At 46.3% G+C, this 57,671-nt stretch carries 41 protein-coding genes; 17 read left to right on the forward strand and 24 right to left on the reverse strand.

Annotated features, from left to right (window positions below; genetic code table 11):
- Window positions 1-101: 101 nt before the first annotated feature.
- Both ACEW9O_RS19960 and ACEW9O_RS19965 read right to left on the reverse strand, forming a co-directional pair.
- Complete coding sequence (locus tag ACEW9O_RS19960) at window positions 102-1,487, reverse strand: sialate O-acetylesterase (protein ID WP_373551961.1); 1,386 nt, start codon at window positions 1,485-1,487, stop codon at window positions 102-104.
- 73 nt (window positions 1,488-1,560) lie between these two features.
- Window positions 1,561-2,496, reverse strand: a complete 936-nt coding sequence (locus ACEW9O_RS19965) for an MBL fold metallo-hydrolase (RefSeq protein ID WP_373551962.1) — start codon at window positions 2,494-2,496, stop codon at window positions 1,561-1,563.
- 310 nt (window positions 2,497-2,806) lie between these two features.
- On the opposite strand from ACEW9O_RS19965, the gene ACEW9O_RS19970 reads away from it, so the two are divergent.
- Both ACEW9O_RS19970 and ACEW9O_RS19975 read left to right on the forward strand, forming a co-directional pair.
- Window positions 2,807-4,096, forward strand: a complete 1,290-nt coding sequence (locus ACEW9O_RS19970; RefSeq protein WP_373551963.1) for a DUF4270 family protein — start codon at window positions 2,807-2,809, stop codon at window positions 4,094-4,096.
- A gap of 6 nt (window positions 4,097-4,102) precedes the next feature.
- The gene (locus ACEW9O_RS19975; protein WP_373551964.1) at window positions 4,103-5,173 is read left to right on the forward strand and encodes a Kelch repeat-containing protein; all 1,071 of its coding nucleotides are present in this window, start codon (window positions 4,103-4,105) and stop codon (window positions 5,171-5,173) included.
- 263 nt (window positions 5,174-5,436) lie between these two features.
- Here the strand turns inward: ACEW9O_RS19975 and ACEW9O_RS19980 are convergent, their stop codons facing one another.
- Both ACEW9O_RS19980 and ACEW9O_RS19985 read right to left on the reverse strand, forming a co-directional pair.
- Window positions 5,437-6,741: a hypothetical protein gene (locus ACEW9O_RS19980; protein WP_373551965.1), complete on the reverse strand. Its 1,305-nt coding sequence runs from the start codon at window positions 6,739-6,741 to the stop codon at window positions 5,437-5,439.
- A 100-nt stretch (window positions 6,742-6,841) separates the two neighbouring features.
- Window positions 6,842-7,579, reverse strand: coding sequence for a DUF3667 domain-containing protein (locus ACEW9O_RS19985; protein WP_373551966.1), 738 nt, complete (start codon window positions 7,577-7,579; stop codon window positions 6,842-6,844).
- 290 nt (window positions 7,580-7,869) lie between these two features.
- Between ACEW9O_RS19985 and ACEW9O_RS19990 the strand changes: the two genes are divergently transcribed.
- The 3 genes from ACEW9O_RS19990 (at window position 7,870) to ACEW9O_RS20000 (ending at window position 9,913) form a co-directional block, all read left to right on the forward strand.
- Window positions 7,870-8,418, forward strand: coding sequence for a carboxymuconolactone decarboxylase family protein (locus ACEW9O_RS19990; RefSeq protein ID WP_373551967.1), 549 nt, complete (start codon window positions 7,870-7,872; stop codon window positions 8,416-8,418).
- Window positions 8,419-8,627: 209 nt separating this feature from the next.
- Window positions 8,628-9,053 (forward strand): OsmC family protein, encoded by a 426-nt coding sequence (locus ACEW9O_RS19995; RefSeq protein WP_373551968.1) that lies wholly within the window; start codon window positions 8,628-8,630, stop codon window positions 9,051-9,053.
- Window positions 9,053-9,913, forward strand: coding sequence for a helix-turn-helix domain-containing protein (locus ACEW9O_RS20000; RefSeq protein ID WP_373551969.1), 861 nt, complete (start codon window positions 9,053-9,055; stop codon window positions 9,911-9,913). The genes ACEW9O_RS19995 and ACEW9O_RS20000 overlap by 1 nt, the downstream gene beginning before the upstream one ends.
- Before the next feature lie 54 nt (window positions 9,914-9,967).
- Here ACEW9O_RS20000 and ACEW9O_RS20005 read toward each other — a convergent pair whose 3' ends face one another.
- Genes ACEW9O_RS20005 through ACEW9O_RS20015 form a run of 3 tightly spaced genes read right to left on the reverse strand, consistent with a single transcriptional unit; the run spans window position 9,968 to window position 12,891 of the window.
- Window positions 9,968-11,152 (reverse strand): Gfo/Idh/MocA family protein, encoded by a 1,185-nt coding sequence (locus tag ACEW9O_RS20005; RefSeq protein ID WP_373551970.1) that lies wholly within the window; start codon window positions 11,150-11,152, stop codon window positions 9,968-9,970.
- 29 nt (window positions 11,153-11,181) lie between these two features.
- Window positions 11,182-11,754 carry a pentapeptide repeat-containing protein gene (locus tag ACEW9O_RS20010; RefSeq protein WP_373551971.1) on the reverse strand — a complete coding sequence of 191 codons (573 nt, stop codon included), beginning with the start codon at window positions 11,752-11,754 and terminating at the stop codon, window positions 11,182-11,184.
- 6 nt (window positions 11,755-11,760) lie between these two features.
- Window positions 11,761-12,891: a glycosyltransferase family 4 protein gene (locus ACEW9O_RS20015; protein WP_373551972.1), complete on the reverse strand. Its 1,131-nt coding sequence runs from the start codon at window positions 12,889-12,891 to the stop codon at window positions 11,761-11,763.
- A 369-nt stretch (window positions 12,892-13,260) separates the two neighbouring features.
- Between ACEW9O_RS20015 and ACEW9O_RS20020 the strand changes: the two genes are divergently transcribed.
- Window positions 13,261-14,550 (forward strand): AAA family ATPase, encoded by a 1,290-nt coding sequence (locus ACEW9O_RS20020; RefSeq protein ID WP_373551973.1) that lies wholly within the window; start codon window positions 13,261-13,263, stop codon window positions 14,548-14,550.
- Window positions 14,551-14,555: 5 nt separating this feature from the next.
- Window positions 14,556-15,299 carry a hypothetical protein gene (locus tag ACEW9O_RS20025; RefSeq protein WP_373551974.1) on the forward strand — a complete coding sequence of 248 codons (744 nt, stop codon included), beginning with the start codon at window positions 14,556-14,558 and terminating at the stop codon, window positions 15,297-15,299.
- A 5-nt stretch (window positions 15,300-15,304) separates the two neighbouring features.
- Here the strand turns inward: ACEW9O_RS20025 and ACEW9O_RS20030 are convergent, their stop codons facing one another.
- Together ACEW9O_RS20030 and ACEW9O_RS20035 are read right to left on the reverse strand one after the other, a co-directional pair.
- Window positions 15,305-16,048, reverse strand: coding sequence for a tetratricopeptide repeat protein (locus ACEW9O_RS20030; RefSeq protein WP_373551975.1), 744 nt, complete (start codon window positions 16,046-16,048; stop codon window positions 15,305-15,307).
- 1 nt (window position 16,049) lies between these two features.
- A complete protein-coding gene (locus ACEW9O_RS20035; protein ID WP_373551976.1) occupies window positions 16,050-17,993 on the reverse strand; it encodes an OstA-like protein in 1,944 nt (647 codons plus the stop codon).
- 311 nt (window positions 17,994-18,304) lie between these two features.
- Here ACEW9O_RS20035 and ACEW9O_RS20040 point away from each other — a divergent pair, with 311 nt between their 5' ends.
- Window positions 18,305-18,745: a DUF4293 domain-containing protein gene (locus tag ACEW9O_RS20040; RefSeq protein WP_373551977.1), complete on the forward strand. Its 441-nt coding sequence runs from the start codon at window positions 18,305-18,307 to the stop codon at window positions 18,743-18,745.
- Window positions 18,746-18,821: 76 nt separating this feature from the next.
- Here the strand turns inward: ACEW9O_RS20040 and ACEW9O_RS20045 are convergent, their stop codons facing one another.
- Together ACEW9O_RS20045 and ACEW9O_RS20050 are read right to left on the reverse strand one after the other, a co-directional pair.
- Window positions 18,822-22,409 (reverse strand): hypothetical protein, encoded by a 3,588-nt coding sequence (locus ACEW9O_RS20045; RefSeq protein ID WP_373551978.1) that lies wholly within the window; start codon window positions 22,407-22,409, stop codon window positions 18,822-18,824.
- A 51-nt stretch (window positions 22,410-22,460) separates the two neighbouring features.
- Complete coding sequence (locus tag ACEW9O_RS20050; RefSeq protein ID WP_373551979.1) at window positions 22,461-24,212, reverse strand: hypothetical protein; 1,752 nt, start codon at window positions 24,210-24,212, stop codon at window positions 22,461-22,463.
- Window positions 24,213-24,479: 267 nt separating this feature from the next.
- Between ACEW9O_RS20050 and ACEW9O_RS20055 the strand changes: the two genes are divergently transcribed.
- From ACEW9O_RS20055 to ACEW9O_RS20065, 3 genes are all read left to right on the forward strand, one after another.
- A complete protein-coding gene (locus tag ACEW9O_RS20055; protein ID WP_373551980.1) occupies window positions 24,480-25,280 on the forward strand; it encodes a hypothetical protein in 801 nt (266 codons plus the stop codon).
- A gap of 696 nt (window positions 25,281-25,976) precedes the next feature.
- Window positions 25,977-26,762, forward strand: coding sequence for a sensor histidine kinase (locus ACEW9O_RS20060; protein ID WP_373551981.1), 786 nt, complete (start codon window positions 25,977-25,979; stop codon window positions 26,760-26,762).
- A complete protein-coding gene (locus ACEW9O_RS20065; protein WP_373551982.1) occupies window positions 26,737-27,420 on the forward strand; it encodes a response regulator in 684 nt (227 codons plus the stop codon). Before ACEW9O_RS20060 ends, ACEW9O_RS20065 begins: the two co-directional genes overlap by 26 nt.
- A 178-nt stretch (window positions 27,421-27,598) precedes the next feature.
- Here the strand turns inward: ACEW9O_RS20065 and ACEW9O_RS20070 are convergent, their stop codons facing one another.
- The 10 genes from ACEW9O_RS20070 to ACEW9O_RS20115 all read right to left on the reverse strand — a co-directional run bounded on the left by ACEW9O_RS20070 (window position 27,599) and on the right by ACEW9O_RS20115 (window position 46,765).
- A complete protein-coding gene (locus ACEW9O_RS20070) occupies window positions 27,599-31,162 on the reverse strand; it encodes a T9SS type A sorting domain-containing protein (protein ID WP_373551983.1) in 3,564 nt (1,187 codons plus the stop codon).
- Between the two features lie 89 nt (window positions 31,163-31,251).
- Window positions 31,252-31,482 carry a hypothetical protein gene (locus tag ACEW9O_RS20075; RefSeq protein WP_373551984.1) on the reverse strand — a complete coding sequence of 77 codons (231 nt, stop codon included), beginning with the start codon at window positions 31,480-31,482 and terminating at the stop codon, window positions 31,252-31,254.
- Between the two features lie 32 nt (window positions 31,483-31,514).
- Window positions 31,515-32,093, reverse strand: a complete 579-nt coding sequence (locus tag ACEW9O_RS20080; protein WP_373551985.1) for a hypothetical protein — start codon at window positions 32,091-32,093, stop codon at window positions 31,515-31,517.
- Entirely contained in the window at window positions 32,090-32,698 is a 609-nt protein-coding gene (locus ACEW9O_RS20085) for a hypothetical protein (RefSeq protein ID WP_373551986.1), read from the reverse strand. The genes ACEW9O_RS20080 and ACEW9O_RS20085 overlap by 4 nt, the downstream gene beginning before the upstream one ends.
- A 40-nt stretch (window positions 32,699-32,738) precedes the next feature.
- Window positions 32,739-33,371 (reverse strand): hypothetical protein, encoded by a 633-nt coding sequence (locus ACEW9O_RS20090; RefSeq protein WP_373551987.1) that lies wholly within the window; start codon window positions 33,369-33,371, stop codon window positions 32,739-32,741.
- 27 nt (window positions 33,372-33,398) lie between these two features.
- On the reverse strand, window positions 33,399-34,124 hold the full coding sequence (locus ACEW9O_RS20095; protein WP_373551988.1) for a hypothetical protein: 726 nt from the start codon (window positions 34,122-34,124) through the stop codon (window positions 33,399-33,401).
- Window positions 34,121-43,609: a hypothetical protein gene (locus tag ACEW9O_RS20100; RefSeq protein WP_373551989.1), complete on the reverse strand. Its 9,489-nt coding sequence runs from the start codon at window positions 43,607-43,609 to the stop codon at window positions 34,121-34,123. The genes ACEW9O_RS20095 and ACEW9O_RS20100 overlap by 4 nt, the downstream gene beginning before the upstream one ends.
- Window positions 43,610-44,097: 488 nt before the next feature.
- Entirely contained in the window at window positions 44,098-44,868 is a 771-nt protein-coding gene (eutC, locus tag ACEW9O_RS20105) for an ethanolamine ammonia-lyase subunit EutC (RefSeq protein ID WP_373551990.1), read from the reverse strand.
- Window positions 44,869-44,881: 13 nt separating this feature from the next.
- A complete protein-coding gene (locus ACEW9O_RS20110) occupies window positions 44,882-46,246 on the reverse strand; it encodes an ethanolamine ammonia-lyase subunit EutB (protein WP_373551991.1) in 1,365 nt (454 codons plus the stop codon).
- Between the two features lie 12 nt (window positions 46,247-46,258).
- The gene (locus ACEW9O_RS20115; RefSeq protein ID WP_373551992.1) at window positions 46,259-46,765 is read right to left on the reverse strand and encodes a DUF6702 family protein; all 507 of its coding nucleotides are present in this window, start codon (window positions 46,763-46,765) and stop codon (window positions 46,259-46,261) included.
- A gap of 262 nt (window positions 46,766-47,027) precedes the next feature.
- Between ACEW9O_RS20115 and ACEW9O_RS20120 the strand changes: the two genes are divergently transcribed.
- The 5 genes from ACEW9O_RS20120 to guaB all read left to right on the forward strand — a co-directional run bounded on the left by ACEW9O_RS20120 (window position 47,028) and on the right by guaB (window position 53,247).
- Window positions 47,028-49,364: a M1 family metallopeptidase gene (locus ACEW9O_RS20120; protein WP_373551993.1), complete on the forward strand. Its 2,337-nt coding sequence runs from the start codon at window positions 47,028-47,030 to the stop codon at window positions 49,362-49,364.
- Between the two features lie 159 nt (window positions 49,365-49,523).
- Window positions 49,524-50,210 carry a TIGR04283 family arsenosugar biosynthesis glycosyltransferase gene (locus ACEW9O_RS20125; RefSeq protein WP_373551994.1) on the forward strand — a complete coding sequence of 229 codons (687 nt, stop codon included), beginning with the start codon at window positions 49,524-49,526 and terminating at the stop codon, window positions 50,208-50,210.
- 38 nt (window positions 50,211-50,248) lie between these two features.
- Window positions 50,249-51,028, forward strand: coding sequence for a DUF547 domain-containing protein (locus tag ACEW9O_RS20130; RefSeq protein WP_373551995.1), 780 nt, complete (start codon window positions 50,249-50,251; stop codon window positions 51,026-51,028).
- A gap of 89 nt (window positions 51,029-51,117) precedes the next feature.
- A complete protein-coding gene (locus tag ACEW9O_RS20135; RefSeq protein ID WP_373551996.1) occupies window positions 51,118-51,615 on the forward strand; it encodes an outer membrane protein in 498 nt (165 codons plus the stop codon).
- A 147-nt stretch (window positions 51,616-51,762) separates the two neighbouring features.
- Entirely contained in the window at window positions 51,763-53,247 is a 1,485-nt protein-coding gene (gene guaB / locus ACEW9O_RS20140) for an IMP dehydrogenase (protein WP_373551997.1), read from the forward strand.
- A gap of 107 nt (window positions 53,248-53,354) precedes the next feature.
- Here the strand turns inward: guaB and ACEW9O_RS20145 are convergent, their stop codons facing one another.
- The 3 genes from ACEW9O_RS20145 to ACEW9O_RS20155 all read right to left on the reverse strand — a co-directional run bounded on the left by ACEW9O_RS20145 (window position 53,355) and on the right by ACEW9O_RS20155 (window position 56,022).
- Window positions 53,355-53,960, reverse strand: a complete 606-nt coding sequence (locus tag ACEW9O_RS20145; RefSeq protein ID WP_373551998.1) for a YceI family protein — start codon at window positions 53,958-53,960, stop codon at window positions 53,355-53,357.
- 87 nt (window positions 53,961-54,047) lie between these two features.
- On the reverse strand, window positions 54,048-55,394 hold the full coding sequence (locus ACEW9O_RS20150; RefSeq protein ID WP_373551999.1) for a hypothetical protein: 1,347 nt from the start codon (window positions 55,392-55,394) through the stop codon (window positions 54,048-54,050).
- A gap of 49 nt (window positions 55,395-55,443) precedes the next feature.
- Window positions 55,444-56,022, reverse strand: a complete 579-nt coding sequence (locus ACEW9O_RS20155) for a YceI family protein (protein ID WP_373552000.1) — start codon at window positions 56,020-56,022, stop codon at window positions 55,444-55,446.
- A 172-nt stretch (window positions 56,023-56,194) separates the two neighbouring features.
- On the opposite strand from ACEW9O_RS20155, the gene ACEW9O_RS20160 reads away from it, so the two are divergent.
- A complete protein-coding gene (locus ACEW9O_RS20160) occupies window positions 56,195-57,637 on the forward strand; it encodes an aspartate aminotransferase family protein (protein ID WP_373552001.1) in 1,443 nt (480 codons plus the stop codon).
- The last annotated feature ends 34 nt before the right edge of the window (window positions 57,638-57,671 follow it).

The raw sequence follows: 57,671 nt of genomic DNA on the forward strand, positions 1-57,671 counted from the left end.
GTTGAGAAGGTTGAGGCTGCCGCGAGCGATGTTGACATTATCCTCGTCCAAGTCGCTCGCGGTAGCCTCAACCTTCTCAACCTCCTAAACCTTCCTCAACCTCATTTCGAGCTAAAGCACGAAGCCGGCAGCCCCGCCCCATTGAACAAGTTCGGCGTAGCCGTATTGCCCCAGGCGTAACGCACCATTGTTGGTCGGGTCACCATTTCAGATTGTACTTCTACGATGTTTTCCTGGTTGATTTTGGCTTCGGCGGGGTGAAAAACGCCGTCTTCACCAGCCAGTTCAAAGTGGGTGATTTTGTCGCCCTTGAAATTCAGACCTTCAGCATTGGAGAAATACACCAACATTTGACCAGCCCTGGCCCGACTGTTGAGGTAAAGTGGCCCTGCGACTATGGCATTGCTGGCTTTGTAATGTTTCACCAAGGCCAGGTTGGCCAGGCGCAAACCCACATCTAGCTTGTTGCGCGGGTGGATATCGCTGGTATCACCAATGTCGCTGGTCACCACCATGCCAGTATTGGGTACACTGAGGGTGCGGCGTTGGGCGTCGCGCAGGGCTGCACCTTCGGCTGGGTTTCCGTAGCGGTAAGGGGCAATTTGGCAGTAATAGAATGGAAAATCCTGTCCCCATTTTTTGCGCCAGCTCGTAATCAATGCCGTCATGGTTTCTTTGTAGGCATACGCGGTAGTCACATTCGATTCGCCTTGGTACCACAAAGCTCCGGCAATTTTGAATTTGGTGATGGGTTCGATCATGGCGTTGTAGATGCGGGCAATTTCGGTAGGACCCCAGCGCACGGGTTCCAGTTTTTTGGCCGCAGTGCTGATCAGGTCATTGTCGTCAAATGCATCGCTGGGCATCCAACATTCCGCCGGAGTACCACCCCAGCTGGAGTTGATCATGCCGATGGGCACTTTCAAATCGGCTTGCAATTTGCGGGCAAAAAAGTAGGCTACGGCACTGAAGTTTTGCATGCTGGCCGGGCTACATTCAGCCCATTGCCCTTCCAAGTCAATTTGGAGTGTCGTTGCAGTACGGTGTATCACCGAAAAAAAGCGGATATTCGGGTAATTCGCTTGTTTGACTTCATCCTGCGCACTATTGATGCCCATATTGGCCGACCATTCCATGTTGGACTGCCCAGAACAAAGCCATACCTCGCCGAACAGTACATTTTTCAGCACAATCTCATTGTAGCCCTTGATGGTGAGATTGTAGGGCGTCATGCTACCCTTTGGCGTTTTGACAAAAACCGACCAGAGGCCTTGATTGGTGGCTTCGGTATTGAGCGTGTTGCCGTTCCAAGGGGTGTTGATGCTGATTTTTTCCATTGGTTTGCCCCAGCCCCAAATGATCAATTCGCTGTTTTGTTGCAAAACCATATTGTCGGAAAAAATGGCCGGCAGAGAAACGGCCCAGGAGAGCTGAGCCAACACCAAAAGGCAGAGTGTAGAAAAATACTTGATTGCTTGTTGTGACATGATAAACAACTGTTTTTGATGCTAAAGATGGTAAAAATTTAGCACCCACCTTCGGCGATGTAATTAACCTTCACTAAAGATGAACAATTTGCCGAAAGTGGGCAACCTGGAACCCGTTTTTCTTCAACTCCTTCAGTTGTGGACTCCTTGGGTTCAGCAAGGGGTTGGTATGATTGAGGTGAAGGAAATAGATTTTTTGCTTTTCTGAAGCCGAAAGATCATTAAAACGCTGCATACTTTCCACTACAAAGGGATGGGGAATTTCGGACATGTTGCGGTAATTGAGTTCGGCGTTGTCGTAAAAAGTAGCGTCCAAAAAAGCGTAATCCACCTTCTTGATCTCCTCCACAATGTCCAAAGACCAGCGTTCCCATTTGTCGATATCCGGGATAAACAAGACCGATTTATTGGGGCCTTCGATGCGATAGCCCACCGTTTCGGAAAACTCATCCCGGTGCGGTACTTGTAATGGGGTAACCTGAAGGTGGGAGGACAAACGTTGTGGTTCCAGGTTTTTCAGCCCTTGTATCACAATGTTCTTCAAGCTGATCAATTGGCTCCAGGGGCCGTTTTTTTCCAAAAACTCCTGCATTTTGGGCATGGCATACACTGGAGTTGATTTGGCATTCATACTTTCCCGCCCCAGGTACATCAATCCGCTGTAATGACCAATGTGGGCGTGGGTCAGAAAAATTCCACTGGGCGTTTCTTCCTGGCTGAAAGGGCTGTATGTTTTGAGCAATTTCATTTGTCGGGGCAAATCCGGGGTAGCTTCAAACAAATAATTCAGTTGGTTTGCCGGGTCGATCAAACCAAGGGAGACCACCATCCGATTGGGGTCAGGTTTTGAAAAAAGGGTTGCGCAACAGTCTTTGGTGCAGCCCGCATGAGGTGATCCCGCATCCTGGATGGTGCCCAAAACAATCAATGCAGGCGAATCAGCCGGATCAGGTTGCACTGATAATAGCAGTAAAGCATTGCAAATCAGCACCAAATAGACTATTTTCATGTTTCTGGTTTATTGCCACAAAAAAATGTAACGCATCCGACAAATTTCCATACAACCAGAGCAGCCCTTTCCTCCATCTTTACCCGCAAAAGCCCCAGCACGCGCTTTCTCTCACAAGCTCAATATACGGCGATCTTATTTTAGTCCGCCAACTCTCTCCTAATAACCACTTTGGTATTGCCATGCCCGGCTCGTAGGTACGGACCTGCTAGCACCCGGAATTGCTATGCCTGTATGTGAACTGACAGCTTTGACCCGCTGCTCAGCCTGGGGATTGTATGCTCATTATTGACCTTAAAAATAATTGAATGTGAGAAATTTAACCGACTTACTACTTTTTACCTTCTTGGCCATTTGCGTTGCTGCCTGCCAGCAAAGCACCATCATCGGGGAGGATTTGATTGATGAAGACAATACTCAGGTGCAAGAAATTGATAGCCTGAGTGTTGAATCGGCAAGTTTATTGCTCGATTCCATGTACACCACTGATGGCACTCGTTTATTGGCCGGTGCTTACCACGATCCTTACCTCGGCAATATCAATGCGCAATGTTTTTTTAATGCGGACACGCTTGGGCAATTTTCTCTTGATGACGACGACAATTTGCGCTTCGACTCCTTGAGTCTCTCACTGCGGCAGGATTATGAATACCCAGCTACGGATCACCTCCAAAGGTTGGCGGTGTATATACTAGAAACCGCACTGGATGATGAAACCTTCTATTTTAACGATTCCCCCGCACCTGGCACCCTCAATAAAATTGGCAGTGCCCGCTTCAATACCCGAACGACGCGGAGTAAACGTTTCAACGTTCGCCTGCCAGATGCATTGGGACAATCTCTGTTTAAGGTAGCCAAAGGCCAAGATGATCTTTTGCTGGAAAACGTGTTAAAGGGCATAGCTCTGGTGCAAGAAGGCGACAATGAAGGCCAATCGGTAATGGGCTTCCCAAGTGACAGTGTACAAATTCGTTTGTATTACCACAATCAAAAAACGGATGAAGCTGGCCAGGTAAAATTAAGCCTAAAACCAGGGCGCCGCTTCAATCGCATTACCAGCGATCGCGGCAATACGGCGATCAGCGAACTGACTCAGCAAGGCATACCACTTCCTTCCGCACAAAGCAAACACGAAACCTATATCCAGGCAGGGGTAGGCATCTGCACCAAACTGGATTTCCCCACTTTGCGCAGCATCCGCCAAAACCGCAAGATAAGTGTCAATCTGGCTTATTTGGACATTCAGCCCCTCAAAACCAGTTACCAGGGCAGTGATTTGTCTCCTTTGGAAAACATCTACGTGTATTCTCCTACGCACAAAAACACTTTGGCAGAAACCTACTGGAGCTCCAGTGACATCAACCCGGTCAGTGTGCGGCGCACGGTAGACCCCCTCACCGGCAATTCCAATTTTCGCATTTACCTAACCGACTACGTCCACGACATCCTCCACCAGGACGCCGATGATTACGAAGGGATTTTGTTGTACGCCCCAGTTTTTAGCACGGGCCTCAACGAGGTAGGACGTTTGGTAGTGCCCAACCAAAGCCTTTCGCGAGAGGCCCTCAAATTGCATGTAATTTTCACCGTAATTAAATAAACAACAATGCTTTATCAACCGACTTTAACCCGTTTTTCATGGGGCACGCTGATGCTCCTGCTGCTCTCACTAGGATTGGGTACGCTGAGTTGTAATCTTGATAGTGATGATGATGACGATCCTCTGGGAGATTGGGAACAGATCAATTCCGGTTTTCCCGGGGTTGGGCGCAATGCCGCCGTCAGTTTTACCATCGATAACGTCACTTATGTTGGCCTGGGCTTTGATGAGGACGGCGAACGTTTGAGTGATTTTTGGGCATATAATCCAGAACAGGGGTATTGGGACAATCTGGGGCGCCTCAACACCGATGCCCAAGCCCGTTTTCCGGGATCACCACGCAATAGTGCCGTAGCTTTTGCCCTCAATGGCAAAGGTTACGTGGGCCTGGGCGATAATGACCAGGATTACCTCGCCGATTTTTATGAATATACCCCTGCTACCCGTAGTTGGCGCAAAATCGCTGATTTCCCCGGTGGTGCGCGGCGCGGCGCGGTTGCATTTGTGATCGGCGACAAAGCCTATGTGGGCACCGGTTACGACGACAATTACCTGGTAGACATGTGGAGTTATGAAAGTAGCTCTGATTCCTGGTCGCCCGTCCGCGATTTTGGCGGCTCCAAACGTGAAGGGGCTACCGCCGTTGTTTTTAATGGCAAAGCCTACGTTGGTTTTGGCAACAGCAATGGGGTAGCTCAGAAAAACCTCTATACTTTTGACCCACAGCAAAACAGCTGGACGGAAGTGGAAAGTTTGCGCGATGACGACGACGATGATGATCAGGTGAACATGGAGTCACGCATTGCAGCCAGTGCTTTTGTGCTGGGTCAGCGTATCTTTTTCTTTGGTGGCACTACCGGGGGGTATTATCTCGGCGATGTTTGGGCTTATGATCCTGCCTTGGATACCTGGATTGAACACACTGGACTAAGTAACGATTGTGGATCGGCTCGTGCCACAACCATTGTATTCAGCTACGACAATGTGGCCTACCTCACCACCGGGACTGCGGGCAGTGGGCGATTTGACGATCTGTGGGTCTTTTCACCGGATGCGGAGCAGGTGGATTGTGATTGAATGTCAGAACTTTACTCCAGCAAGGACCATAAGATAGGGTTAAGTTTGCTAAAAATGGGGTAAGCTCCGTTTTCCTTCAGCAAATGAAGATGGCACTGCGGGTGAGCGGTGCCATCGTTTTTTTAGGGCTTGGATTTGCCTTTGTGATTCAGGGTTTTTTGAATTTTTTCTTCTGTTCGTTTCTTTTCCTTAACGGTTGGCTAGACGATCGGCCGGACCCCCAGCGCAAGCTGGGCAGCTAGCGCGGGTGTTACTTGTCGTTTTTATATTTTCCCATATGCTTTTAGAATTCTATAGGTATCTCTCCCGTCAATAATACAATACCATGTCAAATTACCCCTTAATCTAAAATTTTCAACCTTATTTGCAATATCCCTTATTACGTTATCAGAGATATTTCCAATGTATTGTATTACAAATAATTGAGCAGGGGAGTCTACTAAACGTAAAATTTGATCTCCATTTTTGCCACAATCACCAATTTGCAATTCATTTGATTTTGTTCCGTTACCCTTCAATAAAAATGCTGTTGGAATCCTAGTCCCATTAATTTTCAAGTTTGATGTGTAGAGGTCGTTTATTTCACCTCCCCAGTCTTTTTTATGGAATGGAACATCCAAAATTTTTTCAAGAGCAATCTGAACTTCATCCTCGGTTAATTCTACTCTTCCATTTTTCAGTTTGCCAGAGTAATTTTCAGATTCATTGGTTATTACTTTGCTAAAACTGTCAATTTCTTCAATATTGATCCTAGATTCAGTTTTAATAAACTTAGATACCCAACTCCGATATAATTCAAAACCAAATAGTTTGCAAAGCATCACATAATTTTCCTTGTAATTTGGCTCTATTCCCTTCGATAGGGCGTTGCTTAATTTATTAAATACTTGAAGTTCGTCTTCAGACTTTATGTTTAATAAATCTAATAAGTGATTAGACTTTGATTCTCCCTTCAAGATAAGGTTGGTTAGATCAAATTCATTCTGAATGAAATCCGGACTTATAGTTTTGAATCGCCTAAGATAAAAATCTGTTTTAAGAGTGCTAAAATGACTGTGCTTAGCTACTTGAACGGCTTTTTTAAATTTCACATTTTGCCTTGCTTGTTGTACAATTGGATTTACACTATCTTCCTTTACGATTTTTACTAGATCAGAAAACTTCAGACCACCTAACAGACTTATTGATGACAATTCCTCATCTTTTTGTTTTACATATTCTGTGAATTCTGGTTTGTCCATATTTTCAAAAATAAATTCCATTAAATCATTGTCGCCTTCGAGCAAGGCTTTGCTCATGTTATAGTTGATGCGATCACCAATTAATTTGAATTCTGGATTATGAATGAATGGCTGAAGATTCAAATTGGGTAGTAGGCCACTTAGAATTTCTTGTTCTTCTTCTAGAAGATCATCCCGTAACTTCAGTACATTTAGTACTGACGTAATTTCTTTTATACTAAAAACTTTATTCTTCAAACGAAGAACTTCAAATAGTTCCTCAAAAGACAAATCATGTATGTCTTTTTCTTCGATAGGATTTTCAATGGTTTTGATCTTTCTCTTCATTTTTCTTTTATAGCAAGTGACGGTATCGTGTATGTGGCGTAACTGCGTTTAGCTGCTATGAACATCATACACAGTGTTGTGCTTAGTATTCTTTTTTCAATCATTTCGTAATTTCCGAAATTCCTATAATTACAATTAGTATTCCCAAACTAAGTATGAGGTACAAAACATAGGTTAACAATGACCGCAGTAGTATCTTCATTCGATTTCCATTATCAAATAATTGCCAAAATACCAAGATTGCATAGCACACAGCAACTACTACTGGCAGTAGCTCAAAGAGTTCGCCACCAATAAATTTCTTTAGAACTGTAAATATTGAGTATATAATTGCTTGTTGACCCGTTACATATGAATTTACAACTAAGTGTTCAATGTAATTCTTTCCTGCCCCCCAAAAGCTAATGAACGAAGCAAAGGAAAAAACAGGAATTAGCAATAATGTCGTGTAAGCATAATTCTTCGAAAACCAAGTTAAAATCTCTGGCATTTCTTCTTCATTAGAACCACCTTCTGCAAATCCTGATATTAAGTCATCCATCCAAGTGTTTTGCCCAACCATTTTCGACATAATGAAATAGATTGTCGAAAATGTGATTAAATATGCAATTGGTTTAAAGTGCTTTCTTCTTTTACCATTTAAATATTCTCTTATACTTTTTCCTGGTCTCGTAAAAAGTTGGAATAGAGTATAAAAAAAACCTCTATCTATTTGAAAAATATCTTCTATTAACTCGTTCAATAAGCTTGACAGAGTAATCCTACCGACATTCGATTTTTGCCCACAATGATTGCAGTATTCTCCCTCTACAATATGTCCGCAATTTTTGCAGTTCATTTTGTCATTTTATTAAGCACAACTCTTGCAATACCGCAACTACCCCTCCTCTACCCCGCTAAAGTTACAGGAAAACACGTAAATAATGCATCGAAATTGCTCTGTTTTTTTGAGACAGTGTGCAAAAAGACCTGAACGATTGGTGAGCGGTGGCCAAAGGAACCATTTTTTAGCATTCGGGAACAATTGGTAAATATCGGGGAAACATCGCCTAGCTTCTCACCCTCCTTCGCACCTATCTTTGTATCATCAAAACGAACAAAATTCTTTCAAACTTAAAATTGAAAAAAATGACACATTTCACCGTCCCAACCAAAAGCGAGGTTTCCGAAAGCAACCAAGCCATCTTCGATAACCTGCAAAAAGGCCTCGGCTTTGTACCAAACCTCTACGCCACCTTTGCCCTAAATGACACTGCGCTGGCCGATTACCTTACCCTCCAAAACCGCAAAAGCACCCTGCGCGCCAAGGAACGGGAGGTCATCAACCTCGTTGTGAGCCAAGTAAACGAATGCCTTTACTGCCTGAGTGCCCACACTGCTTTGGGCAAGATGAATGGCTTCACAGACGAGCAAATCCTCGAAATCCGCAGCGGGGAGGTAAGTTTTGACGCCAAATTGGATGCGCTTGCCAAATTCGTGAAAGATGCTACGATCAAGCGGGGCAAACCCTCTGCCGAAGTGGTCGAAAACCTCTTTGCCGTAGGCTACAACAAAGCCAACCTGGTGGATATCCTTATCGTCATTGGCGACAAAATCATCTCCAACTTCCTACACGGAGTGACCCAAATCCCGATTGACTTCCCAGTAGCGCAGCCTTTGGAAGAAGTGTACTCCTGATTTCATTTTTTAAAAAGGCGGCTCCCGGTTTGGGTACCGCTTTTTTGCTTTTTGGGAAAAATTGGTAAACATTTATGAAAAATTGGTAAGCGGCTAGAATACTTTTGGAGGTAGTTTTGTACCACCTAAACCAAGTCTAGTGACTCCAAGTTAATGCTTGATACTGCCAAATTCATCACTCATCATTCACCACTCATCACTATTTTTCCATGTCAACCAAAATCAACATCAAGAGCCTGCCCATAGGATACCAGTCCATCATCTCCAACGGTCGACACTCCATCGTAGGCGACGAACCGCTCACGAGCAAGGGCACCGATCAGGGCTTTTCGCCTGAAGACCTCCTTCTTTCTGCGCTGGCTTCCTGCAAAGTGGCGACCGTGCGTTTTATCGCCCGCAAAAAAGGCTGGACGGTACGGGACGTGGACGCAAAATTGGAAATGTCTGTGAAGCGCAACCCCGACCGCAGCCTCGCCACCACGGTAACGGTGCAAATGGAAATTGAGGGCGACCTGAGTGCCGAACAACGCGCCGAACTGCTGCATGAAGCCGATAATTGCTACGTCCACCGCATGATAAAGGGTGAGTGGACAATTGAAAATGCTGTACCTTTCGGAGAAACAGTAGAAGCCTGATGCGCTATGAATACCACGACCCAGCTTCTGGCGGGCAGCTCCTGATGACGAGCGACGAACCTGATTTTGCCCGTTACTTTTTTAGGGAGCGCAACAAGCTGTTCAATGCCCTCGTCTGGAACCGGGGCGAGGCACAATCGCTGACCATTGACGAGCTGCGCTTCGAGGTACCTGCCAATGCTTTTTTTGCGCTCAACGTCAGTCATTCCTTCCGCTTGGAACGGTCGGAGGATGCGGTGATTTGGCAGTTTAATAGGGAGTTTTATTGCATCGTCACGCATGATGCGGAGGTGTCATGTTCCGGGCTGCTCTTCTACGGATGGCGGGAGGGCGAGCCGATTTTTTTGAATGAAAAAGATATCCGGAGCTTCGGGCTGCTGGTGGAGGTTTTTAAAGAAGAATTTCAAAACCAGGACAATATTCAGGGAGAAATGCTGAGGGTCTTGCTGAAAAGACTCATCATCAAACTGACCCGTCTGGTAAAAACACAAGCCCACGCCGACGTTCTTTCCGTTAACGAACTGGACACCGTTCGTCAGTTCAATATGTTGGTAGAAAACCATTACAAGCGCCTTCACCAGGTGCAGGAATACGCTAACCTGATGTTCAAGTCGCCCAAAACCCTGAGCAACCTTTTTACAAAGTACAGCGAGAAAACACCCTTGCAAGTCATCAGTGAGCGCATCTTCCTCGAAAGCAAGCGACTGCTGCTCTACACCGACAAGCCCGCCGGGGAAATCGGCTACGAACTGGGCTTCGGTGAGGCGGCGCATTGTAGTCGTTTTTTCAAAAAAATGGCGGGGGAAAGTCCGTCGGAGTTTAAGCGGTCATTGGTGGCTGGGAAAAAAGGTCAACAATGACAGTCAAAAAATTTGAGATTTAGAAACACATCCATAAACTCCATTCGGACTTTGTCATTCTCCTAAAATCGGATACTTAAACGTCGAATTCAACTTCACCCTTTTCCCCGTACTCGCCGACTTCCGTGCCGCCTCAATTACCTCCAACACATGTAAGGCGTGTTCCGCCTGGATGCGCGGCTCTCCACTTGCGCCTGCCATGTACTCGGAGATGACGGTGGCCCCCATTTGCCAGACATAAGCGCCCGGATCGGGCACATGACGCACCGTTTTTTCGTTTTCCAAAGTCGCCATGTCTACTCCAAAAGGTGCCCAATCGTAGCCAATCAAGTTCATGTTGCCACCGCTGCCCCAGATGGAGATGGTCGGTTTTTCCTGCCCTTTGCCTTCGTGGCCATAAGGATCAAAGTAGTTAAAACCACACTGTACACTGGAAATGACGCCTTTGCCGTGATCCATCAGCACTACGGCATTGTCTTCGGCTACTACGTCAATTTCTCCTTTGTTGTCCGTCTTGCGTTTGGGAGTTACGATGCTGGTCATGGCGGTGATGTACTTGGCTGGGCCCAACAAACCCGTCAAAGTAGCCAGGTTGTATACGCCCAAATCGGGCAAACTGCCACCGCCTTTTTCATAAAAAAACGCCGACCAGGTAGGCCCCAAATGCCCGTAATGCGCGTGTGCAGCGGCGATACGCCCCAGTTTTCCAGCCTGGATTTGTTGGGCCATGAAAGCAAATTGAGGACTATTGACCACCGCCGGGGCACCCCAAATGCGCAAATTTTTAGATTTGGCCAAGTCAAGCAAGGCTTTCCCTTCGGCGTAAGTATTGGCCATCGGTTTTTCACTCCACACGTTGCGGTCAGCCAGTAGGGCCTGTTTGTTGAGCCGACCGTGTTCCTGCATGTCGGTAAGGTTGAGCAGGAGGTCGAAGGGTTCGCCCGCCAGCAATTGGTCGATGTGTGGGTACCAATGTTTGATGCCGTATTGTTCGGCAGTTTTTTGCGCCCGTTCGGGAATGATGTCGCAGGTGCTGACCAATTCAACGTGGTGCGATTTGGAGATATGGGGCAGGTATTGGGTGGAGACGCTCCCGCAACCAATCACACTGACGCGTACTTTTTTGACAGGCAGCGGGCTGCTGGCTTGCAAAAGGCTGGGTGCAACGACACTGGCCGCACCCACTATCGCGGTTTGTTCGATGAACTGGCGACGGGATAATTTTTTAGGCTTGCTCATGATGCAGATGTTGATGGACTGAGAGGTTATTACTCCACGACAATACCATATTTCCCCAAAAGCCCGATTACATTCTGTCGGGAAAATTTGGCTTTCTTGATGCGGTTAAAACTGGGATCAATGGAGAAATTATGGGCAGTACGCAAGTCAGCCCCTTCCAAAATACTGTCTTCAAAAACAGCAGCATTCAGGTCGCTGTTGTCAAAAATGGCGTTGCTCAAGTCGACCTCTACAAAATCCACGCCTTCCAATTTGCAGTTCTTAAATACCGTGCCGGGAATTTTTAACTGATAAAATGCGCTGTAATTCAAGCTGCAATCTGTAAAAGTGAAGGACAATAAAAAGGGGTTGCAATAATCAAAATGTAAACCCAGCAATTTGCAGGCCTGAAACTCCACTTCACGAAAAGTACATTGATTCAACTTGGCCATGCTGAAATCACAATCGACAAAAGTGCATTGTACAAAGGTAAATTTGGACAAATCCACTTTGGCAAATACACATTGGGAGAAGGTACAAGCTTCGTATTCGCCTAGTAATAAGGTCGTTTCGCTGAAATTTTCACCGGTAAATTCGATCTTGTGTTGGTAAGTCTCATCCATAAGTTGCTAGTCTAGTCCTAATAGGTCAAGATACAAATCCATCATTTCTTCGGTCACCACTTCACCTCTGAAGTTTTGGGCGTATTCGAGCCCGGTTTTGATCATGTTGTGGCGAAAAGCATCGTCACTCAAAATGCGTTCGATGCCCGTGGCGATTTCCGCAGGTTCTTCGGGATCAACCAACCAGGAAGCTGGCCCTGCTGCCTCGGGCAAGGAAGACACTTTGGAGCTGATCACCGGCGTGCGGCTGAACAAAGCCTCGATCACCGGAATGCCAAAGCCTTCCCAACGCGAAGGGTACAGGAAAATCCGGGCCTTTTGGAAAATGGACGGCAAGTCATCATTGCTGACCTGAGTGAAAATGACCCACTCGCTCAACCCCGCTTTTTGCAGAAATTCCAGCACCTGAGTCTTGTATTCTTTGCCCTCGCCAATGACGACGAGCGGTATACGCATACTCTGCGGCAATTGGGCCATGGCTTGGACAATGCCCAGCAGGTTTTTGCGCTCAGAGATGGTGCCCACGTAGAGCATAAACTCGGCGGGGAGCTGGTATCTGGCCAGAATGGGCTCTATCAACTTAGGCGACTTTTCCTGCATGAAACGCTCGTCGCAAGACTGGTAAATCACCTTGATTTTTTCGGGTGGGATGTCGTAAAAATGCACAATGTCTGCCTTGGTGCTTTCGCTGATCGCCACAATGGCATCGGCTTGTTGGCAGGCGTAATTGAATTTGAAGTCATACACCTGGCGGTCAAAAAAGGGGTAATAATCCGGCCGGTGTTTGAACACCAGATCGTGAATGGTCACTACCGATTTGATGCGGGTGCTGTTGATGCCCAGCGGCAGTTCATTGCTCAGGCCGTGGTACAACTGGATTTTGTGGCGCTTCAGCGCGTAACGGATGCTGTAGCTGCGCCACAACATGCGCTGGTATGGCGAAGGGCTGTACGGTGTAAAGGAGGCACTGCTGGTAAAAAACTTGGTGTCGGCCTTGCGCTCAATACGGGGAGAAAAGAGGAAATAAGCGTGGTCGGGGTAGTAATAGGATAGGTTTTTCAACAAGGTACGGCTGTAATTGCCTAAACCGGTGAAGTTGTTAAAAAGCCGTTTGGCATCGTAGCCGAAGCGCAGCATGTAATGGGTTATTGGTTATGACCCATGAAGATAGGGGGTTTGGAGGGGATTTGGGAGGATTCGGGGGAAATTATTTATGGTGTCTAGAAATGAACCCAGTTTGTTGACCCGAACAACCCCCAACCACGGCAGTGGTTGAATCTTGCATAGCCGCGGTCGTCCGCGGGTTTTAGAGGTGGGTGAGGGTTTTAACAACCGCGGCAGCGGTTGAACTGATCAGCGCAGAAATTCAACCGCTGCCGTGGTTGTAGACGCCTGGCGTTCGTTGGTGTCCGCAGATGAACGCGGCTATGCAAGATTGAATCGCTGCCGCGATTCTGGGGTGACACAAAAGTTGATTCGTTTTTGGGGTAAAAAGTGTATTTTTGTATGAAACAGCATCAAATTATCTCTATGTTCCGTATAAGCGAACTTAAAATATACAACATTGGCTCATTTGGCCGTCTAACCTTAGAGTTCAAGAGACCCAAGGAGTTAAAAAATAAGGCCGAAATTCACATACTAACAGGGGAAAACGGAACTGGGAAAACTACTATTTTGGAGATAATGGCAGCACTCATACAGCCCGATAATTTCAAGAATATTGCTCCTAAGCGTCGATCTACCAAAGAATACAGTCTAAGTTTAGTCCTAAACAAGGAAACTATTGAAATAGCTGAACATCCTTTAAACTTGCACAAAACACTAGGAAAAACAAGTCCATTGGTAACTAACCGGTACTGGAAACCTTATGACAATCCAAATCTTCCTTTTAGTATAGCCTTTTTTGCTTATTCTGGTCATCGTCGTTTTGAACATAAAAAGATTGATGGTGTGAAAGAAATTGAAGCCCATCCATTTGAACATGCCTTAGATTTTCAACAATCAATTCAATCAGAAAATATCCTGCAATGGATTGTAAATAATAAATCAAAAAGCGCACTAGCTCAGGTAGATGGAAACATAGCTGAAGCAGATCAATTTCGCTTCAATATTGATAAGTTAGAAACTACCGTTTCTGAAATTATCCAGAAGCAGATCAAGCTTAGTATAGAAAGGAATCCGTTCAAAGTAATTATAATAGTAGGAGGAGAGAAGCTAGAATTCAACCAACTACCAGACGGTCTCAAAAGTATCATTTCCTGGATTGCTGACCTTCTCATGCGTATGGATCGCGTAAAATGGGAAAACGACACCCCCGTTTTCGAGCGCAACTTTATCCTTTTTCTCGATGAAATAGAAGTACACATGCATCCCGTATGGCAGCGCAAAATTCTGCCTGTGGTGCAGAAACTTTTCCCGAATGCACAAATTTTCATCAGTACCCACTCCCCCTTTGTGGTAGGCTCTGTGGATGGAGCCTGTATACATAAATTAGTGAAACCGAATGGAGATAGTAAGTTGGCGGAGGGCTATCCGATCTTGTCCGAAGATGAAAAATCCTATGAATATTGGTTAGAAGAAGTTTTTGGCATCCATGAAAAATATGGGCTAGTTGCGCAAGACAAATATGAACGCCGCAGGGAATTGATTCGAAGACAAGAACTTACGCCTTCCGAGCAAGATGAGCTCAAACAATTAGACGAACAATTTGGAACCCTATTGCCAGAAGATAGCTCTCTTGGCCAAAGAATTGTGGAGCATCTGAAAAAGTTGAAAAATGAAAAAGCTGCATCGTAAAAATTATGATCAAGATAGATAAATCACATGCCACAGTTCCGCTTATTTTGGATAGAACCAATTCAAAAAGTAAAGGAACATTAGCTACTCAAGTTTTGGAAACTGAATATGATGCAGGGAAACGAACCTTTGAATTCGACTCAAACATTTATGGACACACTGATGTAAAACAAGCACTTATTCAACTTCAACATGGGAAATGTTGTTTTTGCGAATCTTTTGTGAGGCATATCGCACATGGAGATGTAGAGCATTTCCGTCCCAAAGGAGGGTATCAGGATAGTACTAGCACTACTCTACTTCGCCCAGGTTACTATTGGTTGGCCTATGATTTTGAAAATTTATTTTTGTCTTGTCAAGTTTGTAATCAGACCTACAAACGCAATTTTTTCCCTTTAGCTGACGACGCAAAAAGGGTTAAGTCCCACCACAATCACGCTGATTTGCATTTAGAAGAACCTTTAATTGTCGATCCGACTAAAGACACCCCAGAAGACCATATTTATTTCGATCAGGAAATCCCAAAAGGTATAGACGACAAAGGAACTTTAACCATAGAAAGGCTAGGCTTAGACAGAGATGAACTGAATGAGTACCGATTTAGTTGGTTGAAAAACCTTCAAGACATTGCCAGACATGCGGCTCAAGGAGATATGATATCGTTGGAACTTCTAAGTGAAGCCGCTCAAAACAAAAGTGTTTTTTCTTTAATGGTGCGCAGCAATTTTCCTTTTTTGCAAGGCATTTGAGCTGATCACCTAATCCTCCCCGTACTTTTCCCTTCCAACCATCCCTCCTGTCCATTCGCCAAACGCACCTTATCCCAACTCCCGATTTTGTCCAAATAGCCCACTTTGGTGCCTTCGTGCAAGGTTCGAATTGCCGGACTAGCTTGCTCTGGCCCAATGCGCAGGGTCGCTTCTTTGCTCAAAATCACTCCGCTGGGGTTTTGATGATCATGCCAATAACTCAAGGCAGCGGCCAGCATCACAAAAAAAGCTAGGGCCAATACTCCCCTTGCTACCCAAGGCATCCAGGGGGCAGTCGGTTTGCGGCGGATGTACCAAAACAAACCCATACCCAACCAGATCAGTACACCAAACGTGATCGCCCAAGCATTGGGGCTCATGATCCATTGGGGTTGCAGAAACCAGTCCCACCATTCGGGGGCTGCGCTGTGGTCAATTTGGTCGGTGAGTTCGCTGCGCACCTGTTCGAGGTTGGCGAGGGTGGCTTCGTCAGTGGGTCTCAGGCTGAGGGCTTTTTCGTAGTAGAGTACGGCTTTGCCGAGTTTTCCGGCCCGAAAACAGGCGTTGCCCAGGTTGTAACACAAATCGGCGTCGTGGTAACCTCCCTGGATTAGTTTTTCATAGGCAGTTACGGCATCGGCATAGCGGCTTTGCTGGTAGGCTTGCTGGGCTTGTTGGGCAATTTGGATGGGCGTTTGGGCAAAAGTAAAGCCTAAACAAGTCAGCGTAAAGAAAATTATAATAGTCAATCTATTTTTCATCATCGTTGTTGATCTTGATGCGGTTAGCGGGGCCGATGCGGTTTTGCGGCGTAAGTACCACAAATATGTCTTCACGTTTGCGCGGGCGAGAATCTACTTCCCAACGGAAACCCTTCAAACGCAAAGTACGGTGATTGGTAGTCCCCATCGGGCTAAGCACCGATTTGGGATCGGTGATGAAGGTGATTTTTTCCACCGCATTTTGCGCACCAAAGCGAATCACCATTTCACTACACTCCGTTTTGTTTACCCCCACATAAGCCTCAGAATCGTCTTTGGCGTAATAAACGACCTCAGCATTGCCAAAGGCATCCATTCGTTTGAGGTTGCTTTCCACAAAATAGGAAACCACGTTTCGAGCCTTGATCTGGTTAAAATAAGTCCCGTCCGAGATGACTACAATGAAGGAGTTACTCCTCATGATGATTTTATCAATCTTTTTGTTCTTCATGGTGAGGTAAATCGTATCAGCGGTAAATTGGCTGGTGTCCGACCACACAATTGGATTTCCGTAGAGGGCAAACAAAGAATCGCGAGTGGAATACACCATCGAGTCACACACCGCTTGGAAGTCCTTTTTGTAAATCCGGGCATTGTGGTAAGCGTGTAAAATGCGGCTGGTGTCGGTTTGCATGGTATCTTTTTGCACCACAGCCAGGGAGTCGTTTTTCCCAACCGACAAAGTATCCTTCGACTTGCTCGGCAAACTATCTGCCTTTATCGCCAGGAGGGTATCTGCGGATAAAAACAGCGAATCCCCCTCTACAATCGTGATGAGTTCCGGTCGCCCCCTCGAACCACCTGACGCTTTGAGGTACCCATTTTTTTTACCATAATCGGCTCGCATTGCATTGATGGAGAGATCCGCAGCAGTGTCCCGCCACATCACATTCCCGGTGGCGACCCCAAGACCAATAGCATCATCAAAACCCATTTGGTCGGCTTCCATCAAGTTAGGTGGGTCGCTGACGTAGGTGCGGCCCAGGGTTTTGAAGGTGCCTTTTTTGCGGTTATAGCTGATGATTTCGGAATTGATGTCCTGTTCTTTTTCACGGTAGCGGGCGTTCCCCTTTAAAAAAGTGGTGTCTTGTAATTCGTCATACCGGATCAGGTCGCCAATGGCCAGGCGGGTTGAGTCTTCCACTCGAGCGTTGCCGCGCAGGGAGTAGATCTTGAGGTTGTCGTCGTAGGTGATGGTATCGGCCTCGGCTTGTTGGTCTTTTTTGACGTACTGGGCATTGCCGGAAAACTCGGCGCGGTTGTTGAGCGTGTCATAAAAGCCATCTTCACAATACACTTGGCTGCTGTCGTTGGTGATGACGGTTGGTCCCAGGAAATCGACTATCTTGGATTCGGTGTTGTAGTTGAGGGAGTCTGCTTTGAGGCTAAAGCGAGGCCCAACTGCAGTTACATTTTCCCGAAAATGCACTTCTTTGGACGCCACGTAGTAATACCCCACCTTACTTTTTAAAGAGAGTGAATCACTGACCATCGTAGCGTTGTTGGTGTAATAGGCTACGCGGGTATCGGTGCGGTAGTCGAGGCGACGGGTATAGAGTTTGCGGTTGCCATTGACCAGGATAACTCGCCCCAAGAGGTTAGCAATTTTGGATTCGCCGTCGTATTGGGCTTCATCGGCAAAAATTTTCAGCGAGTCGCCTTGCTGGATCACTACCTTTCCATAGGCATAAACCTGGGTTTCGTTTTCCACCGTGGCTGAATCGCAGTACATGTAAACGCTGTCTTGCTTCAGCTCTACTTTGCCTTTCAGGCGATTGATGGTCGTTTCACCTCTGGTTTCGTATACGGATTTGTCGGAGTAAAGAATGATCACCCGACTACCTTCTCTGCTTGCGCCGGGGGGTTGTGCTTGTATATGGGCTATTCCGGTCAGCATCCACATCACTCCTAAAAGCCAAAACTGCCTATACATTTTTTTTACTTAGTAGTGGGGAAAAAATAAGTGTTCATTTTTCTTGAGCCAAAGGATTAGATAAGACACTTGAAATGAAACGTTTTCTTATCTAATCCTTTGGCAAAATGAACACTTATTTTGTTATCGCCCCTTAATGATTAATCAATCAGCAATTCTGCTGCCTCTTCTCCCACCAAAGTACCAATAACTCAGTCGATTGATGTTTTGTTGTAAGTCCATAAGCGTTTAAAGTTGTTGTGATCACAACAACTCTTTATCTTCCGCCGCAAATATCACTATTAAACTACAATATCCCTTAATCTACAGCTATGATTCAGCGAATTCAGAGCGTTTTCTTTCTGCTGGCCGGGGGGCTTTACCTCGGATTGTTTGGCGTACCTTTTGCCGAAACCAAACAGGCAGTGGCCCAATCGGCCTTTTTAAGTGATGCTGTTTATGGCGTCCAGGATCATGTGGCGCTGATGGCAGCCTTTGCCGTAGCAGGAGCCCTATCCATTGCAGCGATTTTTTTATTCAAAAATCGGGCGGTTCAAATGCGGCTGGCGGTGTTTTCTACCATTGCGGCCATTGTGGGCAGCATCCTTACTGTGGTGTTGTTCATGCAGGAAGGGCTGAATAAAAGTAAAGAAGCCATTAACGACGGCCTGGGCTTGTACATGACGATTGCGGCGCTGGTGTTTACGCTGCTGGCTTATCGCTTTGTGAATAAGGATGAGAAGCTGGTAAGGTCGGCGGATCGGTTGCGGTGATAAGAACAAAACTACATAGAGGGTTGATAACCAATCGGTCATCAACCCTTTTATTTACAAATCAAACACCCTATATTTAGGCATTCTCTTCAACCAGTACTGTCACGTCTGTAGCCAAGCAGTAAATTCCCGCACTACCTTGCAATAGACCATAACACAAGAAAAGCCCGGCAGTGGTCAGGCTTAAAACGGCCTTTACTGTTGGAGTGCCCTTGTCTAATTTAGTTGCGAAGGAACTTATCCGCGACAAAAAGTTACACAACTTGCTCGTTTCGTCAATAATGGCTAAACTACGAGTTGCGGAAGATTCATCTTCGGATAATTCATAGAAATGCCAGGCACTAGGTAGAATTGATACTCCTGCAAGGATAGCATCTACAGCTGACCCAACCAATACTGCCGTGGTTTTACTTTCCTCCGATTTAAGCTTTTTCGCTCCAATTCCAAAGCCGATTTTTGCTACAATGGTTAAGAAAACGCAGCCAATTCTGGTAAATTTCATAGGCTTGTTAACAATAGAAAGTGGTTGAGCAAAAAGGGCGGAAACGCCCATACTGGCCAAACTAATTAAACTATCGATGGTAACTGCACTGGTGAATACTCCTTTGTATTTAATAGAAAGGTTGTCTACTGCACTTAAGACAGCAGATATACTACCTGCAACACAGGAAACGAAATGTGAAACCACATAAAGGATTTGTTGGTCTGCTGGATCAAGGTCAATTAGCCCACCCAACTCAGGTTGGGTTGCCAACATCATCTGTTGAGGATTGGTATTAAAAGCAGCACGCAAGGCATTTACATCTTTCGCATTGATAATTTTGCTGCTAAAACCATCATCTTCAGAGAAAGGAGCTTCCCCTTTGACGACCTTATACATAATGGTTGCTGGCACAGCAGCTACCAAACAAACAATGTCCAACAAGGAGAAATTGATGCCTGCGCCAAAAATGTCTTCCAAAATATCGGATAAGACGGGAATCCAAATGGGTTGATCCAAAAGTTCTATAGCTGCTGTAGCTATAGATTTAAGTACTTCAATGACCATATCAATCAGCACTTCCGCAGAATTAAGAATGGTATCGGCAATGATGGCAGTCAGCGTTTTGATGATTTCTACCAAAGTCAGCGATTTATACTTGTCATCATCCAACAATTCTGACTTGATGCGAGCCACCATGTCTTTTAATGCATCCGATTCACTTTCAAAGGCAGTTTTGATTTCATTCAAAAGATCCTCGGCTAAATCGGTCACGGTGCCAATCACCCCTTGTTCTTGCCCATTGCTGACATTGGTAGTAAAATGGGATTGCAAGTACATATTGGGCGAAGTATACAAGCTGGAATAATCAGTGGTGGATTGTGCATAATTCATGGACTCATTCCCATTTTCCAGTTGGCTTGCCCAAGTATCAGGCGCTACGTCCGCCCAACTATCAATAGTTTGCACCAATTTTTGAATTTCCGCATCCACAAACGCCTTGATGTTATCCAATTGGTCGACCCCATAATTCAGGTTCAGCACCATGATGTTTTTAAATACATCCTTGGTGCGCATGAAATCATCCCAGGAGAAGAGGAATTTCAAAAATTCATACAAATCCTTCAATACCGTTTTGATGGCATTGAACACCAACACGATGGCGCTGATCACTTTATCAATACAATCAATGACAAAACGATAGGCAATGCCCTCGATGGTCACGATGAAATGCCAGGCATCTTCAACCGCAGCGATCATGTAATCATATACTTCCGTAGCAGTATCCACAATCCAATTGACAAAATCGCCTGCAGCAACCAAAATGGTTTGGGATAAATCGACCAAACCGGAATCCAACTGTAGCGTTGGGGTCACTCGGCTTAAGCCTCCTGGTCGGACCGAAAACATCATGATGTTTTCGACAGGAATTGCGGCCAAGGTAGCTGCACTGGGAGTGGCAGTCGAGGCCACCGAACCATCCGCTGGCAAAGTAGTTGAGATGGAACTCAATTGATTGATGGAATCTACGACGGCCTGTTTGTCATCGTCTGAGGCGTTTGGATCTACCAGCGGTTTGGAAGGAGTAGTAGCGGTCCCCGATTGGATTTGTGCACTATTCAGCGCATCAACGGTGTTCAAGGTGGCAATTTGCTGCGTAGGCCCATTCATGGGATTAATGCTGATGTAGGTGCCATCTGCCTGATAAACTTTGTAAGCATTACCCGAAAGGTTATCGGCCATGTCAACAATGGTAATGCTCCCAGCCGGATTGGTATTGACTGGAATCGGCGTTTTATCCAGCACATAATACCGATTGTTGAGGTACACACTGCAACGATAAACCGAGGCTAGCGGAACCGTATAATTGGGTACTGGATTGTTGTTTTCATCCAACACCTGAATTAAGGTAGTATAAGAACTGATTTTAGTCGCTTTGACTGACGGATCTAGCGGTGGAAGTTTGATGGGCTGAAAATTCCAGATCGTGGTTTCGGGTGTTTGAGTTGCCTTTTGGAGTAAATTGTTGCCCACGTGTGCAAAAAAAGTATTGCCATCATTCACCCGATTGACGTAAGGGGCCACTTGTTCCACTCCAGAAAGCAGAATCAAAGGATAAGACCAAGCCGTACTGTCCTGGACATTGGCTTTGGGGCAAGAAGTATAAAAAATCTGCTCTGCACGGTTAAGGCCCCATACAATTACTGCATCAGAACTGGTACTGGCAAAGAGATTGACTACATCGTTAAACAGTAGGTTCTGAAAAACCGGCTTTGAGGTCGCCCCATCGTACTGATTATCCGCTGAAAAATAATGCAAGGCACCAGCTCCAGCCATAAAAACATCGGTACATCCATTAAGGCTTGCTGAAGCAGTGACCGCAAAAGCAGTGACATTGACAGGCACCGTCAAACGACTGGGGGCTGCGGGTGCATTCGGATTGTGCCGGTCATATACATTGAACAAAGGTGCATAAATCAACTCGTTGGTACTGCCAATGGTACCAAAAGTGTAAATGCCATCAATACCCTCCTGGTATTTTCGACCTACTGCACTGCTGATCGAACCTGCCGTTAAATCAGCTGACACATCGTGGGGATTCCAGAATTGGCCGGACGTTACCGTTTTGGCAAGGTCGATGTAATACCTAAAAATGATGTTGCTTCCATCACCGGGGTTTCTCAACACATCCACAACCGGGTATTCGGCAGGGGTATTGGTACTTGCCTCTGCCAGGTAGATGTCTTCAATAGCCAAAACAGGCATGGAATGGGTGGCGTCGTCAAAAGGAATCGCAGTCCAGTGGATGCCACTCGTCCAATCCAATTGACTGTCCGAATTGCCTAAAGAAAGATACAAATAATCATTGCCATTGACGGTCACGGCCAGCGCAATGTCAATTTTGCCATTGGTGATATTTTGGGCAACAGCAAAGGTTTTGGCTACAATTGTGGCATTGCCATAATATTGACTTAAAGTTGAACTTTGATCAACTTGTTCCCACCCTGTTTGGCTATCGCTTTTTTCCTGAATCAGGTAAAAAACCTGATCTGTACCAATGGAGAATAAAAGAGAGTGACCGTCCTGGGTTTGTAAGGATTGGAACAAAGACTGAGGAGAAATCAACTCCGATTGCAGATAGTTATCCATCAATTCTGATGAATAAGTCATTTTTACACTCATGACTATAAAATTTTAACCGTAATAAAAATGGTTTGTAAGGCAGCTCCTGGATCAGGTAGGATCAACGTAGGTGACGTGTGCAACCAAATCGAGGTAATCTGAAAATTTGATATCCTTGAACGAGAAGGTTTGGCCTCCTGGATACACCCAGACATTAGAGCCATTGAGCATGTTTAGAATATCATTGCTGTAGCCGGATAGATAGTCCTGCAAAGAGCTAAAGTAGTCGTCAAAATCGCTGACATTATCATTTACTTGACCCAAGGTGGATATTTCAGACCAAGTATCGGCATCCAGGGTAGTACCATTATTGACCATCGTAGGGGGATTGGGGTTGATGGTTACCACCAGTTTACCATGTGTATCAACGGCTAATACATAGATGGTGGTAATGGTGTAATTGGCAGCATATCCGGTGGTATGGCCCCCTTCAAAATCGTAATCAATCCAGGCATCAACAGAAGTGACGTTGCGAATGGTATTGTTTTCAAAATAAACATTCGAACTGGCATCTGTACGAATGGTTAAACTCCCCCAGGTTAGGCCATGGCGATCGCCAGCCGAGGCAGATCTAGAATAGCTGAAACTCAAGACATGGTTGGTGCCATCATTAACTGTCGTAAAATTGTGAGCGCTCGTATCACTATAGTAGCCATAATGGTATTTGGCATTCAACCACCCTGCATCAAAATCTACCGTTGGAATCAAACATATTTTATACAATTCAGCACTAAAGCAATGATTGATGAAAGAGACAAAATCGGCCTTCCGCACTACACTGGTACCGTTAAAATCGGATGTTTCAGCAGTCTCTACCCAGTTCCAGGTAAAAACCTTAGGTGCGGGCAGGTGATTGTTATTGGACATCACCAGGTAGTTCAAGGTATAGTCGTAAGTTTCATCAACTGGCTTCCCGTTCTCATCGTATAGTGGCGAAATAATGAAGCTTAGATCAGTAGGAATAAGCGAAGGGCTACTGGTGTTGGGAGATTGAGGCACTACAGTATAGCCCAACAAATCTCCACCTTGTGCTTGCACTTGTTTGAAATAGGAATTGGTAAAGACCTCGGTTAGATAAATGTAAGCGGTGCTAGTCGAGGGCAAACCAACTACCGTAGGGGCTGATTCGAGTCCAGCATTGTTGAGGTCCAGATACAATTGTTGAACACTAAACATGGAATCAGGATTCAGGTTTTTGACCTGTGATTGCACACTAGCAGGCAGGCTATTGAATGCCGCCGTAGAATCATCCGTATTGAGGTCCAAATTTACGATGAAAGAAAAAACCCAGGGCGCTGGTTGATCAGCTTGCGACATGTTGGTCCAGGTAAGTACGCCCCGATTTTCCTCAGTGTTCAGGATTTGAAAGTTTTTAAAATACAGGTTGTACGTCACCATTACTGTTCCTTTATCGAATACCACTACATCTGGTAAGGAGAACAAGGAAAAACCTTCGGGGGTACCCATTGAAGCCTTAAAGGCAAAAGAAAAACCTCCCTCTCCGTATACTGTTGTGGCTGCTGTCTTCTGCGCAGGGGTTTGCTGCGCAGAATTGGGAATTGAAAAAAGATCCATCCCTGCGAGCGCAACCAGTGCGTCATAATCACCTGGAATATTTTCAGGAATGTCCCCCGGATTGTTGGGATCATAATCGGGGTTATAAACATAACAGCTGATAAATTCCTGCCCCTCATACTTGCTCAAGTATTGCAAAAGGGTGGTATTGATGGCATCCTGGGTGACCGATACGACCATGTCGTAGGCATAATCTGACAATGACAGATTAGACTGCATAGCACTCATAATGATAAGGTTTTAAGAATGAAGAATAAAATTATTTGTGTGCGGGGAGAATGGATATGACTTGTTGGTTGATCGTTTAAACGTAATGCAAAGTAAGTGCTAAAGACAAACCATATTAAGCGCAGAAATGCGCCATTTGAGAATTAGGTATTTTCACCAATCTTACCAGGTATTTTTACCTGATTTATCCTGGAGGGCTTGTTCTTACCTTAAATAGTGAATACATTTGATGCGTTATTGATCGAAAACACCTCAAATTCATCCACAATGCGCTATTTTATTTTTACTTCCTTGTTCCTGTTTGGTTTCGCTTTATTAGAGATGGGCTGTAACAATTCAGCGTCTGAACAAACTTCAACCGAGACTGAAACTGGTGACACCCTTTGTGCTGCTGATTTCGTAACAGTGCCGGACTCCCTTGCCCAATCCGATTCTGCCAAATATGCAGCCTTCATCAATGCCGTTAATATTCCAAATGGCTACAACATCAGCAATGCCAGAGTTACTCATTTTATCATCCCAGTTAGCAACATCGATACCTTAATCAAGTGGAAGGACGAGGGGAAAATTTTACCCAACGTTAATGGCGATGATTCCACCTGGGTGATGCTGGCCCTGGAAACTGATCCAAAAACCAGCTTGCAAACCATTACCCCTTATTTTGCTTGCTTTAGTAGTTTGGGCAATGGCAAAAAGGGACCAGTCGTGTACTATAGTTTGCTAAATCCCAGTAAAGTTTTACCCATCAAAGCAAATGCCGCTCAGTCCAATATGCTGGCGATGCAAAAATACATCGATGCTATGCCCAAAGGCACCTTGTTTTACCCTTATGGCTTTCAATTGCCCTGGAACGATTTGGTGGGTTTGTCTTGTAGCCTGCAAGGTGATCAGCCCAACAACAACCTGAATGGTGTGTTGGTCATCAAGGACAACAAAGAGGTCGATTATTACTTACACTCTTTTTATGCGCGGAAGTTTACCAAGCTGAGCAAGAAGCGGCCAGATGATGATGGAGATGGGGAGTATTTTGATTTTACGAGTCCTTGTCCAACCTCTTGTATACCTTAGTTAACCTCTGCTTTCGACTCACGAACACTGAAACAATATTGAAACCATGAAATCGTGGCAATTATTGATTACCAATTCATCAGAAATAATGTTGTTGATTAACATTGTGTTATCGATGATTTATTTCTGGAAAAATTGGCCTATCCTACGGTATTTCTGTGGTCTCTTATTTTTCAGCCTGATTATTCAAGCCATAGCTAAAGTGATGTGGTTGCAAAAAATGAACAATCTTTCACTATTACACTTATATACCTTGGGAGAGTTCGTGTTGATGAGTCTCTTTTATACTCAAATTTTTGATAAAAACTCAATTTGGAAGAAATACCTTGGGTGGTTGATAGGCTCGGTAGTTGTATTAATCATCGCTAATTCTATTTATTTACAACCGATTACCGTTTTTAACACCTACTCCAAAACCTTAACCCAAGTCATTTATATTGCTTATGCTGTAGTTTATTTTTGGCAAGCGACGAATAACCAGCCTAGCCCTTATCATAGTGTCCTAAAAACGATCAATTCTGCCATCTTGCTGTATTACACCGGAAGTTTATTTATCTTTATGTTTGGTAATGTGTTCTTTAAACTTGATGACTTTCACAAGATTTTTTGGGTTGCGAACGCCTTACTTTACTTGATTTTTCAACTCCTGGTGTTCACTGCAATATGGCAATTTCGGCAAACGAAATCTACTTACTCATGACGATTGGCATACTCATTATGCTCAGTCTGGCTCTAGCTTTTATTGTTTTTTTTAACCGGTCTCAACGCAAAATACTAGCGGAACAAATGCGTGTACAGCAGCTTAAACTGGAACACCAGGAAAACCTGTTGTACAACAACATCAAGACTCAGGAAGAAGAACGAAAGCGCATCGCAAAGGACCTACACGACGAGGTAGGCTCCAAGCTCAACGTCATTCACCTGAACTTGCATCGGCTGAAAAAAAATGCGGCGGCTTCGCCGGTTTTGGAAGAAACCGTCAGCGACATTTTCGGCGTCATCAACGATACCATCGATACGACGCGGCGCATTTCGCACGACCTTTTGCCACCCACTTTGGAGAATTTTGGGCTGGCGGATGCCATCAAAGAATTGTGTGACAGTTATCAACGCACTTCCGCCTTAAATTTACAGTTTGACCATGTGCAAAGCGAAGATCGGCCAATTGAAAAAATGGTCGAACTCAACTTGTTCCGCATCATTCAGGAATTGATCAGCAATTCGATCAAACACGGCCAGGCCTCCCAAATCAACATCCGCTTGTTGGCCAACAACAAAGAATTGCGCCTGGAATACCAGGACAATGGCCAGGGTTTTGACCCCAATCAAATGAACAAAAAAACGGGTCTGGGCATGCAAAACATCGAAAGTCGACTCCAAATGATCCAGGCCCAACATAGTTTGGACAGCCAGCCAGGAGCTGGTTTTTCCCTCAGCATCAAATATCCATACCCCAATGATTCACCTAGCCTTAGCCGATGATGAAGCCTTGTTTCGCAAGGGCATGAAATTGCTGTTGGAAGATTACGAAGGCCTCAGTGTCATACTCGAAGCGCAGGATGGTGAACAGCTTCTGCAACAATTGCGTCAGGCCTCTACCCTACCGGACGTCCTTTTGCTGGATATGAAAATGCCTAATCTCAATGGGGTAGACACGGCCAAAGCCTTGCTAGAAAATTTTCCCAACATCAAAATCATCGTGCTCTCCACCTATTTTAGCAAAGCCTTCATCGTCAACATGATCGAGTTGGGTGCCGGGGCTTATTTGCCCAAAAATGCTACTCCGGACGAAGTAGTGGCCACCATTCGGGAGGTGTACAACAATGGCTTCAGTTACAATCAGGCGGTATTGGAAGTCATCCGGGACAACATGTTGCAAAAGAGCAAACCCAAAATGCCCCTGTCTTTTGGGGTCGACATCACCAGTCGGGAAAAGGAAATACTCCAACTCATTTGTGAAGAATACACCACGGGCGAGATTGCCGAAAAACTCTTCATCAGCCCCCGTACCGTGGATGGACACCGGAATAATTTATTGGAAAAATTGGGTTGTAAAAATGTGGCGGGGTTGGTGGTGTACGCCATTCAGCACCAGTTGGTGAAGATTAATCCGGAGACGTTTTGGTTTAAGAAAAGGTGAAAAGGTGAAAATAGGCGGAAGAAGCTGAATACAAACGCTGCGAAAGCATTCAGGGCATGCGCAGAGTTTGAAAGAATGACGAATTTTTCGAATGACGAGTGACGAATACCCGGCACTTCGGCTACGCTCCGTGACCGGGTATTCGTCACTCGTCATTCGAAAAATTCGTCATTCCTCTTTACTGCTTAATCAATTTCTGCGCCCCAACTACCTTGCCTTTGGCATTGCGCAGCGTGAGGTAGTAAAAACCTGGAGTAAATTGTTGGGTTGACAGCACTTGGCTGTTTTGCCCAAGCCCCAACTCCAGGGATTGTTGGGATACTACCGTGCCCAATTCATTTTGTACCACCAGAATGTATTGGCCAGCTTCAGTGGTAGTGCAGATTACGGTAGTTTGGTTGGTGAAGGGGTTGGGTTGTACCCTAAGTTTTTGAATTGTTGCTGCTAATTCAAGTTGAGGCTCTAGCTTAAGTTCAGTTTGAAGTGCTTCCAGTTCAGGAATATTTTCTATTGCCAAAGTATCAGGAATGTAAGAAAGAAATACCCTCTGACTGGATTGGCCTGTAGTATCATAAAAAATATAATCTCCTAGGCGACGAGTCTCGGAAATATTTCCTGAAAACTCACCTGCGATATACATCGTATTATCCTTATTGTAGAAAAGCTGTGACAAACTTTCTTGGTCTTCCGTTCCAAAATCCCTAAGCCAATGGAAATTGCCATTCTTTTTGAATTTAATGATGGCGATATCTTCATTGCCGAAGCTAGTCAAAGTTGTATCGAAGATTTGGACTGAATCCCGATAAGTTATTCCCAAAGTCAATGTTTGCTGAGCGCCGTAACAAATTTTAGTCTTGGCATAGTTAAGTTTATCGGAAGGACAAGAAATTGCATCGATAAAACCTCCTTGTCCATTGAATCGCAGAAGATTAAGCTTTTGTCCAACAACCAAGGAAGGGGCATTATTTATCGTCGTGACTTCTCCACTTCCAAACAAAGCAACTGCTATTTCTTGTTTGTCTGCTGCAAAAGTAATTCCGGCAATTTTAAACCCAGAATGGCCAATTGTCTGATTCAGCAACTGGAAACCGTTGGAATATTCGTACTTACCAATAAACATGCTGTTCGAATCCAAGAGAGGAGTTTCTACTCCATTGACTAGCAAACTATTCCCTAGTGCCTGAGCAGCCAAAGTAATTGTGCCAGACTGGTTTTCAGAGAAAAAGAGTCCGCCCAAAGTATCTATGTTTTCAATGATTAAAACGTCTTCAATTTCCCCTTCAAGGCTTATTCTGCTTAAAAAGATACCTGCTTTTTGATAATCAGGAATGGAATCAAAGGCTTGACCCCCCAGAAACAAGCGGCCATAGTAATGTCCAGCAACAAACATAGAATTTTCTATTTTTGACAAATGGGTCACTTTTAGCAAACTGTCACTTACAATAGATAAAACAATCAATTGAGCTGTATCCTGAGAAGCAATCATAAATTCCTTGCTATTCGCTCCTTTCAAAACCGCAATGGTTTTATTTTCTCCCCAGTCTTCATGCAATAATTCAACATTTTTCATGTCTAAACTTTGCACCAAAGCAAGGTCATGACTGTAATTGTAATAACGGTTGATTTCATTCTCCTTAAACAACAATTTAGGAACCAAATGACCATTTGAACTTATTGTTGACAGGCTCAAAAAAGATTGGTCCGATACAGAATCGACCATAATTTTAAAGCGAGGATCAGCTACAGGAGCTTTTGATTCAGCGGTGAGTTCGGATAAATGGCTAACCGGAAACTGATCTTGTGGTCCAAACGGCACTGGCGGATTCAATAGCTCACCTAGCCCTTTTCCATCCCATATTTCAATGTTTTTTCCTCCAACTTTTCGTTTCTTTCCAAACAAAGGTTTGTAATCTTGTAGCCCACAGGAATAAACCCCCAGCAGCGTTTTTCCTGAAGGTGTAACTACAGCTCCTGCTTTAGCAAAATCAGGGTGAATGGCACAAGTTTGGGTACTTACCGAAGCTTTTCTAGGTTTTCCCTCACGGTCATCTAAAGACCATGGTAAAGCCAACATAATTTCGCCACACTTATTGTTTCCCTGAACTTCATTCAATGGGTTAGGCACGACAATACTTGCTTGCTCATCGCTGAGATGAACCAGTTTATAGCTATCTGTACATACCTCCACTTCGGGTATGCAGGCCAAGCGAGGATCTCGTGTAAATGCCTCCATCAAATGATTCCGATCCAAACCTCTAAATAAAGGCTCAATATGTGTTTTTAAGATTTTTTCCAATTGTGAGTCTTCAAATTGTGGCATACTCAAATACAATTGTTCGAGTTCAATCTGGTTTAAACTAAAATATGCATATGCTAGTTGAGGAAAAGATATTTTGATTTTTTCCCCTCCTGGCCCACAACAATTTCGGGTATCGGCCATATAATTAGGCGCCAACTCACAGGCATCGTAAATCTTTCCAAATGCGCCATGCAACCATGTACAATCAATGTATTCGCAGTCATCCTGGCAAAATATTTCACTTTCTCGCGCCAAAGACACCCCATTATCCTCACTAATTCGTTCCAAGGTTGTGGGGCAAAATTTTACAATATTACATCCTTTTAAGCCCTTAACGTTGTCAAGTTGCACCTCCAGTTTATCGTACGTCGCTCCGCTGGAAATAGCCATTCGACTTTTCAACATCCGCACATAAACGGCTGCCACCTGTCTTTCAGCACCAAAAGAAATAAGGTCAAAATCCCTCCTAAAACCATCGTAATCACAGTAGGTCGGAACCGCACAAAGTGGCGTAGTAGCGCTATTAAAATCAAGCTTTACAGGATACTCTTTGGTGAAATCGTGCTCATCTTCTTCACATTTAGCCTTGTACACACATACCGAAGGGTTGTCGTTTTCTTTCTTTAGTTTGACAAATTTCAAAGCAGACTCCTCTTCGGGTACAGTTACAAAAAAACTACTGCATCCATCTATCTCAATTTCATAAGAGCCCGCTTGTAAATTGTTTAGAAATTTTGGGTTGCCCGGAAGAAGCCGCTGCCCATTCACTTTAATGAGGATGGATTCCCATTTTGGGTCAAAAGTGATTGCCCCTCTATTGCCTACGGCACAAAAAGGATCGATTTTTTTTACAAAGGCTGAGATGGGGTCTCCATTAACTTGACAATCAATGATTTTTGTTACGATTTGCCCTCGTCGAATTCGTTCATTGATGCTGGCCTCATCTGGGCAAGAAGTGGTCACTTCTAGCGTAGCAGATAAAATGCCATTGATATTGCCTAATTGGCTTTTGGCCACGATGATTTCGGCACCACTGCCTAATGGGGTTATACGCCAGGCTTCAGCCCACCAGGCCAGGCCAAGTTTTGTTTGATTCAAATCAATCAATTGAAAACTTTCATCAAAGACCAAAGCTTTTAATTTGACCTTGTTGGGATCACCGGCTACGGGTTCAATGCCAATATTGGCAGTAAAACCCTCTATGCAATCCAGCCTAAATTGCTTGATCACTTCACAGCCACTTGAGTTTCGAGCTTTTACATAAAACACTCCATTATGTTCTTCCAACTCTCCCTCAGTCATGTTGATGAAATCTCCGCCCAGGCTAAATGGCCCTAACTCGTGAAAAGATTTGCCTACATTATAAAAACCAGGCTCGCTGAATGTAAAGGTGATTTTTGAATCATGGAATCTGAAAATATCAAAATCAAACGATTTTTCCATCAAATTGACTGGGTCACTGCTCAATCCACAGGTAGGAAAAGAGACAGGGTTGAGCAACAATTGGTAGATGCCCTTGCAGAGCTGGTCATCTACAAGGACATGTTTACCGGGTTTAAAGGTACGACTTGCTTTGTGGACTTGTCCGTTTTTAAGCAGTACGACCGCAACAGGGCTCTCACCAACTCCCAGGTGATTCTACCTTTACAAGTGGCGTTACAGTCGTGGTTGATTTCTCGTACCGTTACTTGGGCAGTGATGGAGTTTAGCGCCAATAAGGCGATGAGGAAGCAAATGCAACGGTGCATTAAGTTGGTTTTCATTTTACAGTAGGTTTTGATTGAAGAGCAAAAGTCTATTTGAACCGGTATCCGAGTCTTAGTGTATACCCCGGCCCCTTGTCCCAAGTCATTCCTTCAATGTATTTTGTGTTTATGTCAGTGGCTTGTTGAACCGACGCTTCTATTGCAAAGCGCCACAGGATTAATTTATACCCCACCCCTAGGCCAAAGACTAGCCGCTGCCTCAGTTGGGCTTGGAGATAGTCTTTAGGAAGATCGCGGCTATTGATCAATTGGTTCTGGTTGTAAGTTGGGTGACTGCCTGGTAATAACCCAAAAAAAGAATTGGCACTCAAAAAAAAGCCGCCACCATTTTGTTTCGCCCAAGGATAGCCACGTAGGGCAATACTGGGGCCGAGATACGCTTGAGTAGTTGAGGCATTGCGGTAATAATAATACCAGGTATAATAGGCTAGCCCAAGTTCAGCACCCAGCTTGGGTTTTAGGAAATGTTCATACCCCAAGATGAAGGCATAATTTTCGCCTTGCAGCATGAGCGAGAGTGGTTTGATTTCATGCTTTATCTGTGCACTCAAGGGAAGGCTTACTCCCCAAGCAATCAGGGCAAGTACCAGGTATTTTTTTGTTTTCATAAGCTGTGTCCTATTTTGATCGATACCCCATTGAACTTTGGCTGGATGAAGTCAGAATCCTGCGGGTCAGTACGCAGTAGGCTCAACGTATAGTTGATTTCGCCCAACCAGGAACCAAAATATTTCTTGTAGCCTATTCCTCCAGCCAGAATGAAATCGAAGTATGCAGCTTCTGCTTTGGCCAAGGCCTCGTCCTCTCGAAAATAAAATGGCGGATTTACACTTGAATTGGCAATTCTTCCAAAAGGCAGTGCAGTTGCATTCAGCCCAACAAAAAAACCTTCACTTGTCCCCTTTGACCAAATGTACCTTCTGGGCGCGACCATCAGGCCGTACTTCCAGATGGAATACACCTCAGGCAGGATGCGCGCACCGTCGGTGATGTAATAAAACCCGGGGCTGGCAAATAACCCTAACTCCAATTTTATTTTCCGAGGTAAATAAAATTCCGTACTGATGGCACTGCCAGGATTAACTCCGCTCCAAAAAAAAGGATTCCACTTGAGGTCAAGTTGTCTTTTTTGCCCTGGCAATGACGTATTGAATGTGAACATCAGCCCTTGAATGAGCAGCATGATTAGACCGAGTCTTTTGATGGAGCGCATATTCAAAAAGGTTTTTAGATGAATTTTGAGCATTACGCGGTTACTTTTGTTTCACAAACCTCTCCTTCAGCAAACACAATGTTATGGTATCCCCCACACTCAATTTCTCTACAGTGCGGATTTCCTCCAAGTGTTCCTTCTCACTGAGATCTTTGATCACCAATTCAATAGCATTTAAGCTTGGAGGTTTAGTCGTTTGATATACCCGCCAAGGGATTCCAAACTCCCTTTTTTTAGTGCCTGTTGGACGAGGATATTTGGATACGTACGGCAATTCACCGATGACAATGCTATCTCCCTCAATTTTATAAGGAGCTGGCCCTTTTTGAATTTCTTCTTGGGGCGGATAAAAAATGGCGATTTCTACCTCATTTTCTTTGAACTCAAAGTAAGGCCTCTCCAAATCCGGAAACAAACCACAATCATAAAACCATACTCCAAAAGCATCCTCATCACAAAATGGCACCGCCGCAATCTCCCCGATCCCCGTCTTCTTGGCGCTCACCTCCCGAAATGCCCCACCGTTTTCTACACGAAAAAAACGGAAGGTTTTGTTGTCGATCCCGGCATAGGTGTAGCGGCCGAGCTCGAAGTCGGGGGTGTCGGGGCTACAGGAGATGGCTGTCAATAGCGCCAGCCCAATGAATAATTGCAGTATGTTTTGCTTTTTCACGTTTGTGCGTGTTTAAAGGTTTTGGATTTAATGGATTAGCTCTTTGCGAGCGGTGTCGATGTCGATGGTTTCGATTTTGGCTAGAACTTCGTTGAGATGATTAACTAGTCTATTTTCAGCATTTTGGTTAACAGGAATATCATGCTCTGTTACCAAAATATGGCGAACCCTCGCGGCATCTGCAATAATAAAGGCAACCCGATCCTCTATCTCTTCTGGCGAAAAAACCTTGGTAAGAAATAAATCCAATTCTTTGGCATTTAAGCAAGTGTGGTTTTTGCCTGTTCGAAGTACATCATCACTAGGAATTCCTCGTAGATCCATTCCAGTAGATCGTACACTTTCGAATACGCCACGCGGCGTGGCGTTTTGTTTAAAAAAGGGCAAACACCAATCGTGATATGCAGTTTTAAAAGAATTGATCGCTTCAGAAAAAAGACTATCATCATTCACAAAAAAAGATAAGACTTTACCTCTTTGATATAAAGTATCATCTGGTTCTCCACGGTATTCTCCCAAAAATTCAATATATGGGGTCATTTTACTTAATCTCACTCCATAGGACATTTCAACAAAAGATTTATTATGGTAAGGCGCAAACCTACAAAAACAAAAATCAGTTAAATTCTCCATGGATTGCTGTACAAAACTATTTCTGTTTTGCTTACGTAAAGAATCGTCAACAGCAAAGCCTTGTTCCAGGAAAAAAGGAGTTAGTTCTTCTAACATCCCATCATAATTGAGCTTTATCATAAGCCTGTTCTTGTTTCGTTTTTAAACCAATAGGACGCAAATTTATCTCGAACATTTTTATTAATGTTTGCAAGCCCGAAAATTTCCTCTGCGTTCCTACCAACTGGTATAACTTCCCCTCCGTTTTTTAAGGCATTGAAAAAGGCCTCTTGATTGTCAGATAATACAGCTCCCCCCATTTTGCATTCAATTGCAACGAATTCGTCGTCAATGATGGTAATTCCATCTATTCGAGTCCGAAACTCTTTTCCTCCATATTTTACAATAAAACTAACTTCACTCTGCACAGTGTATCCAAAAAGAGAACGAAAACGTTCTAAGATATTACGAGCAAATGTGTTGGCCTCGGCCATCCTAGAGAGAAACGACCCTGTTTCTCTACTGTAGTTTAACCATTCAAGGAGTTTAGCTCCTGCAGGAGTTTCAAGAATTTCTGTTGCATAATCTACAGCATCGTCAAAATAAGTGAGATATGCAGCGTTCTTATGGGAGACTAATCCTTTGACAAGATCGGGATTCGCTACTAATTCAGCGATCAACGCATCATCCGCAATATCCATAAACTCCTTAAAGCTATTATCGCTGTAGAACAGCAAATCATCGAGGATGCCGTCGGGGAATTTGGCAATTTGTTCATAAACTTTAGCAGAAAGCCTGGAAGCATTTTTACCCGCACGAAGCAATTTCAGCCACCACTCGAGGTTTCGGCTACTACTAGCCAATTTGGAAATCAGGCTGGAATTGGCAATGAGGTCATCACTTAGTTTGATAAAATCGGCAACAGTAAAATCCAACTTCCCAAAAGCATTGGTGATGATCTTAGTGACATCAGGAATTAGCCCTTGATTTGCATGCAACCATTTCAAAAATGCTGTTCCTTTGCTGGATTTCAGGAATTCGTTAAACAGCCCTTCGACCTTCGGAAGCACATCTCCACCAATAGTAGTCGCCGCCGTACCGATGGATTCATTAAAGATTTTGGCTCCGGCTTGTCCCAAAACAGGTGTCACATTGCAGCTCAACACGCTGCGGAGTTCCACCTCTGATCGGAAGGGTGGTGCACTAGGGCAATTTACCGACCAAATGGATTGAACGAGTGCACCACGCCCTCCGGCCGCTCCTGCCCTGATCAGTGATCCAGCCTCTACAATGTCCAATCCTAAGCCAAGTACCCCTACAACAATTTCAAAGGTTCCTTGCCCAGCTTGACCTTCATTAACATACAATACCCCATTGGCAATAGCCGCCAGGTTGCCTACAAAAGGTACAACACTTACTAATCCTAATTTGGTATGAATTTCAGTCCGTTTAAGAAAAACTTCCCATAAAGCATCCAGGTGTTTTAGTTTTGGAAGCACTGCGCTCAATTCCGGATCAACGATTTCTTCCCAAATCCCAAGTGCACAGTTGAATTGGTAATACCTGCGGCCTACTCCAGGGTCATCGGCTACAAATACATAGGCCTTTTTCCCATTTACTTCAATCTTGTAGTACAAACCTGGATTGAGGCTATTGCTGGGTTTCCACATGTATACTTCAAGTGTACCCAACTTGCTGTAAAAGTTGACAGAACTGGCCAGTTTAACTAAATCCTCCCTACAGATCCTGTAGGTATATTCTGCCTTGGGTATACCTAAACCAGCCTCTACCAAAGTTTTGATTAAGATTCCTTTTGGCTCAGTGCTGAATCCTTTAGGGGGATCATAAATAAGATGATTGGAATAAATGGTGTATTTTAAACCACATTGGCTTGTAGATGCTGCTCTGTCGAGTTTCCCAGTATAAATTTTAAGTGGTTGTAACACTGTGGGATAAGGCGGCACTTCAAATGTAAATGCCTTGTCCTTGATGCCCAATACTTGAAAATAGCCCTTTAGATGATTGGGTTGATTGGGATCGGTTCGGGCTTCATAGCGATCACCCCAAATCCATTTTCGACCAACTTTAACCCGATACAACTTGATCCCTATCCAGGGTGTACAAGGATTAAGAGGGATTCCTCCTGGCTCGTACCGAATAGCTATCGATTCCTCCCCTTCAGTGATGGTTACTTGGGTAAAACCGGTTAAAGCTCCATCAACAAACTGCTCCGTACCTGGGCGACGAAAACGCCAAACCGAATTTTTTGGAGCCAGCATCACCTGACCTGTTGGAGCAACTACCGCGACAGGTTCAAGATGAAAACCAAGCTGGTTACAAGGCACTTGTAATTCTTCAACTTTTTCAGGCTCTTCTTCCTCAGGTTCGAGCTCAAACATGTCAGGGTCTTTAGCAGCTGCAAAGTTGTCCAGACACAGGTCATCTAGTGCAGTCAATAGGGTGCTTCCTTGAAGTCCTATATCTTGGGTAGCAACTCCATAGCCCGCACCCAAAAACGCCACATCTTGAGCCCCCGCCGGATAAGTCTTCCCATTCGGCATTTTGGCCTTGATGAACAAGAGGTCACAAGCAAGCTCAGGGCAGGAGTCATCATTCTTAAAAATATGATACCAAAACTGCAAGCCAGCTTGAGCCGCAAAACCTGCCTGTTTGTCGCTTAAATAATTGGGACACGCACAAACTTCATCATTGCTGGTGATGATCCCGGAGCCATTGCTGTAGCCAAATACCGACTCGAACCTATTCAGCGCTTGGGTCAATTGTGATTTTGGATCAACCTGCCCGCCATTTACCTCAAAAGTGTAACCTGCAAAGTCTTTTACCTTGCCATTCGCGTCACCTCTCGGCTGAGGGCAATCGTCTCTTAGTTCTGGGCTGCGCAGCGCAGGTGGTTTTTGCAGATTGCTAATCGGAATCGCAAAGAACCCATTGTCCTCAAAATATTTTTTAAGCTCACAAGCATCATTTTCAACTTCCTGGGTGTAGCTTGCCTCAGCAGTACAGTCTCCCTGCGTAACCGTTACAGTATAGGTACTTACATCGCTGCGCAGCTTGATTCTTTGGGTCGTTGCACCCGTGCTCCATTTAAAGGTGATTGCTCCTTCGGCAGTAGAAGTAGCCACGGCTTCCAGGAAGTTGTCATCCGGGCTACAGGAGCGCGGCACTGCAAAATCCTCCTTGATGGTCACCTTGAGGTCGGAGAGTTTGACGGTGTACACCGTCTTTTTGATCACCACTAGGTTTTCATCCAGGGCCATCCGGGTGAATTGGCCAGAGGTACATACTTCCTGCGTTTTTTGGCCAGGGTTGGGGAAATCGGGCCAGTAGTAGCAGTTGACCCCCGTTACATCGTCATTGCCGATGGTGGTACAATTTTTGCAGAGGGTGACTTTCACATCTTCTTCTGGAACTTCTGGCCCCAACAAACTCACCGTTACCCTGGTGATGTCCCGATCGGGATCAACCAGCGTTTTGCCACCCAGGGGGGTGCTCAGGGTAAAGTAATAATCGGCGGGGTAGGTGTACAAATGCGCCGAATCTTGCATGGGCAGGTAGAGGCTATCCCGGTGGGTGCCCCCGCCGATGTAGCGGTATACATTGGGGCCAGCCAGCGGGTCGCCCCCGCGCAGTTCGGGTGTACGGGCAGTAGTCCGGCTACCATCGTTGAAGTGGGGGAAGCCATCCCCCTCCAGCTTCATTTTTACATAAAAAGTATCGCGGTACCATTTGGGGGCAGTGGCCTCCCAGCGGATGAGCACCGAGGTATTCGGCTCAGTGATGCGAATGGTGTCTTGCAGGAAATAGGCTTCGGGAATAGTATCACAATGGCGACCCAGTACGACGGTGTTCAGAGAATCAATACAACCCGTGCTGGGTTTGCGGCGCAGCGGTTGGTAAATGCCCGGTGGCAGGGAATCAAATACCACCTCGGTTTGCCAATGTTTGCCCCCATCGATGCTGTACTCGGCAGCCACGCCCTGGGTATTGGGTCGGAAGCTGATGCGACCGCTGGCCGAGTCACATTTCACCAGGTCTTCCACACTGATGTACGCGGGCTGCTCGCTGCTGATGGGAATCAACAAACTATCTCGACACTGGAGCGAATCAATGACCAGGAAGCGGTGGCTACCCGCGGTCAGGCTATCGAAGCGGGTACTGTCCTGGGGTGCCAGGGTATCCACCTGGTAGCGTAGCGTTCCCCAGCCCGATACCGCCTGGAGTTTCACGCCAGTATTGTTGGGTTTACAGTCGTCTTGGTTCAGGTATTGAAACCCGGTGATGCGGGGTATGCGTTCGTCGACGAGTACCGCCACGGAATCCCGGCAATCCTGGTACCTGGCACGAACGAGGTAGTAACCAGCACGTAAACTGTCGAAATGGAATTGAGCTGTCGGAGTCTCGCGATTGAGCTGGAAACTAAGGGGCAGTGTCGCTCCTGCCGAACTGAGCTGGAGGGTAATCGCCGCGTTGCCGTCGATACAATCACGGTCAAAAGCCAGGGTAAAATCGTTGATCAGGTCGGTAATGATGGAATCCTGTACCACCACTTCCACACTATCCCTACAACCCAGCGTATCCACAGCATACACCCAGCGCTGCAAGCTGCTGCTGTTAAAACTGCTTGGGGCCAGAATAGCACTTTGAGGACTATCAAAATGGTAGCTCACGGTGCCTTGGGCAGCCGTGGTGCTCAAAGTAACCTGCACATTTCCCCTCACACAATCCAGCGTATCGCCCAACAAAGTATAAGTCAGCATCAATTTCGGAGGATCCAAAACGGTCACTTGAGCTATGGCTTCACAACCCTTATTGTCTATTACTGTTACAGAATACGTTCCACTGGGCAGGCCCTCAATACTGGTGCTGCTGGCTCCGGTGCTCCATACATAGATGTAAGGTGCAGTTCCACCACTTACAGTTACTGCCACCGCCGCATCAGCACTACCAAAACAGGACAATGTATCGGTTATCTCAACTTCCACTTCCAGTTGGCTGGGCTGGGTAATGGGTATCACAGGTAATATTGAGGTGCAACCTCTGGTATCGGTGACGGTTAAGGAATATAAACCCGCTCCCAGTTGGGAAATTTCGCTGGTGGTTGCTCCGGTGCTCCATGCATAGGTGTAAGGAGGCGTACCAATGTTGTTTACCGTGGGTTGAGTAGTGAGTTTTCCGTCTGTTTTGCCAAAACAACTAACATTGTACAAATTAGCCTGGAAGTTCAGGTAAGGTGTTTCATTCACCGTGATGGTATCCCTGGCGATACAGCCAATGGCGTCTTGTACTTCAATGAAATGGGTGCCCGATGGAACACTTGCGGTAGTCCCGCTCATAGTATTGCCGTTGAGTCGATAGATCAGTGGCAATTTGCTGCCACTGGCCACCACATTTAGGGTCACATTATGGCGGGTACAATCATTCAAACCACTCAGGTCGATACGGGTAATCATTGGAAGGGTTTCCGCAATCATCACCTCATCCAAGGCCAAACAGCCTTTGCTGTCCTCCGCCCGCAGTACATAAGTGCCCGAGCGCAAGCCATTCAGCACTGGATCGGGGTACAATTCTCCACTGCGGATGAGGCTAAGGTTTACGTTGCCCTGTCCACCAGTTACCGTAGGAATTACTTCAACATTATTGGCGATACAGTCGTCGATACCGTTCAGGTCGTGGCTTAGGTTAAAGGAATCCGGAACCACTACCGTTTTGTACACCACACTGCTACAACCCAACCCATTGCTCACCGTCACACTATAGGTTTGGTTTTGAGTCGGCTGGCTGATGGCAATGCTGCTAGTCGTGGCATTGTTGCTCCACAGGTAGCTACTACCACCAATGGCCGTGAGCACGGTGCTGTTCCGCCGACAAGGAATGTCGCCACCCAGGATTTGGGCCTGGGGTCGGGGGATCACCGAAACGCTGGCACCCGTACTTGCTTCACAACCATTGATGTCCTTGACCGTAACCCCAAAGCCCGCCGAAGCGTTGAGCACCTGGGTAATCGTGGCGCTGGTTTCGTTGGTACTCCATCGGTAACTTGTTGCAGTTGTGGAAATGGCCGTAAGTAGCACTGAGCCCGTACCACACAATGGTCCAGTGGGTGCTCCCGCAATTTGCACCACCGGCAAGGCATTTACCCTCACGGTGCGGTTGTAAATGGCCGAACACCCTGCTGCATTGGTCACCGTCACTTTGTAAGTCGTGGTGCTCGTAGGGTTCACCGTGATATTGGCTCCCGTTGCCCCATGCTGCCAGGCATAGCTGCTGCCTCCCGTGGCCGTCAAAGTGGTGCTTTGGCCCGCACAAATGGTGTTGATGCCTTCAATGTTGGGCACTGGCAGTGGATTCACTGTGATCGTGTGGCTGGCACTGGCACTGCAACCCGTTCCATTGGTCACCGTGACGGTGTAGGTAGTCGTATTTTCTGGACTGCCGCTGATGGTACTGGATGTCGCCCCGGAATTCCAGGCATAGCTACCTCCTCCACTGGCGCTTACACTAAAACTTGCACCCCTACAAATCGAGGTATCCCCAGTGAAACTGATCTGAGGCAGGTTGCTCTGGGCCGGCCCCGTCACTGGTACCGTTTGGCTGAGGCTACAACCCCGACTGTCATTGACCGTCACATTGTAAGTCCCTGCCACTAAGCCCGTCACACTGGCGCTGGTGGCTCCCGTGCTCCACAGGTAGGTATAAGGTGCCATGCCACCCGTAGGGCTGGTGGAAATGCTCCCCGTGGCTGCTCCGTAACAAATCACATTTTGTACCGTAGGACTGGGAACAGCCAAGGCTGGGGTTTCTGCAATAGTGAACACCATCGTATCCCGACAGGTGCTCACCACATCCCGAATGATGGCTTTGTATTGCCCATTGTTCAGATTGGTGAACATGTTGCTTGTGCCCTCCGTTTTGCCAGTCACTACATACCGCAGGTTGCTCGTAGGTCCATCCACCTGAATAGTGGCTTTGACATTGTTCAGGCTACAATCATTCAGCGTAGCTGCATCCAGCAATACCCCAGTGATTTCTTTGGCCTTTTCATCAATGACAATGGTTTTGTTGATGGTGCATTGTTGAGTGCCGAGGCCCCCAAAGTTGTAAGTCAATTCCACCAGATTGGAACCATGCCGGAATCCGGGCAGGGTGTTACTCAGGTTCCAGGCACCACCATTGACGCGGTATTGTTTGGTGCTGCCCCAAATGGAATTGAGCAATTGAACTTGAGCAGTTACATTGCCCAGCGCACAATCGCTCAAGCCGTCGATGCCCAACACGCCCGAGATTTCCGGATTCTGACGCTCCTGACCATTAATCGAACCCGACCAAATGGTACAGCCGTTGGCGTTGCGGGCTTGTAGGTCGTATTGCCCCACTCCATGGGTACTCAGCGGAAAGGCATTGGAATTTTGCCAGGTGGTGTTGCGGTTTACTTCCCGAAATTGCAAGCCATAATTGTTGCCGTAAGGGTGAAAAACCGTCACCTGCGCATTGTTGTTCAGGCAGTCCTCCCCACCTTGTACCCGCAGGCTGTCCAAGGTAAAACCCAGTTTTTCATCAATAACCACTGTGCGGCGATCAATGCAGCCGCTCCGACTTTGGTACACCTCAAAAGTGTAAGTTCCGCTGGATAAATTAGTGAAAATCCCTGTACTGTTGTTTTTGCTGGCCGACAACCAATAGGTCGCCGCCATCGGGCTTTTGAGGCTGATGGTCACTCTGGCATTCCCAGCGGTACAATCTTTGTCATTGCTGATGACGGTGGCATCAATGCGTGGAAAATTGCTTTGTTCCCGAATGCTGTCCGGCCAGGCTACAATGCTGGAGGTACAAGTAGGTTTTTGGATTTGTGCCTCCACATTGACGGCCATCCGCGTCAAATTCCGAAAGATGGCTGAGTCTTGCCAGGCCCCGCCATTCAGGCGGAATTTCAACCCTTCCTGGCTCCCGCCAGTGTGCAACACCTGAAATTGGGCATTGCCCACCACGCAGTCATTTTCATTGGCTTTGCTCAGTCCAGTAATGTTCACACTTCCGGTTTCAACCAGGGCAAAGTTTTGGCTACTCAAACAGCTGCCATCGGCCCGGGCTACTTCGACCAAATAATTCCCCGCTGGGCGGTTTTGGAACAAATTGCCTTCCTGCCAGGCCCCACCATTGATCCGGTATTTGACTCCAGCTACGGACTGCACGAGGTATACCGTAAATCCGGCATTGCCAATCACACAATCGTCGTGGCCATAAGGAGCAATGGATTCAATTTGGGGTGGGATGATTTCGTTCAAGGCGATGGTATCGGCAGCAATGCCAACCTGGCAAAGCCCGGTGCTGCGAATGGCAATGTGTTTGTTGCCATTGTTCAAAGCACTAAACCCGGCGCTGTTTTGCCAGCCTTTGCCTTCCACAAAATATTCCAGGCCACTGCTCACGCTGGGTTCGGTGCGCAGTTGTAGGCTGATGTTGCCCAGGGTACAATCAGTCAAATTGCTGGCATCGGCGCCGAGCAGGCTGACACTGCCGTGTTCGCTGAGGCTGATCAGGGTATCCCGATAACAGGAGGGCAGGTAGGCAGAGCGAGCGCGGATGTGCAAAGTCCCATCGGGTAGGGGACCAATCCACTGGCCGGGGTTGTACCAGCCGCCACTGTGGTTGAACTGGATTTGGGCATCGGAGCCCTCAGGTACAAAGACCCGGATTTCGTTGTTGGCGGGGGTACAGTCGGTATCTTTGGCGCGTTCCAGACCCTGAATCCTGGGGATGCTCAATTCGGAAACAAATTGAGTGGTATTGCTCTCAAAGCAGCCGCTCAAACGAGCTGCGAACTGGTGGGTCAGCCAGGGAGTGACATTGCTGAAAGTAGTACTGGACTGCCAAGTACCACCATCCATCTGATATTGGACACCTGCCGTGGGGATACTTTCAGGTAAGATTATACTGGCGTTGATGTTGTTTTCAAGGCAATCGTCGTTCCCACTGAGGGCGATATCTAGAACTGGATTTTGGCTGTTGGTCGTGACAATAATGTCCGTTTTTTCTGAATATACACTGTTGCAGGGTGTTTCAACGATCACACTATACGTACCTGCGGGCAGGTTTACAAAACTATAAATGGAGGTATCGACAACGATGTTTCCACGAAGTACATTGTTCTGGTCGTACAACTTGAAACGCCGTGGCATGGTACTGAAATTCGTGGAGCGATCGGTCACTACGATCCGTCCGGTGCTGGTGTTACAAGTGCCGGGATAAGGTACTGCCTCAATTTGAGGGGTAACTGGCGTGTAAAAAAAACCAACGGATTCTCTTTTGAACTCGGCAACCCCATTGGTGTATTTGCGTTGAACCTCAACCCATTGACCCGTAGCTGGTATCGATATATGGTAGGGAGTTTGGTTGCCCCCAAAACAACAAGCCCAGGATTCTCCGTCCCAATATTGGTAGGTGTAGGGATAAGATTCAGTTGTATCCTTATCGATTTTGCCGGTCCCCCCAGGGCATACCAGGCCAGGAGCTTCGGTGCCGATGGTGTTGATATTTTGAGCACCAAGGCTAAAAAAGGTCAATACAAAAATGCTCAAAAACAAAAAACGGGTCGTCGTCTTATTCATGACTCAACAAGGTTTAATTCTGCAATAGTTGTATTACAGCAATAATTTTACATTTCCAGCACCACTCATCATGGTGTAGATCAATGAATACAATAATTTTCAAGCCTAAGCACGAGCACGTCCGGGCAGGACACACCATACCTAAGTCATTGATTGTAAAGCACACTAAACTCTCGATAGCTTTGAGGGATTGTTTTTCCGTGGAGAAAACAAGCCAGTGTTCTTGCGATTAAATTGAACTAATGCATTTACTTTTTGCGCAATGCGCTGTTGTAATTATTTGGCACTGCAAATACATAAAAAAAAAAAAACGCTGTGCAAGTTTCCTAGGTTATTTTTTCTTTAAATCAACAAAATATATTTGATAGGTGAAATTTGGGCTGGTCAGAATGAATAGAATAACGAGTTTTTCGAATGACGAATACCCGGCATTTCGGCTTAGTTCGATTTGGCTTACTTCGACTTCGCTCAGTGCCTAGCTACGCGAATCACGGCAAAAAAAGGTTTACTGTATTGTCTTTCAAATCTACCCCAGATAGTTGTAAGCGTAAAGATTCCTGAATCAAATAGTAGAGTTTTTGGCAGGCCATTTCATACGGCAGCCCCTCTGGACGAATATTCGAGATACAATTCCGTCTTTCATCCGTCAAACCCGGTTGCGGTGCATAGGTGAGGTAAGCGCCCATGCTGTAGGGAGAACTCAGTCCCGGCCTTTCACCAATCAATACAATGACCAATTTGGTGTGAAGCAAATGCCCAATTTCATCACCAATGGCCACCCGCCCCTGCTCAACAATGGTAATTGGGGCAATGTGGTATTTGGCTTTTTGCAAAAGAGGAAGCAAACGTTTTACCAAAGGAAGTGCATGCTGGTTAATCGCCGTAGCCGACAATCCATCAGCCAGCACAATCGCGATATCCGTTTCCATCGCTGGAAGTTCTTTCAAAAGCGCCACCGAGTCTTCGTTTAAACTCCGCCCCCAATCGGGCCGTTGCAAATAAACCGGGCGGGAGGCCGCCCGACTGTGCAGTTTTAGATAAGGCATGGCAAGCTGCATCAGCCTCTGCTCCAATTTTGGCCAGTCCAACTGAGAATACACCGCATCTTTGGCATGGGCAAAAGCCAATTTAAACTGCAATACTTCTTTCAAAGGGATAGCTCCACCCGTATGCCCCAGCGCAATGCGGGCATCGGTATAGGTTTTGAGCGAATGCCAGGGATCTGGCGCCACGGATTTTGAGTACTGTTTTTTTTTCAAATGATGCCTTTAATTATGCCAAAAGTAAGTGATTGGGCCTTAGCGGCAATTTCTGGCCTTTTTCATCCAAAATTCCTTGTGCCAAAAGCCATTGTTCAAACTCTGGCGCGGGCTTTTTGCCCAACACCTTGCGCAAATATAAGGCATCGTGAAAAGAAGTAGACTGGTAATTGAGCATGATGTCGTCGGCACCGGGAATACCCATGATAAAATTGCAGCCAGCTACACCCAATAAAGTCAGTAGCGTATCCATATCATCCTGATCGGCTTCAGCGTGGTTGGTGTAACAGATGTCGGCACCCATGGGCAAACCGAGCAATTTTCCACAAAAATGATCTTCCAAGCCAGCCCGAATGATTTGTTTGCCATCGTAGAGGTATTCCGGGCCGATAAAACCAACGACGGTATTGACCAGAAAAGGGTCAAATTTTCGCGCCACTGCGTAAGCCCTCGCTTCGATGGTTTGTTGATCTACACCATGATGAGCATTGGCGGAGAGTGCCGAACCTTGTCCCGTTTCAAAATACATGACTTGCTGGCCGATGGTCCCTCGTTTTAAAGCCAAACCTGCTTCGTAAGCTTCTTGTAAAATGCCGAGGGTAATGCCAAAACTTTGATTGGTTTTTTCCGTCCCACCTATCGATTGAAAAACCAAATCTATGGGTGCGTCCTGGATGATTTGCAGGGCAGTCGTGACGTGGCACAACACACAACTTTGGGTGGGAATCTGGTATTTTATTCGCAAATCATCAATCATGTGGAGTAAGGTGCTCACCGCCGCCGGACTATCGGAAGCGGGATTGATGCCAATCACCGCGTCGCCACTGGCGTATAGTAGCCCGTCGATGATGCTGGCGGCAATGCCCTTGGGGTCATCGGTGGGGTGATTGGGTTGTAAGCGGGTTGACAAACAGCCGCTGAGACCAACCGTAGTGCGAAAGCGGGTGACTACCCTGCATTTTTGAGCCACAGCAATCAAATCCTGGTTGCGCATCAACTTGCTCACGGCTGCCACCATTTCGGGCGTCAAACCTGCTACTAACCCATGAAGTGTAGCACCATCTGCCTGCTCACTCAACAACCAGTCCCGCAGCTGCCCCACTGTAAAATGGCTGATGGGCGCAAAAGCCCCCTGGTCGTGTTCATCGAGGATAAGGCGGGTAACGTCATCCGTTTCGTAAGGGATGACGGCTTCATTCAGAAAAGTTTTTAGGGGCAAATCGGCAAGTGCCAATTGAGCCGCAATTCGCTCTTCAAAGCCTTCTGCGGCCAAACCCGCCAATACATCTCCACTCCGTAAGGGACTCGCCTTCGCCAATAAGGTTTTTAAGTCTTCAAAGAGATACACTCGATTGGCGATGGTGTAGCGGTAGGGCATGGCAGCCGGGTTTTATTGGATGCTAAAACTCTCCCGCACCTTCCCCTGGATAAAGCGCATACTGCCCTTCTTTTGTGGAAAAGTAAAATTCACCAGGTTGCTCTGGTCATCGTACAAGTCCATCAAAAAAGAGTCGGTCAGGTCTATCGACTTGGGCTTGGGCACATTGGGAATTTCTACGTACATCCAACAAGCCACATCTTCGTATTCTTTGCCCAAAAAATTGGCTTTGTAGGCTTTGCCATTGATGAGGAGTTTGAAATGAGCGGCCAGGTACTCGGCCAGATAGCGGTCGGTGTCGGGGTGTTCCTGGGGCGTGCCCATTTTTAGGTTCACCTCTTTGCCTTTGGCTTTCAGCGATTCTTCGATGTGGCGTTCCAGGTCATCCATAAAAATTTTGTGGGTGACTTGAATGGACTTACTTTTTTCCTCATAAACGACCTCGGAAAGTGTTAAATGGATAGGATGAAGGTTCCAGGCCCCAATGCACAGCCACAATCCAATCAAGATACTTTTCATCTGACTATTCTTTTTAAAACTGTGAAGCAGTTTTGTGGTGACAAAGATACAAACGCCAAACGTCTCCGTGATAGGTTCTATCGTCGATAATCGTCAGACGCGGAAAGATAATTGTTACCTTTGACTACTTTTTTAGCACCACGGTCACATTTTCCCGCCAATGGGGGGAGAAGCAGACCCAATTTAGGGTGTAACTTGCAGGTTAGAATTGTTCATTTACCACCCTCAACTACAAATGAGACGGATAAACCAAATTGGAACTATGGTTTTGTTGCTGGTAGCCACGCTTACCTATGCGCAACAAAACACCGATCAAAGCAAATTCCGCCAGCTTGGCACGGAATTACCTACGCCCAATACCTACCGCACCGCCTCTGGCGCACCCGGTGAGTCGTATTGGCAACAACGCGTAGATTACGACATCAAAGTGGAGCTCGATGATGAGAAGCAGAAGATCAAGGGCACGGAGATGATCACTTATTTCAACAACTCGCCACATCCGCTGACTTACCTCTGGTTGCAGTTGGATCAAAACGTGGTTCATCCTGAGTCGGATACGTACAAAACTGCCACCAACAAACTGGGCGAGCGCGTGAGTGCTGGTCAATTGAATGGCATGTTGGACAATTCTTTTGACGGTGGTCACAAGATTGAATACGTAAAAGATGGCACTGGAAAGGCCCTGAAATTCACCATCGTCAAAACGATGATGCGGGTTGATTTGCCTACTCCACTGATCGCTAAAACGGGCAAAATCCAATTGCAAATCGGCTGGAGCTACAACATCAACGACCGTCAAAACCCAGCCCTGGGTGCCGACTCTCGTGGTGGTTACGAGCTCTTCCCCGAAGATGGCAACTACCTGTACACCATCACCCAGTGGTTCCCACGTTTGGCGGTTTACGACGATTACAATGGCTGGCAGCACAAGCAGTTCCTGGGTCAAGGTGAATTCACCCTGCCTTTTGGCAACTACACCGTAGCCATCACCGTTCCTTCCGACCACATCATCGCCGCAACGGGTGCCCTACAAAACGCCAAAGAGGTATTGACTGCCGATCAAATAAAACGTTTTGAAGAAGCGAAAACCGCTACCAAGCCCGTCGTGATTGTAACCCAAGCAGAAGCGACTGAAAAGGAAAAAACCAAAGCAAAGGACAAAAAGACCTGGGTTTATAAGGCCGAAAACGTACGCGATTTCGCTTTTGGTAGCTCCCGCAAGTTCATCTGGGATGCCATGGGTGTCAAAATTGAAGGTAGTCCGGTTCCTACCGTAATGGCGATGTCTTATTATCCTAAAGAGGCCAACCCGCTGTACGGTCACTTGTCTACCGAAGCTGTGGCGCATACCTTGCGTGTCTATTCCAAGCACACCATTCCGTATCCTTATCCCGTTGCCATCTCGGTAGAGGCTTCCAATGGTATGGAATACCCAATGATTTGCTTCAACTACGGTCGTCCTGAAAAAGATGGTACTTATTCCGACCGGATCAAGTACGGCATGTTGGGTGTAATCATCCACGAAGTAGGGCACAACTTCTTCCCGATGATCGTCAACTCCGACGAGCGCCAGTGGACCTGGATGGACGAGGGGTTGAACTCTTTCTGCCAATTCCTGGCTGAGCAAGAGTGGGACCGCAGTTTCCCCTCCAATGGTGGTCAGGCACGCAACATTGTGGGCTACATGAAAGCCGATAAAGAGGTGCAAAACCCGATTATGACCAACTCCGAATCCATCATTCGTTTTGGCCCAAATGCCTACACCAAACCTGCTACTGCACTCAACATTCTGCGGGAAACGGTGATGGGACGCGAGTTGTTCGACTTTGCTTTCCGGGAATACGCCCGCCGCTGGGCTTTCAAACATCCGACCCCTTACGACTTGTTCCGCACCATGGAAGATGCTTCTGGGGTTGATTTGGATTGGTACTGGCGTGGTTGGTTCTTCACCACCGACAACGTGGACATTTCTCTAGACGCGGTAACGGAATTCCGCATGGATACCAAAAATCCAGAGATCGAAAAGCCACTGGCTTCCAAAAAATCTAAAGAGCAATTGGAGCGCGATGTGACTTTCCAAAACAACAAGCGCGACCTCGCAACCACTGCAGTAGAGCGCAACGAAGCCTTGAAAGATTTTTACAATAGCTACGATCCTAATGCTCCGGCACCAACCGATCGTGAGCGTTACGAAAAATACCTGGCTAGTTTGAGTCCAAAAGAAAAGGCCATCATCGAAGCCAACAAAAGCTACTACCAACTGGATTTGTCAAACCAAGGTGGTTTGGTGATGCCACTGATCATCAAATTTGAGTTTGAAGACGGCACCAGCGAAACCCAGCGCATTCCTGCTGAAATCTGGCGCCTGAATGATAAAAAGATCAGCAAAGTATTCGCCTTCGCCAAACCCGTGAAGCAGGTGATCCTCGATCCACAGGAAGAAACGGCGGATGTAAATACGGAGAACAACTACTACCCACGTCGCCCAATTCCTTCACGTTTTGAAGTATTCAAACAAGAAGGATTTACCCGTGGTGCCAGCATGGGTTCCAACCCGATGCAGCAAGCTCAACAGCAAAAGAAAGCAGGCAGTAATTGATTTTTGGGTTTACGTTTACTAAACTTTTGAAGTTTAGTAAACGTAAAATCATAAAGCCTGGCCGATGAGTGATCATTTGCCGGGCTTTTTTGTTGTATAAATTTGACGTAGTGAATCATCCAGCAATCCAAAAAAACACCTCGAGTCGTATAAAAATGTATGAAAGTTTCCATTGTCATCCCTACCCTCAACGAAGCAAGCAATATTAGCAGATTGCTTGAGCACATTCAGCAAAACGCCGGGCCTCAGTTGCTGGAAATCATGCTGGTGGACGGCGGCAGCACCGATGATACTGTGGCCATTGCACGAGCTAAAGGTGCACAAGTACTGAATTGTCCAACTCGGAGCCGTGCTGCCCAAATGAATTTGGGTGCTCGTCATACCCGTGGAGAAGTACTTTATTTTATCCATGCCGATACACTCCCTCCACAAAACTTTCTCGAAGCCATCCATGCTACGCTGGAAAGCGGCTTGTGCATGGGCTGTTTTCGCTACAGTTTTGACTCTTCCAGTTGGTTATTGAAATGTAATGCCTGGTTTACCCGCTTCAATTTCCTGTGGTGTCAGGGTGGAGACAAAACCTTTTTCATCTTTGCCGCTACCTTTGCAGAACTCGGCGGCTACGATGAAAAGTACGTCATCATGGAAGAATACGACTTCATCCGCCGAGCTCGTAAAAAATACCTAATGCCAACTTTGCCACATACCGCAACCGTTTCAGCGCGAAAGTACCAGCAGAATTCCTGGCTACGGGTGCAGTTCGCCAATTGGCTGGTTTTCAATCTTTTTAGGGTAGGGCTAGAACCTGTCCAACTCAAAAAGATTTACAAACAAATTTTAAACTGATCCTTTCCTTTCTGGACTGGTCAATATTCCCTTTTTTTATGAAAAAACAAGTGTTTCTAATCACCCGACTGATGGTACTGGCAATGGTTTGGTTGAGCGCGTCCAATTGCGCCGCCATTCGCCGCAGCACCAATACCAGTCCAATCAACCACGAGCGTTGGGATCAATTGGTCAAAAAACACGTCAAGGACGACGGCTTTGTTGACTACAAGGGCTTCATTCGCGATTCCATGGAATTGAACCGCTACCTGGATCAACTTTCGGCGGTTCACCCCGACGACAAGAGCTGGTCGCGCAACGAACAAATGGCTTATTGGATCAATGCCTACAATGCCTTTACGATCAAACTGATCGTCAAACACTACCCAGTCGAAAGCATCAAAGACATCAAAAAAGGCATCGCTTTTGTCAACTCGGTTTGGGACATCAAGTTCATCAAGATTCAAGGTTTCACCTACGACCTCAACAACATTGAGCACAATATTCTGCGCCCCGTGTTTAAAGATGCACGAGTACATGCCGCCGTCAATTGCGCCTCCTTTTCTTGCCCACGCCTGCGTCAGGAAGCCTATACTGCGGAAAAACTGGATAGCCAATTAGAAGATGCCATGAAAAAATTCCTGGCCGACCCCCTGCGCAATAAGATTACCACTGAAAAAGTCGAGATCTCGGAAATATTCAAGTGGTTCAAGGGCGATTTTGACCGCGATGCCGGTTCTTTGATTGCCTACATCAATAAATTCTCTGCGCAAAAAATCTCCGACAAAACTGAACTCAAGTACCTCGATTACAACTGGGCACTCAACGAGGCCAAGTAATTTCCTGTTAAAAATTTCCTAATCTCCTATTCACCCAATAATTTTTATCTTGTTTAGGTCATTCTTCTGTTGTCACAAAAAACCAAAACATGAAACAATTGAGATACCTAAGCTGTGCCTTGGCACTTCTGCTGAGTGGAAATTTTTTGCTGGCCCAGGTACGCGTAGGCGGTGGGTTCACCTACGGAACCAAATTTGAAAAGCCAGGCTTGTTCGCCCGTGGCGAGTTCCAAATTCCCAACAAAGACCTGGGCATTGTGGCCTCTGGCCATTTCTACTTTCCCAAAGAAGATAAAAACCTGGGCGTAAGTGATAGCCGCGTGGCCTTCAACTTGGATGGCATGTACACCTTCGCGGGCAACGACTTTTTGGACATTTATGGCCTCGGTGGTTTGAACGTGATGCGTTCTAGCCGCAAAATCACGGGCTTTGATGATAAAGCTACGGATACCAAATTTGGTTTTGGCGTAGGTGGTGGTATCCGCTACAAGCTGGAAAGTAAATTGATCCCCATGGCCGAGATGAAATACATCAATGGTGGGCAGGATGAGTTCGTGATCAATATTGGGGTGTTGTTTCAGCTGTAGGGGCAACCCTTGCGGTTGCCCGCGCTCGTGATCAATATTGATTGTTACGGTTGCAGAATTAAACGGGGAAAAACATGGTTTCTTCCCCGTTTAAAAAAAGTCAAATCTTCCTTTGCGCAAATCTCCACAAAATCCCTACCTTTGCGCATGGATACGCAAAATACCAACCTGGACAAATTTCTGGGCGAGGCACTGACCTTCGACGACGTGCTGCTCGCTCCGGCATACTCTGAAGTACTGCCTCGTGAAGTGGACATCACTTCCCAACTTACCCGCGAACTAAGATTGAATGCTCCTGTTGTTTCGGCCGCTATGGATACGGTAACCGAAGCAAAACTGGCCATTGCAATTGCTCGGCAGGGTGGCATCGGGATCATCCACAAAAACATGACCATTGCTGAACAAGCCGAACAGGTTCGCCTGGTCAAACGATCGGAAAGTGGCATGATCATCGATCCCGTCACGCTGAAACCCGACGCAACCATTCGCGACGCCAAAAATCACATGGAACGCTTTAAGATTGGCGGGATTCCGGTGGTGGATGCCAGCAATCGCCTGGTGGGCATTCTGACCAACCGCGACTTGCGTTTTGAAACCAGTCTGGATCGCTCGGTTCAAGAGCTGATGACCTCCAAAAATCTGGTCACCGCCCCTATTGGAACTACCCTGTACCAAGCGCGCGAAATCCTGCAACGCAACAAAATTGAAAAACTACCCGTCGTAGACGACCACAATATACTGGTCGGTTTGATCACCTATAAAGACATCATGAAAGTGATCAACTATCCACTTTCGTGCAAAGATACCTTTGGACGTTTGGTGGTGGGTGCAGCATTAGGGGTAACCCGGGATATGATGGAGCGGGTAGAAGCCCTGGTTCACGTAGGGGTGGACGTCGTTGCGATCGATACTGCTCACGGGCACTCTCAAGGGGTACTCAACGCAGTGAAAGAAGTCAAGAAAAAATACCGCGATCTACAAATCATCGGTGGCAACGTAGCCACGGGTGCCGCTGCCTTGGCTTTGGTTGAAGCCGGAGTAGATGCCGTAAAGGTCGGGGTTGGTCCCGGTTCGATTTGTACCACCCGCATCGTAGCAGGTGTAGGGGTACCGCAATTGACCGCGATCAGTTGGGCCGCTCAAGCATTGAAAGGCACGGGTGTTCCCATTATCGGCGACGGAGGGATTCGCTATACTGGCGACATCGTCAAAGCCCTCGCCGCAGGTGCCAGCACCATTATGGCCGGCGGTTTGTTTGCCGGAGTAGAAGAAGCACCGGGCGAAACCATCCTTTTTGAGGGCCGGAAATTCAAAGTTTACCGGGGCATGGGCTCACTGGGTGCCATGCAGGAAGGTTCCAAAGACCGTTACTTCCAGGATGTGGAGGATGACATCAAAAAACTGGTACCGGAAGGAATCGAAGGTCGAGTGCCGTTTAAAGGAACCCTGGCTGAAGTGATGGTACAATACATCGGTGGCCTACGCGCCGGAATGGGCTATTGTGGTGCCAGTACCGTTGAAGAACTACAAGAGAAAGGTCGTTTTGTAAAAATCACGGCGGCTGGCGTGAAAGAAAGCCATCCGCACAACGTGAACATTACGAAGGAAGCGCCGAACTATAGCACGAGGTAATTTCGGATTTCGGGATTTCGGATTTCGGTGGAAGTTTACCCTAAGGTTGAGGAAACTTTGCAAACGATGACGCCACCGAAATCCGAAATCCCCAATCCGAAACCCGTTCACATCCCCTTCTCCACATCCACAAGCATATCCATGTGGATGCGAATCAGGTCGTTGACCCGAATCGTGCCCATGAGTGCTCTGGGGGGAGTGAGCCCAAAATCGGTCATGAGAATGTTTTTATCGCTGACAAATCGAAACCTTCCAGCCTCAGTTTGCTGAGTACGTACACTCAGGTCAATGGTTTTTCTTACCCCGGCAATGGTCAGTCCAGCTTCTACGACCTGAGTTGCCCAAACCCCATCCGTCATTTTTTTATCATCCAATTGTTTGACTTGGACCAATTCGATGCGGATTCTGGGGTATTCATCTCCTTTCAAGGTTCTTTGCAAATCCTTGTTCATCATTTTATTCCCACAATCCAGGGCTGCAACACCTAAATCGAGTATTGCATTAGAAAATGTAGCCGAAGTTCCATTTTTCCCCTTGTTGAATTTCACTGTCGAGCGCGGAAACTCATCAGTACATTCACACTTAAATTTGTTGACATTGCTCGAACCGTAAAGCATCAATTCACTCGCTGGATCGATCGAAACCACGGTGTCGTTGGAAATACCCAGCACCAAAACTCCAAACAAAAGGACTAAAGCGGAATACTTTCTCATGGCTTTGAATTGTGGGGTAATAAAATCGGGGGCATCAGAATATGATGCCCCCAAGTATTTTGGAGAAGAAAGATAGTGATAAAAAGATTAGAACCCAATCACCGCTTCAATCATCATCCCATTGAATTTGCCTTCATTACGGATGTCGGATGTCGGGAAATCCAGGTATTTTTGAGAAACAAGTTCACCTTTCAGCAGCAAGTTTTTGGTAGGAAACCAACCAGCTACCAGTGCGGTACGATTGATGCTCACGTCTTTGGTGTAAGCAGCTCCACTTGGGCGACCCGTTACATTGTTGTAGCGTGCGCCAAGGTACATTTGTTCGTTGGGTAGGAAGCGGAAGATCCCTTCTACTGCTAACTGATTCCAACTGCGATCACTTGCTTCTGCGTAGGTACCTCCTTTAAGTGTTTCATAGGTACCAAATACTTCCAAACCTTTGTATTTCAGGAATGGGTTGATCATCATTGCCGTAACCCGGTTGGTCAAGCCAGGGTTAAACCGACCTGAAGTAAAATTGGCTGAATATGTACCCGCAGCAGGTTCCAGAACCATGAAGTAGTGTGAACCAGTCCGGTCACCAGAATACAGTGTATTTCTAGAAATGTTGCCATTGGCATACAAAGAAGCGGAAAGCCGGAAGCGCAGATCGCCAAAATTATTGTCATATGCAGCCTTCAAAGAAATAGAAGGATTGCGTTTGGTTGCTTCTAAGTTGGATCCGGTAGGCTTATCAGGGAAATTATCCACACTACCATTAATGAGGCCAGAAGTCAAACCTGCCATCAACATCAAACCTTTAGCTGGGAAAACATATACCTCACCACCGATTTCAGTTGTGAATGCGTCCAGGATCAGGTTTTCAGCAAAGGCGTTGAAGATCGCATTGCCACCATCGGTACGGCGGAATTGTTGGTCCCCAAAGTTAGGTTGGAAGTGCCCAATTTTTACCCGGAAATAATCGGTAAACCATTGTGGGCTGCCAAACATGGGCAGTTTATCCATCTGGATGTAACCACCTTTTACCCAAAATTCGTTGTGGTGACGTGTAGACATGTAGTTTTCCAAACAAACCCGGATACCATCTTCAATTTGGAAGTCGAAGTTCAAATTGGCCATTGCCAGGTTAAAACCAGCAAGTTTGGCAGAAGCAGTATCCCCTTGAGCAGGGATTGTTCCCCAAAGGTAGTTTTTCTTGTATGGCCTGTTCTCGTGAGTTAAACTTTGGTAATCCTGGGTAAAACTACCCCCAATCCGTACGGAGACACCTTTGAATTCAGCTTGTTCACCACCTTTGATTGGTTCAAAAACGTTGATCCCGTTTTTATCCCAGGGGCGGAAGTATTGCAAATCAGCTTGTTGAGCTACCAATGGTAAGGAGAAAGCGAGGGCTAGCAAACCTGCCAGCAGGTTCGACAAAGATCTATTTTTCATCTTGTTGAATTTTAGTCGTTAGTTAAAGAGTGTGAGAAGAGGGAGGTGTTTATTCACCCAGTACAATATCGAAGCTAACTGTGATGTCGTTGCCCGTTTTGAGGGTACCCATGAGTGCGGTCGGTGGATCAATTTTAAAGTCGGTCATTTTCAGGGCCTTCGATCCTTTGAAGGAAAGGCTACCGTTGCTCAATATTTTGCCTTTTACGTTCATGCTGATCGGAACTTTTACACCAGCGATGCTGAGGTTCCCCAGCGTTTTGATGTCGTATTCACCCGCAGCAGGATTAATCGATTCGATCTTGGTCAATTGGTATGTAATTTTGGGATGCTGCGTTGTTTTCAGCGCTTCCCAGGTCTTTTTGTCCATCATTGAGCCTTTGGTACTCTTGATCGAGCTGGCGTCTACTTCGAGGTACAAACTGTTGATGGCTTCGAGGCCACCTTCGTTGATGACGATGTCACTTTTAACGGTGGCAACACCTACACTTGACTCCCATTTGTGTAAGGAGGAGGTGCCCGCAATACTCATTTTGAAACTTTTGAGTGTTTGTGGGCGCACTGGTAGCCAGAGTAAAAATGGAATTATCAGTGCGGTGGTTAGAATAAGAGATGCCTGGTTTTTCATGGCTTTTCGCTTTGTTATGATACAAAGGTAAGCCTGAGGCAAGGTGGCAGACCATGAGCTTTGAGACTCCTTTTCGGTGATTAATATCACAGTAGAGAAAATATTTCAGGTTCTTGGATAATTCACCGCAAATTTTGAATTATTTGCTCCCATTCTGCAAAACCAGAACAACATGACATCATCCAGTACCTCCCTTTTGCAAAAAGTATACGATCCCAGCACTTTTCGCCAACAAGGCCATGCCTTGATCGATCAATTGGCAGATTATTTTGAATCTGTCCAAAGCCAAAGTGATGCCGTGGTTTTTCCCTACCATACCCCAGAGGAACAATATCGTTTTTGGCAAAATGAGCTCAATGGCCCTTTGGCTGAAAATCCCGCTGCCTTTTTTGAAACCGTGATTCAACATTCGGTCAAAACCCACCATCCACGATACATGGGCCACCAGGTAGCGGTCACTGCACCCGCCTCGGCATTGGCAGGCCTGCTGAGCAATGTACTCAATCAAGGCATGGCGCTGTACGAAATGGGCATGAGTTCAGTGCCGATGGAGCGGCTGGTGATCGAGTTGCTCGCTAAAAAAATTGGCTATGACCCTTCCAGCAGTGGAATCTTGACTTCGGGCGGCACCCTGGCCAACCTCACTGCCCTCCTTGCTGCCCGTGCCTGCAAAGCGCCATCGAATGTCTGGTCCGAAGGCCACCAGGAGCGTCTGGCCATCATGGTCAGCGAAGAGGCGCATTATTGTGTAGACCGGGCGGCACGCATCATGGGGCTGGGCCATGCGGGCATCATCAAATTGCCGACCGATGCACAATACAAGCTGCGGAGTGATTTATTGGAGGAATACTTGGCCAAAGCGCAGTCCGATGGTTTACATGTGTTCGCCATCATTGGCAGTGCTTGTTCCACCTCTACGGGCTCCCACGACGACCTGGAGGCTATTGCCGATTTTGCCGAACGGCACAACATCTGGTTCCATGCCGATGGGGCGCATGGCGGAGGGGCAGTTTTTTCCCAAAAATACCAATCCTTGCTCAAAGGGATCGAGCGAGCTGATTCGGTGGTGGTGGATTTTCACAAAGTGCTCATGGTGCCGGCGCTGGCCACTGCCTTGGTGTTCAAGCGGGAACAAGACAGTTTCAGCACTTTCCAACAACGGGCGCAATACCTCTGGAACTCTGCCGAAGCCGATTGGTACAATCCCGGCAAACGCACCTTTGAATGTACCAAATACATGATGTCCCTGAAAATTTTTACGTTGTTGAAGTTATATGGCGAAGCCGTATTTGCAGCCGTAGTTGATCAGGTGTACGATTTGGGGCAGAAATTTGCAAAAATGATTGCAAAAAGGCCAAATTTTGAACTGGCCATGGAACCCGAGTGCAATATTGTGTGTTTTAGACTTATAAAACCTGGAGTCAGTGACCTTAACGCATACAACCAGGCACTTCGCGAGCGCATCCTGGAAAAAGGGCATTTCTACCTTGTACAAACGACCCTGCGCGATAAGTTCTACCTCCGCACTTCCCTAATGAATCCGCTCACTACCGAACAGGATCTAACGATTTTACTGGATGAACTGGAAAGTTTGGCCAACGCGGCGGCTTTTTAAGTTCTCCACCAAAGAGTTTTTGCATAATTTGGAG

The organism is Haliscomenobacter sp. (genome assembly GCF_041740695.1).
Lineage (GTDB): Bacteria > Bacteroidota > Bacteroidia > Chitinophagales > Saprospiraceae > Haliscomenobacter.

Bases quoted from the DNA above. Each gene is read 5' to 3' on its own strand.
- ACEW9O_RS19960 (WP_373551961.1), bottom strand. From the start codon at position 1,487: ATGTCACAACAAGCAATCAAGTATTTTTCTACACTCTGCCTTTTGGTG.
- ACEW9O_RS19965 (WP_373551962.1), bottom strand. From the start codon at position 2,496: ATGAAAATAGTCTATTTGGTGCTGATTTGCAATGCTTTACTGCTATTA.
- ACEW9O_RS19975 (WP_373551964.1), top strand. From the start codon at position 4,103: ATGCTTTATCAACCGACTTTAACCCGTTTTTCATGGGGCACGCTGATG.
- ACEW9O_RS19980 (WP_373551965.1), bottom strand. From the start codon at position 6,741: ATGAAGAGAAAGATCAAAACCATTGAAAATCCTATCGAAGAAAAAGAC.
- ACEW9O_RS19985 (WP_373551966.1), bottom strand. From the start codon at position 7,579: ATGAACTGCAAAAATTGCGGACATATTGTAGAGGGAGAATACTGCAAT.
- ACEW9O_RS19990 (WP_373551967.1), top strand. From the start codon at position 7,870: ATGACACATTTCACCGTCCCAACCAAAAGCGAGGTTTCCGAAAGCAAC.
- ACEW9O_RS19995 (WP_373551968.1), top strand. From the start codon at position 8,628: ATGTCAACCAAAATCAACATCAAGAGCCTGCCCATAGGATACCAGTCC.
- ACEW9O_RS20000 (WP_373551969.1), top strand. From the start codon at position 9,053: ATGCGCTATGAATACCACGACCCAGCTTCTGGCGGGCAGCTCCTGATG.
- ACEW9O_RS20005 (WP_373551970.1), bottom strand. From the start codon at position 11,152: ATGAGCAAGCCTAAAAAATTATCCCGTCGCCAGTTCATCGAACAAACC.
- ACEW9O_RS20010 (WP_373551971.1), bottom strand. From the start codon at position 11,754: ATGGATGAGACTTACCAACACAAGATCGAATTTACCGGTGAAAATTTC.
- ACEW9O_RS20015 (WP_373551972.1), bottom strand. From the start codon at position 12,891: ATGCTGCGCTTCGGCTACGATGCCAAACGGCTTTTTAACAACTTCACC.
- ACEW9O_RS20020 (WP_373551973.1), top strand. From the start codon at position 13,261: ATGAAACAGCATCAAATTATCTCTATGTTCCGTATAAGCGAACTTAAA.
- ACEW9O_RS20025 (WP_373551974.1), top strand. From the start codon at position 14,556: ATGATCAAGATAGATAAATCACATGCCACAGTTCCGCTTATTTTGGAT.
- ACEW9O_RS20035 (WP_373551976.1), bottom strand. From the start codon at position 17,993: ATGTATAGGCAGTTTTGGCTTTTAGGAGTGATGTGGATGCTGACCGGA.
- ACEW9O_RS20040 (WP_373551977.1), top strand. From the start codon at position 18,305: ATGATTCAGCGAATTCAGAGCGTTTTCTTTCTGCTGGCCGGGGGGCTT.
- ACEW9O_RS20045 (WP_373551978.1), bottom strand. From the start codon at position 22,409: ATGAGTGTAAAAATGACTTATTCATCAGAATTGATGGATAACTATCTG.
- ACEW9O_RS20050 (WP_373551979.1), bottom strand. From the start codon at position 24,212: ATGAGTGCTATGCAGTCTAATCTGTCATTGTCAGATTATGCCTACGAC.
- ACEW9O_RS20055 (WP_373551980.1), top strand. From the start codon at position 24,480: ATGCGCTATTTTATTTTTACTTCCTTGTTCCTGTTTGGTTTCGCTTTA.
- ACEW9O_RS20060 (WP_373551981.1), top strand. From the start codon at position 25,977: ATGACGATTGGCATACTCATTATGCTCAGTCTGGCTCTAGCTTTTATT.
- ACEW9O_RS20065 (WP_373551982.1), top strand. From the start codon at position 26,737: ATGATTCACCTAGCCTTAGCCGATGATGAAGCCTTGTTTCGCAAGGGC.
- ACEW9O_RS20070 (WP_373551983.1), bottom strand. From the start codon at position 31,162: ATGGAAAAATCGTTTGATTTTGATATTTTCAGATTCCATGATTCAAAA.
- ACEW9O_RS20075 (WP_373551984.1), bottom strand. From the start codon at position 31,482: ATGAAAACCAACTTAATGCACCGTTGCATTTGCTTCCTCATCGCCTTA.
- ACEW9O_RS20080 (WP_373551985.1), bottom strand. From the start codon at position 32,093: ATGAAAACAAAAAAATACCTGGTACTTGCCCTGATTGCTTGGGGAGTA.
- ACEW9O_RS20085 (WP_373551986.1), bottom strand. From the start codon at position 32,698: ATGCGCTCCATCAAAAGACTCGGTCTAATCATGCTGCTCATTCAAGGG.
- ACEW9O_RS20095 (WP_373551988.1), bottom strand. From the start codon at position 34,124: ATGATAAAGCTCAATTATGATGGGATGTTAGAAGAACTAACTCCTTTT.
- ACEW9O_RS20100 (WP_373551989.1), bottom strand. From the start codon at position 43,609: ATGAATAAGACGACGACCCGTTTTTTGTTTTTGAGCATTTTTGTATTG.
- ACEW9O_RS20110 (WP_373551991.1), bottom strand. From the start codon at position 46,246: ATGCCCTACCGCTACACCATCGCCAATCGAGTGTATCTCTTTGAAGAC.
- ACEW9O_RS20115 (WP_373551992.1), bottom strand. From the start codon at position 46,765: ATGAAAAGTATCTTGATTGGATTGTGGCTGTGCATTGGGGCCTGGAAC.
- ACEW9O_RS20120 (WP_373551993.1), top strand. From the start codon at position 47,028: ATGGTTTTGTTGCTGGTAGCCACGCTTACCTATGCGCAACAAAACACC.
- ACEW9O_RS20125 (WP_373551994.1), top strand. From the start codon at position 49,524: ATGAAAGTTTCCATTGTCATCCCTACCCTCAACGAAGCAAGCAATATT.
- ACEW9O_RS20130 (WP_373551995.1), top strand. From the start codon at position 50,249: ATGAAAAAACAAGTGTTTCTAATCACCCGACTGATGGTACTGGCAATG.
- ACEW9O_RS20135 (WP_373551996.1), top strand. From the start codon at position 51,118: ATGAAACAATTGAGATACCTAAGCTGTGCCTTGGCACTTCTGCTGAGT.
- guaB (WP_373551997.1), top strand. From the start codon at position 51,763: ATGGATACGCAAAATACCAACCTGGACAAATTTCTGGGCGAGGCACTG.
- ACEW9O_RS20145 (WP_373551998.1), bottom strand. From the start codon at position 53,960: ATGAGAAAGTATTCCGCTTTAGTCCTTTTGTTTGGAGTTTTGGTGCTG.
- ACEW9O_RS20150 (WP_373551999.1), bottom strand. From the start codon at position 55,394: ATGAAAAATAGATCTTTGTCGAACCTGCTGGCAGGTTTGCTAGCCCTC.
- ACEW9O_RS20155 (WP_373552000.1), bottom strand. From the start codon at position 56,022: ATGAAAAACCAGGCATCTCTTATTCTAACCACCGCACTGATAATTCCA.
- ACEW9O_RS20160 (WP_373552001.1), top strand. From the start codon at position 56,195: ATGACATCATCCAGTACCTCCCTTTTGCAAAAAGTATACGATCCCAGC.